Below are 49198 nucleotides of genomic sequence, written 5' to 3'. Positions count from 1 at the left end.
TTTGCCATTGCTGGTAGCTCTTGAATTATATAAAGAAAAAATAATTAGTAAAATAGTATCATAAAGAAACAGCACCACCCATATGAGCGATGCTGTTTCTTTACTGATATTCTTGATCTAACAGTTAACTTTAAGTTTTTAGATGCTTCTTTTGCCCAGAATTTCTTTTGCCCTTTTATTATCCGGTTCTAGGCAAATGATCCTTTTAGCAAATTCAATTAATTCATCTTCCAGAAATGGGGAATCAGGATGCTCATAAAAGATATTAATTATCCATGTTAAAATATTATAATTCATAGAATCTAATTTTAATCCGAGATCTAAATGCCAACGAATTACTGGATATATATCATAAAAGAAGGTTCCCTGAAACATTAAAAAATTGCATATTAAGAGATGATTTTTACATGTTTCTTGCCTGGATATCATATACAGCAAATAGCAATATAAATTCATATCATCTGTCTCAGAAAAATCTTTTACAAGTGCTTCAGATGAATATACATAATTTTCACTTGCTAAAACATCATAAACATTTTTGTACGAATGATTATCCAAAAGTTTAATTATATTTTTCATTTTTTCACCCATGCATCTCCAATCTTAAAAATACCATCAACTATCATACCTCTGACAATAATTGTTTCTCCTGCGTATTTATATGTGATTTGTTGAACTCCCCCTGTTAATGTTTCCCATGAGCCTTTTCTTATTGCCTGTTGTATTAGATTTTCAATACCCTTTGTTGTCACTTTTTTTAATACTTGCCCCCATAGGTGCTTTGAAACATTTATATGCGACATTTTTTGAGTAGTTATCTTACCTATGGATTTAAATGCTACTTTTGCCGATTGTATTCCTAACTTTGCACTTATTTGGCCTCCAAGCTTCGCAACATATGGCCCTAAGATCGCTCCTAACGCAGCGCCACCAACGGTAGCCGCTGAAATTAACGCCCATTTTTTCCAGCCAGTTAAGCCAAATTGTTTTGCAAGAAAATAGCCTAAAGTTGCGCCTGCAACTCCCCCAACAATACCTCCAATGATATTTGCAGCAATATGACCGTCGTCATCTGCCATATTGGCCGGATTATTCAGGCAGTAGGCAAAAAGATTATGCTCCGTCAGGTTTTCCTGATCTTCCAGAAGAATATCCGTATCATCCGCATTCAAAAACCTGCCGGTCTGCGCATCATAGTACCTGCTGTTCAGGTGGTAAAGTTCCGTCTCCGCATCAAAGTAATACCCGCGATACAGGAAGGGATTCAGCTTGCCGATAGTATCTGCCATGCTGCCAGTCGTAGTAAGAAGCTTGCCCCATGCGTCATAGCTGTATTCTACAACGGTGTTGGCGCTGCTGTCAACGATTCCGGTCACGTCATCCTGAGCGTTCTTTATGCGATAATGGACGATATCGTTATAGGTCCCCCTCACTTTTATCATAACGTGTTTGCCGGCAACCCGTTCACCGGTGAGGACTATATGAAAATACGGAAATTTCGAATGAGCCTTACTCCGGATTTTGAGAGTTACTATCTGGTATTCAATCTTTTAGATAAGCCTGAGGAATCTAGATAGATACCTCAGGCTTATTACGTATTAGGTATAATTGTTATGCTCTATCAATAGAGCGAATTGGGATTGGGTAAGCATAAATAATCAACGAACAAAACCAGCAGGAAGTCCGTATCGTCAGGTGATTCGCGGGAGAATATATTGGTTGTACCGAACATAGAAATTCAAATTGATACGTAGACCTCTTTTGAACCGATATATTCTTCCGCTGCTCTCCACCGAAATTTTGACGCACATATCGTAGTCCCTGTATAACTTTCCATATCGGCTTCTGATAAACCGCCGCAATCACACCAATAAATGCAATCTTCTTTCAAAATCATAGTTGCGTCAATAATTTCACAGGTATAATTTTCGTCATTAGGCGACATTTTTAAATATTTTAAACCTACAAATTCGAGTTCAATTGCCGACGGATTCTTAAATTGTCTTTGGATTATAATTTTCAAAACCCGCTGATCATTTATAGGATGCATCGATAAATTTTCATGTACATATGCACCGCTAATATATTTTAATTCTTTGATACAACTATCATGAAAAGCATACTGCATTTCCATAAAATGGTTTAAATCTTCGTCATTATTAATTTCGTTCCACATTTCTACTTTCCCCCTTTATCATCCAAAAATCATGATGAGTCCCTTCCCGACACCAGCGCCAAGCGGTTCAAAAAGAAAGTCATCTGCAACGCCTATTCCTGTTGCATCGTCAGCGGCTACAAATGCTATACTTACAGCGCAAACTACAACTAGCCCTACTCCCAGCACAGGCTCCCAACTAAAATCATAAAACGGGTCTGGTGGAAGATGTCCTGGTTGCCGCACACCATCCTTCCATACATGATCATGTGGAAAGGGCATATCGCCAGAATGATTATAGTCCCTATCCCTCACAGCGTTACCATCCGGACCATACCAACGTTTTTGTTTTGGTGTTCCATCAGGATTAGGTAAGGTTTTACTTGAATCAGGACTTCCTTTCTTTGGTAAACTATTTGAGTTTGAATTTATCTTTACTACTTTTGAAGTCGCATTCGTAATTGATGATACAACAGATTTAGCAGCATTCGCAACAACAGTGATAACTTTTTTTACGGTACTTACAATCACACTTGTAGCACTGTTAATCCATTTAGGCCAATGTCCAGATGGGTCGCTCATGTTGACGGGATCGTTCATGCAATAAGAGTACAGGTTATAACCGTGAATGTCACCACCAACACTAGCAATAAAACTATCAGCATTGATCCACCTACCTATCACTGGATCATAGCACCTGCTGTTCAGGTAGTACAACCCCGTCTCTGCATCGAAATAATACCCACGATACAGGAATGGATTCAGTTTGCCGATGGTATCTGCCATGCCGCCGGTTGTACTAAGCAGCTTGCCCCAAGCATCATAGCTGTATTCTACAACGGTGTTGGCGCTGCTGTCAACGATACCAGTCACATCGCCCTGGGCGTTTTTGGTGTAATAATAGGCGGTATCGTTGTAGGTAAAGCCCACTCTTGTTCCGTCGCTGTCGTAGAGGAACCACAGAATATCATTTCCGGTTTTCTGTGCCAGAACACTGCTGCCGTCCACAAGATATTCCGTCGTGACCCCATCTACCGTTTTGCCGGTACGAATGCCGTCGCTGTTGTAGGTGTAGCTGATCCCCTTACCATTGACAGCGGCGGTTCTCAGCTGGCGGCCTTCCCAGGTAAAGCTCATGCCGTCGCGGTAAGTCAGGGGATTGCCTATCTGGTCATAGGTGATGCTCTGGCCGTTGTAGCTGGTCAGCAGATCCTTCCAGTTGGCGCTGCCGTAGGAATAGGAGACTATGTCAATGATTTTGCTCCCTGCAATGCAAGTTGATCCGGCGTATTCAATCGAACATTTTCCCGGGTACCAACATAATTTACCAACCCCATTGCGGCGTCTTTTGTCATAACGTGCTTTCCATCGGCCTGCTCACCAGCGCGGGCGATATGAAAGTATCGGGTATTTAAAATAAGCCTTGCTCCTGCCATTGGCATCATCTCCTATAATTATTCTTAATAGTTACAAAAAAACAGCGCTATCAAAGACAGCGCTGTTTTCCACAGAAAGAAGACTTTACTCAAGTCCCTCATAAACGGTTATACACAGGGTATCATATTCTTCAAATACACTTACAATAATGTTTTTATCTGGATGATTATGCTGTAAGGTTAATGACCAATAAAACTGAATTGATTTTGCAAGGGCTTTAATTTGTTCATTATAAAATGGATCATTCGTATCAGAATTTATATGAAAAAAATCTTGTATTTCGTAAAGATTCATGATTTTTTCAATTTGAGTCTTATCTCCATTTAGCCTTTCTTTCCAATCATCATAATTCTTTTGATCAAAGTGATCTTTCAATAGAATGCAATTATCCTTTGTTATAATTTCTGGGCAGAAGAAATTGGCGAAAGCTAATGCCCCTTGGATATCCGATTTGATATTCACATAACTCCACCATGTAAAATTATCTTTATTTGCATCCTTCCACTCCACAAAATTTGAAACAATATTTGGATCAACTAAATTCATCCCATCTAAATCCTTTCGGCAGCTCCCATTGTTCAGGTCTTCTTACGTTATAACCATTTTTGAATTTTTCACCTGTAACGGGATTGGTGTTAATATTCGGTTCTTTGACATTGGGCCTCGGTATATCGCCATGAGGTTTTCCTTTTAATCTTACTTGCTTTTTCATTTCGCCATCTGCAGGGTATTAAAATGAGCCCTGTTTCAAGCATGTGCGATCAACTTTTTTATATTTGATTTTGTAATAGACAAGCCTCCCGCTATTCATTTTGACGCGGAAGGCTTGTCTATTGAAAGTTTCAAGTTTGGAAAGACACTGTCTGTTATTATCCAAACTTTTAAAAAATAAAGCCAAGTTACAATTAGCACAATTCTTTGTACTGATTATTTTTTTGATGAATAGATAGAATATTGTCTTAAATTGTAACCACAATATCGATCAATTAGTTTTTCTTCAAAATTCTTCCAAGAGACTGAAGGAATACTAAATTTACTATGTGTGATAAATTCATTTGTGGGCGGTAAAATAGGAAAGTTTTTAATAAAGATAAGTTTTGAAGGAATAACTTTTTTTGCTGTATTCAATAATCCAATTCTGAATTGGGGCAAGAAACCAAAATCATCAACTTTATATTTCATCTTGGACTTCTCAGCAATGTCCTCATCAGGTTGCTTTCCGTCAATAGGCAAAAAGCGATCCTCATACTTGGTAAAAAATATTTGCACATATTCCAAATTTTCAAAATCTTCTGCACAAGTGGGAAGTTGATCATCTTTTGTGATTTTCACATACACAATCGGAATAATATGCCCTGGATGCCATGTGTTTTCATCCACTTTTTGAACTAGTAAGTGGCAACCTAAAAGCCCTCTTTCTTTTGCTAAATCACTTTCAAGCTTATATGCAAATACATCACCGATTTTCCACTCACACTTGTAAAGACGGTATTGCGAAATCTTCTTTTCCGGTGGTTGTTGGGAATTTAGCTTTTGCCGCAATTCTTCTAACTCTTTTTTCCTGATAGGAGCTTGTTCTGGATTTTCCGTTTCCCATCTTTTCAAATCGCTGCCTTTGTCGAGCCACGTGATAGCTTGTTTTTTCACCTCCGGCAATAGTCTTCCCACATTCCATTGAGTGTCCGCCAGGGCAAGCCAAAAAATAGGGCTGTCATCCGGGTCATCGATTGCATCAGTATACTCGTCAATCAACTGTCTGGTGATTTCTTCAGCGCTCTTCCCTCTGTGAAGTAAGTCCTTAAATTGATCACGAACATCTTGTGCAACATCATCTTGATATAATTTTGCTCCCCATGCACCCATAACTATACCTCCTTAATTTCCTGTCCAGTAGAGAACTTCATTTGATATTTGATTATCTAAGTAGGCTAAAGCTCCTCTTCCGGCTTCCATATACATTCCCAGCTTAGGATTAAAAGGACTTATCCCATTTATTTGGTTATTCATACTATTACGCGTATTAATGGTATGGTGTGCCAACATTAGGATTTGTTCAACTCCACGAGCTTCAACTGCATTAAGTCCTGTAGCTAAAGTAACCATTTCCAAATTAGCTCTTGCTGGATTCATTTCATGTGCTTTTGCACGTTTCGCAGGGTTTGTTGTTCGTCCAACATATTCTATTCGCCCAGTGTTTGTGTTTTGAAGCCCATAAACTGTATGATTTTTAGACAAATTTTTATACGTTTTTTCAGCGGCCTTTGAGACCGCCGCAGCCCCTGTAGCGGCCAGAGCTACCTTTCCCGCCGAAGCAGCAACCCCTAAAGCTGCTGTTGTAGTTGCAGTAGCCACTAGCATTGTTCCTCCACCTGCTACTGCAACGGAGGCAAGTCCGGCTGTTGCTACACAAACTGCAACCACTGCTACCACTGCCGCAGCTACCGCTACCACAGTAAATATCGTGCTGAGCTTAGGCCAATTACCGCTGGGATCGTCATACATAACTGGATTGTTGAATGCATAGGCGAACATGTTATGTCCTTGTACATTCCCGGTTTGGCCAATGGCTGCATCCGCATTCAAAAATCTGCCAGTCTGCGCATCATAATATCTGCTATTCAGGTAGTACAGCTCAGTTTCCGCATCATAATAATATCCTCGGTACAGAAAGGGATTCAGCTTACCGATAGTATCTGCTTTGCTGCCGGTGGTAGTAAGCAGTTTACCCCAAGCATCATAGCTGTATTCTACAACGGTGTTGGCGCTGCTGTCAACGATACCAGTCACATCGCCCTGGGCGTTCTTTGTATAATAATAAGCGGTGTCGTTATAGGTAAAGCCCACTCTGGTTCCGTCGCTGTCGTAGAGGAACCACAGAACATCATTCCCGGTTTTCTGTGCCAGAACATTGCTGCCGTCCACAAGATATTCCGTCGTGACCCCATCTACCGTTTTGCCGGTACGAATGCCGTCGTTGTTGTAGGTGTAGCTGATCCCCTTACCATTGACAGCGGCGGTTCTCAGCTGGCGGCCTTCCCAGGTAAAGCTCATGCCGTCGCGGTAGATGAGAGGATTGCCAATCTGGTCATACGTAATGCTCTGGCCGTTGTAGCTGGTCAGCAGATCCTTCCAATTGGCATTGTCGTAGGCATAAGAAATGGTGTTTGTAGGGCTGCCCAGCTCACCGGTGGTGTAGGCATAGGTGCTAACAGCGGTAATATTTCCGCCCACGTCATACGAGTAGGCGATGCTCGTACCCGCTTTCTGGTCATCCGTGCGGACAAGCTGGTTCAGCTGATCGTAGGTATAGGTTGTGACATTGTTCTGCGCATCCGTAACCGTGCTGATGTTTCCGTTATCGTCATAGGTGTACTGAAACTGGGAAAGTACGCTGCTGTCTGTATCGCTTACCCAGCGGTTGTTGATGAACTTTTTGGTAAGAGTGGTCGTTCGGTAGTCGGACACAGGCACAAATTCTGTTTGTGTGCGAAGAGCAGGATTTCCTTGGCTGTGGACTAGCTTTGTCATGCTAATCCGGTTCAGGGTGTCATAAACAAAGTCCATTTTTCCGCCGGAGAGCAAGGTCGTCGTGTTGTTCCGACTGTCTACACTGTAAGTAAAGGAAGCGGTTTTGCTTTACCCGCCAAACACATAGTTGATTCCTTTGGAGCGATCCATGTTATGATCTCTTCTCAGCATTTCTTTGATTTTTTCTAGCAAACGCTGCCGTACGGATCTTTCCTATCCATATGCCCCCCTAATGTTGATTGGTTACATGAGGGGGGATTTGTCACTGTCCGTTTTTACAAAATTTATTCAAAGTAGTATGGCGGATGATACTGAGATTAACATTAGTTGCCTAAACGATTTTTACATTCAAGGTAATCTAACCTTTTTATAGTGCAATTTTGAAAATTCAAAATAAAGATCACTTTCACTAAATAACATTACTTCAAATGATAATCGTTTTGAATCAATAGGGAGGATTTCACTGTAGAGCCAATCGCAATTGCCTGAAAATTCACCGAATGATAAATCTGATCTCAAGTTTTTTATATCAGTAAAAACCAATATATGTTCAATATTATTATTTTGATAATCTATTAAACATAAAGTTAATTTATACTGACATCGTGATTTTAAACTCTCCTTACTAATATTAATGCTCTTTAAAATCGAGTCGTGCATATGATGCATTACAAACTCTTTCCAAAAAGACTTAGGCAATCGACCAGAAATTTTTTCCAGCTCATAAAAATATTTCTGGTATTGTTCGTTCCATTCGGCTTCGTAAGCTTCTCCATCAAGTGAACATACTTTGCCATATAGATTTCGGTTCAAAAATTTCATACAATATCCTTCCTACCAAGCGGGGGCAAATGGCATATAAGGAGATGGTACAGGTGCAGGAATATTTGGTGCATAAGGTGAAAAACCAAAATAATTAAAATACGATCCACTATTATATAGATGGCAGACACATTCACCTTCATCAGCTCCACATGGATAAACATGTAATAAGGATGCTTGTTGCTGATTATCCCAACTTTTAGCTTTTTTATCCCAATCCCAGTTTGCTTTCTCCTTTAGTTCTTTTCTCACTGATTTAGGAGGACTTCCGGAACTGCCATCATGTGGAGATCCATCTTTATTTTGAGCAAATTTCTCCTTTCTTCTTTCAACATGTATGTGTCTTTTTGTACCTGACTGAGCATTCTCTGGATCAATACGGGCCGTCCATCCTTGGGATAGCTCGATTTTTATACCTGCTGCAGCACCAGCGGTTGCTCCATATGACAGGCTTTTGTCATCATTATAATTAGTAAATATACCCTTAATCCATTTTTTTATAGTATCAAACCATCCATAACCTGAAGTATCAACCCTAATAACAGGATTATTGCCACAATATGCAAACATATTGTTTCCTAATATTCCCTGACCTGTACTAATAAAACCATCCGCATTGATAAATCTACCTGTTTGGGTATCATAGTATCTGCTGTTCAGGTGGTATAGCCCCGTCTCGGCATCATAGTAATACCCACGGTACAGGAAAGGATTAAGCTTGCCGATGGTATCAGCCATATTGCCTGTTGTAGTCAGCAGCTTGCCCCAAGCGTCATAGCTGTATTCTACAACGGTGTTGGCGCTGGTGTCAACGATACCAGTCACATCGCCCTGGGCGTTCTTTGTATAATAATAAGCGGTGTCGTTGTAGGTAAAGCCCACTCTGGTTCCGTCGCTGTCGTAGAGGAACCACAGAACATCATTCCTGGTTTTCTGTGCCAGAACATTGCTGCCGTCCACAAGATATTCCGTCGTGACCCCATCTACCGTTTTGCCGGTACGAATGCCGTCGTTGTTGTAGGTGTAGCTGATCCCCTTACCATTGACAGCGGCGGTTCTCAGCTGGCGGCCTTCCCAGGTAAAGCTCATGCCGTCGCGGTAGGCGAGGGGATTGCCGATCTGGTCATAGGTGATGCTCTGGCCGTTGTAGCTGGTCAGCAGATCCTTCCAATTGGCATTGTCGTAGGCATAAGAAATGGTGTTTGTAGGACTGCCCAGCTCGCCAGTGGTGTAGGCATAGGTGCTAACAGTTGTAATATTGCCGCCCGCATCGTAAGAGTAGGTAGTGCTTGTCCCTGCCTTCTGGTCATCCGCTCGGACAAGCTGATTCAGCCCATCGTAGGCGTAGGTAGTGACATTGTTTTGAGCATCCGCAACCGTGCTGATATTCCCATTATCGTCATAGGTGTACTGATATTGAGATAAAACGGTATTTGTGCTTCCCACCCGGCGGAAGTTACTGTAAGTACCGGTTAAGGTTGTCGTGCGGTTGCCAGATACATTCAGGAATTCTGCCTTTGTCCGCAACGTGGGATCACCGGGATTTGGATTCAGATCGGTTACCGTGTTACGGTTAAGCGTATCATAGCTGAAGGTCATCTTTCCACCGGAAAGCAAGGTGGTCAGGCTTTTTCGGCTGTCTGCGCCATAGGAAAAGGCAGTGGTCTTACTTTGCCCGCCAAATACATAGTTGATTCCTTTGGAGCGATCCATATTGTCGTAGCTATATTTGATTTCAGCATCGTTTCCGAAGGCTTTTCTCGTCAACCGGTCACCGATGTCGTAGAACAATTCGGTAGTATTAGTGGCTCCGCCGATAGCCTTGGTACTCCAGCGTGTTTTTGGCTTCCGGTATCTCGCAAAGTAGATCGGTAATGGTGTCTATCTGTTTTTTCGTGGCTGGTTTTTCTGCAACTCCTGGCTTTAAATGAAGCGGATCAAGATTCAGTGGTGGTGGATCTGCTCCGGGTAAGGCAAGTTGATTCGGTATATTTAACTGAACACTTTCCCGGGTGCCAACATAATTCACTAGACCCATTGCCGCATCTTTTGTCATAACATGTTTTCCGTCGGCCTGCTCACCTGCGTGGGCTATGTGAAAATAGCGTGAGTTTAAAATGAGCCTTGCTCCAGGCATTGGGGATACCTCCTATAATTATTTTTGATTTCAAATAAAACATCAGCTTTTTATTGTGATTTTATTGAATATCGATTTTATAATTATTTATAAAATACAAATCCGGGGTATCTACACACCCCGGATTTGTATTTAATATTCAAGTACTATCGACTATTTGTGGCAATCTACTCTGGACAGGAACTTATTTATAAAATCATCATCGTAACCGTGATCGGATAAGAGATCTTTTACACTAGAATAAGGTTTATAGTCGATTTCTTTTCTTGCACTAATACATTCATTTAGTCTATCATTTAAAGCTATATAACATTTACTCCCACTACCATAAATGTTTTTTTCAATCTCTTTGGTTAAATAGTACTCAAGCCTATCTATCATAATCACTAGGTGCTCTCTTGTAGACATAATATCGTCTCCTGTAATTAAATTAGTTGATACAAATAAACCCGTATATTATATAACTCCATAAATTTAGTTCATTGCTTATCCTCCACTTCATATAAATTATGGCACAGGTATCAAATTTCTTGCAGGGATTACCCGTGAGCCTTCAGAAATGACAATATAAATTATTAACGCAGTTCCTGTAAGCCCTGTTGCTGCAGCTATTTGTTCTGTAAAAGATGGTTCTTGTATAACTGGCTCTGATAAAGTTGGATCCCATGTGAACGTGTGTGTTCTAACTTTACCCCCTGGATATACATGATCATGACTGCCATCTCGATAATGCCTTCTCCAACCTTCGCCGCCATCCATGTCAACATCAGGGACCCAAACATTTCCCGATTTATCAAGCCATCCTGTTTCTCCTCTTCCACCGGGAGCAGGTACTCTTTTTTTACCTTTATCAGGATTTTTAGGCGGTTTATATCCTGTATTTGGTGGAGGTGGTGATTTAGTGTCAATACTTCCAGAAAGCGATTTCCCTTTTGCTCCTGCTCTTACTGCAGCTTCATATGCGAGGGGAGAAAGCCCTTGTTCTAAACGGTGAAAATCTGCTACTGTTCCACTGTAATTATATGCCACACCGTTATATATCCATGTTGTTCCGAGAGGGTCACATCTATTAATGGGGTCATTTCCACAGTAAGCAAATAGATTATATGACAGTAAGTCTTGATCTGCACCCGCTACACCATCAGCATTTAAGAATCTACTTGTGCTAGAATCATAATATCGATTATTTAAATAGAATAATTCTGTCTCCGCATCGAAGTAATACCCACGATACAGGAAAGGATTCAGCTTGCCGATGGTATCCGCTTTGCTGCCGGTTGTACTAAGCAGCTTGCCCCAAGCGTCATAGCTGTATTCTACAACGGTGTTGGCACTGCTGTCAACGATACCAGTCACATCGCCTTGGGCGTTTTTGGTGTAATAATAGGCGGTATCGTTGTAGGTAAGGCCCACTCTTGTTCCGTCGCTGTCGTAGAGGAACCATAGAATATCATTTCCGGTTTTCTGTGCCAGAACACTGCTGCCGTCCACAAAATATTCCGTCGTGACCCCATCTACCGTTTTGCCGGTACGAATGCCGTCGTTGTTGTAGGTGTAGCTGACCCCCTTACCATTGATAGCGGCGGTTCTCAGCTGGCGGCCTTCCCAGGTAAAGCTCATGCCGTCGCGGTAGGTGAGAGGATTGCCAATCTGGTCATACGTAATGCTCTGGCCGTTGTAGCTGGTCAGCAGATCCTTCCAATTGGCATTGTCGTAGGCATAAGAAATGGTGTTTGTAGGGCTGCCCAGCTCGCCAGTGGTGTAGGTATAGGTGCTAACAGTTGTAATATTGCCGCCCGCATCGTAAGAGTAGGTAGTGCTTGTCCCTGCCTTCTGGTCATCCGCTCGGACAAGCTGATTCAGCCCATCGTAGGCGTAGGTAGTGACATTGTTTTGAGCATCCGCAACCGTGCTGATATTCCCATTATCGTCATAGGTGTACTGATATTGAGATAAAACGGTATTTGTGCTTCCCACTCTGCGGAAGTTACTGTAAGTACCGGTTAAGGTTGTGGTGCGGTTGCCAGATACATTCAGGAATTCTGCCTTTGTCCGCAACGTGGGATCACCGGGATTTGGATTAAGATCGGTTACCGTGTTACGGTTAAGCGTATCATAGCTGAAGGTCATCTTTCCACCGGTAAGCAAGGTAGTCAGGCTTTTTCGGCTGTCTGCGCCATAGGAAAATGAAGTGGTTTTACTTTGCCCGCCAAATACATAGTCGATTCCTTTGGAGCGATCCATATTGTCGTAGCTATATTTGATTTCAGCATCGTTTCCGAAGGTTTTTCTCGTCAACCGGTCACCGATGTCGTAGAACAGCTCGGTAATACTGGCGGCTCCACCGGTAACGTCGGTGATTCTGGCCAAATTTCCACGCGCGTCGTAATCGTACTGATAGGCGGCCGTGCCGTTTTTCTGTACGGAGGTAACGCGGTCATAGCTATCGTATCCATAGCCAAGCTGGAAGCCGTTGCCGTAAGTGGAATTCGACAGGTTCCCGTTATTCCCCGCGTAGGTGTTAGTAATCAGGCTCTGCGAACCAACTTTGATATTCGTTGTGTTTCCAAAGCCGTCATAAGAAAACCCATAGTCGAAACCATTGTGGGTGATGCGGTTCAGGCGGTCAGAAGAATCATACCCATAAGTATTCTGCACCGTTCCGGCGCTGATTTGCGCGCTGACGCCCGTCAGAGAATAGTTACCTGCATCATAGGTATAGTTGGTTGCATTCCCTTTCGGATCGGTGACGGAATTGGTCAGGCCGGTTGTTCCATCAATGTCATAGGTGGTGGTTTTACCGCGCTGGTCGGAGGTGGAGGTCACATAGTTCCCGTTCGCACTGTAACCCTGAGTGGTTTGCAGGTAGGGGTTTTCTGGAACAGTGGTATCAATTGCTCCAGATCCACTAATGGTTCCCATTTTGGAATCAACTACATTGCCCTTGCCGTCGTAGGTATAATACATCCCGATTTTTGTCTGGGCAGAACGCGCGGACTTTAACTGATGCGCGGCGATTCCAGAGGTACCCACATAGTAATATTCATATGCTTCGTTATTGCGACTTTTCGCGCTTTCCAGCTCCTTAGAGCTGCTGTTGTAGTTATACGTTTCGTTGTTTTGAGCGTTCTGTTTCGAGGTAATCAGTTTACCAGAGGAATTGTAGGTATAGGCAGACCCGGTTTCATCCATATTGAGCTGAATATCTTTAAAAGACACGTCGTTCGCATTTTTATAATAGATAATATGGAATGCAACGCGAGCAATCGTCTTGCCCTGATTGCCTTCGGAAGCTGCAACCGCGTTGCTGGTGTATTGCTCCCCGGTGGAATCAGGGTTAAAAGAAACGATATTCCACTGTGTCGTTCCATCGGTGAAATATAGGCCAAGGTCAAGCGCGAAGTGCCGGTCCAAAGCGGCATTCAGCGGTATCGAATTTCCCTTTGCTTTTCCGGACAGTATAAATGCGATACTGCCGGCGGATTTGTTAATTGGGACATTCTGATAAAGACTTTTGTTTTTGGACGGATTTCCCTTCATTTTCAGCCAGGTGGCAGACATTCCATCATTCGGCTCAAAATTTACAGAAGTCCATGCATCCGGCTGAGAATTTGTTGCATAAGAGAAATCGGGGTTTTCCAGCAGGTTATAGGAATTTACCACATTTCCGCGTTCCAGCTGGAGGCCGTCAAACCACGCGGTGCCATTGGAATAACAAAGACCCGCATAAACGACCAGCTTATTTGTACCTTGTGGAAGGGTAAAGGTGCAGGAAATTCTCTGCCAGTCGTTGGTTCCGCTGATTCCTTTTCCGGTGAAAGTACCCAGCTCTGTGCCGCCGTTGTAAGCGACTGCGTAAACGGCCGCACCTCTGCCGCCGGTGGCCTGATTCGTTTTCGCGTAAGCGGAAAGGGTATAAGTACCGGAGGAAACGCTCGTCAGGGTCTGCATGGCACCGGCACGGGTGGGGCTTGCCTGATTCTGCGTGACTTTGAGAGAATTTGTTCCAAGATAGGCTGTAGTGCTGTCCACGGTCAGCTGCCCACCGGGAGAAGACCAGTTAGATTGGGCCCATGTCCCGTTTTTCAGCTCCGCGCTGTGGTCGCGCAGCAGGTTTGTAACCGGAGCGCTGGTCATGGCCTGTTGCGTGATTTTATTTGCGGTGCCGTCTTTTGCGTCCTTGCTTGTAATCGTATAAGCGGCCGCGGATTTGTCGGAATTCAGAATGCTGAAGGTTCTGCCATAGCTGTCAAAGCTGTAGGTTTCCGCTGCAGAAGAACCGGACTGCTTGGTATAGGTAAAGGTGCTGGTATTGTCGGGATTATATGAGATACCGATAGAATTTCCGGCAGCCCCGTCAGAGGATTTTTCCTGCACCAGTGTGACACGATTCTTTACCATTGGGCTGCTGCCTGTACTCTGGTAGCTATACAGGATTTTACTTCCATCCAGATCGATGGCTTCCTGCAGGCGGTTGTCCGAATCGTAAGTGTACCGCGTAATTTTGCCATCGTAGTGGGTGATGGATGTCAAAAGAGTCTCTGAGGTTTCGGTAGTTTTATAATAGAACTTTGTCTGCTTGCCGTCTGGTGTGGTGATGGAATTAAGGTTTGCAAAGCGGGTATAGTCCAGTGTAGTAACCCGGCCCGCACCGTCGGTAATGGAAGCAATTTTCCCTCCGTTATATGTCAGATTCAAAAAGTTTCCGTTTTTGTCATAGATCTTTTTCAGGTATCCCGACAGTGAGAAAGTCTTTTTGGAACCATCTGGATAAGAGAGGGTATAATACTCATCGGTAGGCCCACTGGTAGACAGGGATAAGTCAAATCCGTCCTCATCCTTGTACTTGGACGAATTGGATGGATCAGTCACAAAATAATGCTCGGTTCCATCTTCATCCAAATATAGAAATTTGTAGCCTGCCAGCGCAAGCTGTGCAAATTTTTTCTTCTCCGCCTCATTTGTTCCATTGGATTCCACGATCCCGTCAATCCGCTGGCTCAAACTGCTTTGGATTCCCCAGCCATAGATACCACCGCGCTGACCATCTTTAAACGGTGTGCCGGAGTGGTCACCACTGTAAACGAGGGAAAAGTCCAAAGGAGTCAGTTCACCTGTCGTTCCCGCAACGGGAATCTGAAACACCAGGTTGCCTGTATAGTCGTTGACGGAACCTGTCCCGGCTCGACCCGCCGACTGGCTGTGGTAGCTCCAGTAATCCTCCAGACCGGTGTTATTCACGAAACGGATGAACAGTTCAGGATTTACTCCCTCTGCATCCGGATATTCCGAAGTAGCGTATTGATTCCTGATGACAGCAGCTTCATCACTGGCTGTCAAGAGGATTCCGTATTTGGTTTTCGTGCCGTCATACCAGCTTTTGGCCAGCTTGGTAATGTCCCAGGTGTTGCTATTTCCTCCCATGCTTTGAGAAGTATTGAAATAATCAAGAATAGGGCCGTTCTTCGAGGTGTTTACAGCGGAGTTGATGCTGTTCCAGGTAACCGCCTTTTCGTCCCAGGAGGAAGTCATTTCATACGCGTTGATCTGCATGGTGCCTGTGGAAGGATTCAGTCCGGAAGGAAACTGTACCATGTTCAGTTCGGTGCGTACCACCATATCGCCCTTGGAAAGCTGCGGCAGGTCAAAGTCCACCAGAACCCGGCTTGTTTTATAAGTCGATGTTTCGTTGCCGATATATACACTGCCCATAGAGCCAAAATTGTTATTTGGTGCGCCGGAGCTGATGAAAGTATCACGCGTTTTCCCCTTGACTGTTCCGACGTACGGATCAATCGTAACGGGATAAACTCTGGCTTCATCATTCAGCCAGGTTTCATCGGTATGGATTGCGATCTGAAGTGTGGCCGATTCCTGCTTCAGGATTTCCAAGGTGATCGCATCGCTGATCTGGCCCTTAGCATCCGACATGACCGGAGCTTTGATCGTGAAAACCGGATTCTTCTGTTCGGTATCCGCTTTTTCATACAGCTCGATGGTCTGCCTGTCCGTTTGTTTCGGAACCAGTGCACCGATCTGATAAGTAGAGGTAAACTGCTTCTGTGCCTCTTTTGATTTCAGGATGATATTTTCCTTGACCTTGGAAGAAGAGAGCAGATACTGAACATCTACATTCGGGTATGCATCTGAATAAAGAAGTTCGTTATTCAGCTTTTTCAGCGTCAGAAACTGATCATTTTTACTCTCAGCTGCCAATGTCGTCTTTTGCGGTACGATCTTTGATTTGGCCGCCGCGGCTCCATCTAGTCCCCAGCTGATGGTGTTGGCCCCAGCTTTTACAAACACCGCTTTTTTCGCAGACATGATTTTTGATAGGCTGACCTTCATGCTGCCTGCTTTTGTTTCCAGCTGCTGTGCACTTTCCGCAACCTTGGAATTGACAACCTGTAAAGTGTTGTCGATGTCTTGCCAGCTGCCGGAAGCATCCTGATAATGGATCGGTTCTCTATATGAAGCGGTTAGAAAGGTACCGTCGCTCATGAAAAATGTTTTAGAAGTTTCTGTTCGTTTTTTCGGGTATTCTGTAATGATCTGTGCATTTTCAAAGGTGGTATCCGAATTTTCCGGAATGCCCGCCTCCTGCGCCTGATCACTGATGGAAATTGCGCCGTTCTGCTCCGGAGGTGCTTCTGCCGCAAGCGCCACAGAGGTGAAAGATTGCATCAAAATTACTGCGGATAAAAATGCCGCAGTGTGCTTTAATAACCTATTCATGTTCTACTCCCTTATGCTTGTTCGGCGCCGTCAAGTTTAAAGCATAAGGGAAAGATAGAACGCCGTCAATATAAATAACCTATCTTTAAATATGGTAATGTATGACATGTAAATAACCGGAAAATGAAATAGCGATGACTTCCATTATTTTAAAAATTCTCAACTCTTTTACGAGAAAGAATCTTTATTTGATTTGATGATATTTTAACTTTTATATACTTTACATCCACCCAATAACATCCAATAAAAACGTTAAATATCGACTACCATATAATTGATAATCGGTTTTGAGAAAGGATAGCCCGCATCAAAGCAAGTGTTCTGATAGCATCTGGAAGATGCTATCAGAACACTTGCTTTTTCCAGTAGAAAATAGCTCCCCGGTCCGATTTTGCTGGCGAGAAAAAAACGTACCGCACCATCAACCCTTGGTTGGACCCCTTCACATGCTTGTATTTTCCAACATAGTATATTTCAAATATCAACACCTGTGAAAAGGGGGCCATCCGTTGGTAACTTTAAGCTATCTCCACATCTTATATATCACGCTGATCTTTGTCATGCTCGGCCTGATGGTCTTTCGCAAAAGCATCGTGCTGCCTTGTGTGGCAGGCATCCTCATCATCGGCTGGGTGACTACCCAAAGCGCGATCGGCGGCATACAGGCGCTTTTCAACGCACTGGTCTGGTCTGGGGGAGAATTCTGGAGCGTTATCGCCGTGATATCACTCGTCGTGGCGATGTCCAAGGCACTCTCTGCCCTAGGCGCGGACGCACTGATGATCCGCCCGTTTAGCCGCTACATGAAAAATAGAAGCGCCACCTTCCTTCTGCTCGGTTTCGTCATGTTTGCCGTTTCCATGTGCATATGGCCTTCCCCGGCAGTCGCTCTCGTAGGCGCCGTTATCCTGCCCCTTGCGCTTGAGACGGGCATACCCGTTGTGTGGGCTGCCGTAGCAATGAACCTGTTCGGTCACGGCATGGCGCTCTCGGGGGACTTCTTCATACAGGGCGCGCCCACCATCACCGCAAAAGCCGCAGATACAACGGTTGGCGCGCTGATGCGCGAGGGCTTTGTGCTCTGGGCCGTGATGGCCGTTGTTACCGCAACGGTGGCGTTCATCATGTTCCGGCGCGACGTGAGAAATCTGCCGCCGATCAAGATTGAACGGCCTGCAATTTCCACGGAAAAGGCTAAGCCCGCCGCGGTGGCAATCGCGATTGCCACGCCCGTCGCATTCGCACTGGACATCGTGTTCATGCTGCTCTTCAAATTGCAGGGCGGAGATGCCACGGCGCTTGTGGGCGGCACGGCACTGATGATCCTCGTCGCCGCGACCTGTGTCAACGGCGGCATCATGAAGGCATTTGATAAAGTCATCGAGCATCTAAAGGCGGGCTTCGGCTTCGGCATCGATATCTTCACGCCGGTCATCTTCATCGCGGGCTTCTTCTTCCTCGGCGGCGCGGACGGTGCGAAGGCCGTTCTTGGCAGCGATACGGGCATTATGAACGATATCGGCCTCTACCTCGCGCAGAACGTGCCTATTTCGCGCGTACCCGTGGTGATCGCGGAGGCGCTCGCTGGCTTTGTCACCGGGCTTGACGGTTCCGGATTCTCCGGGCTGCCCATCGTTGGCGCGACAGCAGCCACCTTTGCGCAGGCGCTGCCCATCAACAAGGAAATGCTCGCCTCCCTCGGCCAGATCGTTACCATCTGGGTAGACGGCGGTACGCTCATTCCATGGGCGGTCATCCCTGTCGCTGCGATCTGCGGTGTGAAACCGGAGGAACTGGTGCGCAAAAACGTCATACCCGTGTTCTCCGGCCTCGCTGCGACCATCATCGTCGCATGCTTTCTTGTGTAAACGAAGTAGAATTGTCAATGGAATATTTTTAGAGTAATGAAGAATTTGTATGAGTTTTCATGCAGTTTCGATTAGAATGAATAGGTAGGTTCCCATCATTTTATATAGCAGAAAGATCCGACGCCGTATATCAAAACCGCGTCGGATCTTTCTGCTGTTAAATCAGCTTCTAATCATATTGCGCCCAAACAAAAGATTCAGCAGCCATTTTGTATCCATTCTATAAAAGCGAAAAAGAAGCCTGAAGACATCTGTCTTCAGGTTTCTTCCCCTGGTGGAGATAAGCGGGATCAAACCGCTGACTTCTTGAATGCACCCCGAAGGTGTACTTTCATAGGCAGGGAGAAGCTTCCGCTTTAGGCATCCCCATCGATGATTGTGATTTTGCAAAATCTTTTCCAGATGAGCCTGAAGGCTGCGTTTCTTCCTAAATCACATACCGACTGTGATCCCATGCCCAGTTGAAGAAGACAAGATTTTCTATCTGAAAATGACTGAATTGCTACTACCTGAAAATTGAACTAGGGATAATTACTGAACCGAGGGCAATCGTACGAAAAGGCAATCAGCAACCTTGCTTTCAAGGCAAGCATACGCATCGATTTTACCGCAATGAAAGAATATCCGTATCAGAAAGCCGGTGTTTTTCTGAAAATGAAAGATAGAGAAGCCTGCCGCTTTCGATCAAAGACGGCAAGCTTCTCCATATAGATTATAAGCGGTCAAAACGTTTCTTCCATGATGGCATTCACCCACAGATTGGCCAGATGCACGGCGCCGTGAAAGCCCACAAAAGGAGGCTCATAGGGATTCAGGCGCCACTTCACGTCCGGATTGGCGATTTGCAGCTCTGTGCTGCGCCCGGCCCATTCCAGCGCCTCTCCGCTGGCCATAAGCAGTGATTTTCCTTCCTTTTGTACTGTCTCAGTCCACTGTTCCTCCGCATAGTAAGGAAGATCCCCGTCCGCCATGTCGGGGCTGTCGCACCAGCACGCGCCTTTGGAAAGGGACAGCTCGCTGCCGGCAAAGGAAACAATCCCTTGAACGACGTCGGCATGTCCGCCTGCGGCTACGCGCACGTTCTCCGGATGCTCCCACGCCGCGTGCCGGAACATCGGCAGCGCGGGAGAGATCAGGCGCAGGGCTTCCTCCCGCTCGCCCTCGACGAAGCTGCGGTCAGGGGAGATTCCCATGATCCGCGATACCCGTCCGATCCATTCGCAGGTGCCCTGTATGCCGTAGGGCCGCGCGAGCAGGTACGGCGTACCGAATCGCTTTTGCAGGTGCTCAGCAGCCGGCAGGCCTTCGCGCCGGATCACCAGATTGACATTTGCCCCGCCCATCCGCTCGATTTGCGCCACAGACGTATCCGAGGTCATAACGCACAGCGGCTTCATCCCGAAGGCGCCTTCCATGATGCGGACGATCTCGGCCGCATCCGCCTGAAAACGGAACAGATCCGCGCACGAGCCTATAATATTAAAGCTCGGCTGCGCCGTTCTCTCCACGTCCACCGGCAGCGTTCTGGAAAGCAGAGTAAGCGCCTCCCGTATTCCCTGATGCTGGTTCACGTCAAAGCCGCCGCAGCCGAAAGGCAGCAGACGCATGTCCGGAAAATCCGGCTGCAGCTCCCGGCAAAGGGCGGGAAGATCTGTCCCGATGATCTCCGGCACGGCTGAGGGCAGCAGGAAAAGGATCCCGGGTTTGTCCCGCTGCGCGATATCCGCTACCGCACGGCTGAAACGACGCGTGCCGCCAAGGGCAATATCGGTCTCGTCGATGTGGGCGGAATAGAGCTTACAGGCATTTGAAACCCCCACCCGTTCCAGGAATACACGGCTGTAATTCATATGGCCCATACAGCCGAACTCCAGCAAAGCGGAGTCCCGGATGGAGGCAAGCGTCCACAGTGTTCCCATGCGGCCGGAGGGAATCGGTTTAAATTGATACAGTCCCATTGTCATTCCTCTCTCCCGATTCCTCCAGGGCGTGCAGAAGCTTCTTCAAAAGGCCGGCCGTCCTCTCATGCCCGCATAGGCCGTACAGGTCGGACAGATGCGGCACGCAGGGAAACCCGAGCCTTGCGCCGGACAGCTCCCCCAGGCATAAATCGGGAGCAAGGCTTTCCAAAAGCGGAGCGTCCGAATCCCTGTTGACCATATGGCAGACATACGGGTCATATCCGTACGCATGCAAGGCCTTCGCACACTCTTTATCGTCCGGCCAGAATTCTTCCAGATGCAGCATCAGCGGCTCCATACCCAGGGATGCCAGATAGGCTGCAAGAGGCAGCGCACTGAGCGGGCCAATATGCGCGCCGACATAACGAAGGCCGTGCAGGCGGTCGCCAGCCTGCTCCTGAAGAGACAGCGCCTCGCTCCGTTCACGGTCGAATTCATTTTCCCATTGAATCCCCAGCTTTTCAGCAAGAGCGGCATAGAGCGAATCGATCTGTGCCGGGGCATAGGCGCTGTGCAGGCGGAACGCGGGCGTGCCGAAGGCCTGCTCCATGTCCGCTGCCAGGGGATCGATAAACGGCGAAAGCACCAGATTCGCCGCTGCGTCGGGCGCCTCCAGAAAATCTTCCAGTGCAGCCCCCGGTGCGAGACAGCGCAGGGTAAAGCCCCGTTTCTCCAGCGCGCTCAGCAAGGGCGGCATGGGGATATGTTCTTCGTCCGGGCTGCGCCCCATCACATTGACCACCTGGGGACAGATCGTTCTCGGTTCCATCAGCGAACCGATCGCCTTTAACATGTTCCAGGAGCCGGAGGGAAAACTGTTGCACTTGAAATGCCCGAGTGTAATAAACACAAAGCGCGCGGACAGCTCCTGCTGCGCCTCCCGGACGATCCCCTCGATATCCTCGCCGATTAGATCCGGCACGCAGGTACCGATCAGCAGGATGGCTTTTGCGCCCGCCCGGTCCATCTCCCGGATCGCATCCAGCAGACCTTTGCGGCAGCCGAACACCACTTCATGAGCGTCCAGCACATACATCCAGTGCAGCTCCCCGTGTCTGCGCCCCGGCTTTTGCAAAACGACCCGGCTGTAGGTAACGCATTCCGGCGTACCGATCACCAGTGAGGATACGCCCCGGATATTTCCCGCGAGGGCCAGCGCCGAATGCAGGGGACAGTGGCTGCCCGGAAAGGCGCAGGGCGTTAGGAATTTTACGCCCGCGTTGGATCGAACGGCGGATAAGCGCTTCAAATGACTTACATTGGACATGAACATCCACCTCCGGCTGTCTCCTGAATCAAAAGCTGCGCCAGTTCACGGTAATGGGCGGCCATATCAGAATCGGGGAATGCCTCCACTACGGTTTTTCCCTGTGCCTCGGCCTGCTGTACCAGAGGGTGACGGGGCAGGCGGTACAGAACCGGCGCTTCGATCTCCTCTGCCGCCTTGTCCACCAGCTCGTTTTCCCCCTCGACGTTCTTGGCGTTGAGGATCAGCCCCCGCAGCGTCGCGTACCCGCGCTTTCCGAAGCTCTTGACCGCATGGGCAATGTTGGAGGCCGCGTAAAGCGACATCATTTCGCCGGAGGTTACAATGCACACCTCGTCGGCGTAGCCGCCCCGGATGGGCATGGAAAAGCCGCCGCACACCACATCTCCCAGTACGTCGTAAAGCACGACGTCCGGCCTGTAGATTTCATAGGCATCCAGTTCCTCCAGCTTTTCAAAAGCGGTGATGATGCCCCGCCCGGCGCAGCCTACGCCGGGAACCGGGCCGCCGGATTCCACGCACAGCACGCCGGAGGGACTTTTGACCACAATATCCTCCAGAACCGCGTCGCCCTTTTCCCGCAGGGTATTCAGCACTGTGGGGATATTTTTTCCGCCTGTCAGATTACAGGTGGAATCGGCCTTGGGGTCGCAGCCGATCTGCATGACGGTAAGCCCCATGGCCGCGATCGCTGCCGATACGTTGGATACGGTGGTGGACTTGCCGATGCCGCCTTTCCCGTAAATCGCTATTTTTTTCATTGATTCACCTTCTTATATATGCCGGTAGTATCCTGAGCCTGACGGATCAGATCATAGGAAATGCAGGTGGGACGGCCGGTGCGGGGTTCTTTGACGATTTCCGCGTCAATATGAAAGGTTTCTTTGAGCACCTCAGCGGTCATCACTTCCTCCGGCGTACCGTGCTGAATGATGTCCCCTCCGCGGATGGCGATCATATAATCGGCAAAGCGGGCGGCAAGATTCAGGTCATGGAGCACCATCACAATGGTACAGCCCTGCTCCCGGTTCAGGCGGTAAAGCAGCTCGAGCACCTCAAGCTGATAGGCAAGGTCAAGATACGTCGTCGGTTCGTCCAGCAGAATCAGGTCGGTCTGCTGGGCAAGCGCCATCGCGATCCACACCCGCTGCCGCTGCCCGCCGGAAAGGTTATCCACCGCCGTGGTTTCAAACTCCGTCAGGCGCGTCACCTCCAGCGCCCACTGAATGATCTTTTTGTCCTCAGGTATTAATTTGCCAAAGCCTCTTTGGTGGGGAAAGCGCCCGTAGGCCACAAGCTCCCCCACCGTCAGCCCAGCCGGAGCCTGGGGGGATTGGGGCAGGATCGCCATCTTCTGCGCCACTTCCTTCGTGGTCAGGCGGCGGATATCGTCCCCGTTCAGGTACACCACGCCGCCCTTTGGTTTCAGAATACGGCCCACGGCCTTAAGCACCGTGGACTTTCCGCAGCCGTTCGGCCCGATGATCGTGGTGATCCTGCCCTGCGGGATCTGCATATCCAGATCGTCCACCACAAGGTTATCCTCATAGGCGACGGCCAGATTCTGTGTTGTAATGCTGTTCATAATCTCATCCTTTGCTCACTGCTTGTTTTTTACGAGCAGGTATAAAAAGTACGGTGCGCCGATAATGGCAACCATAATGCCGGTAGGGATTTCGAAGGGCTGGGCGATCACACGCGCAACGGTATCCGAAACGGATACCAGTACCGCCCCCGCCAAAGCGCAGACGGGAAGCAAAATCCGGTGGCGCGGCCCCACCAGCCGCCGGGCAAGATGCGGCGCGATCAGCCCCACGAAGCTGATGCTTCCGCTGACTGCCACACAGGATGCCGCCAGCGCCACCGCGGAAACAAGCAGACGGCGGCGCTCTTTTTCCACAGAAGCGCCCAGGCCATAGGCAATATCGTCGCCCAGGCTCAGCACGTCCAGCGCGCGGGATTTGGACAGCACATAGGGAATCAGCAGCAGCAGCCAGGGCAGCAGGGCCAGCACGAACTTCCAGTTGGAGCCCCAAATGCTTCCTGCCTGCCATGTCGCCACAAAGTCAAACTGAGTTTCGTCCAGCTTGACCACCAGCACGGTAGTCAGCGCAGAAAGGCCTGCCTGCATCGCCACACCGGTCAAGATCAGCCGGATCGGAGCAAGGCCGCCCTCGCGCTTGTAAGCCAGGGCATAGATCAAAATTGCTGCAAGCCCGCCGCCAAGGAGCGCCAGAAACGGCAGGGTGAAAACCGACAGGTAGGACTGCGAACCAAAAAACAGCACGAATAAAATAACGGTCAGCCCTGCCCCGGCGTTGATGCCCAGAAGCCCCGGGTCCGCCAGGGCATTGCGGGACACCCCCTGAATGATGCAGCCGGAAAGCGCCAACCCCGCGCCCACCAGCATGGAAATCACGATACGGGGCAGCCGGAAGCCGAACAGAATCAGATTTTCCTTGTTGCTGCCGCCGCCGAACAGCGTGCGCAGCGTATCCAGCGGCGAGAGCTTTGAATAGCCGGTATTCATGCTGACGACGAATGACAAGATCAAAAGAACCGAAAAAATGAGCACGACAGCGACATTCCGGAGCGCCGTTTTTCGTTTATATTCTTCGTTCTTACTCTGCTGTGCGTTCATTACAATGCCCTCCTTTCCCTTCGGGCCAGATACAGGAAGAAGGGCACGCCGACCAGCGCGACGACCGCGCCGATAGGCGTTTCAAAGGGCGGGTTGAGCATTCTTGCGCCCAAATCCGCCAATACCACCAAAAGACTTCCCAGCACCGCGGAGGCAGGAATAATCCACCGGTAATCCCTGCCTACGAGAAACCGCGCGACATGCGGCACAACTAAGCCCACGAAACCTACCGAACCGACCACCGCCACGGAAGCGCCGGCCAGCATCAGAACAACGGCTGTGCAAAGAGCCCTGACAAGCAAAGTGTTTAGCCCCAAGCCCCTTGCAACATCCTCGCCCAGGCTCATGATGGAAATGGAACGCGAAAGAACGATTGCGCCCAGGAGCGCGCCCGCGATCCACGGGGCCATAATCCGGATCTGCGGCCAGGTGGAACCGGCAACGCCGCCTGCCGTCCAGAACATGATGTTCTGCGCCACGTTAAAATACAGGGCAATGCCCTGACTGAGCGCGGACAACAGCGCGCTCACCGCGGCTCCCGCCAGCACCAGGCGCATCGGAGATGCTCCGCCGCGCCGCAAAGACGCGATGCCGCTGACCAAACCTGCGCCCAATGCCGCACCCGCAAAGGAAAACAGAACGAGCTGCAGGTAGGAAAGCCCGGGAAAAAAAGCAAAGCAGAGAGAAAGGACAAAGCCCGCGCCGGCGTTTAAGCCCATCAGTCCGGAATCCGCCATGGGGTTGCGGGTCACGCCCTGCATGACCGCCCCCGCCACGGCAAAAGCAGCGCCGACCAGGGCGCTGGCCAGTACGCGGGGCAGGCGCAGATCGACAACGATCAGGTGATGGGTATCCTGCCGGTTGAAGTGCAGCAAGGCGTCCCACACCGTTGACAGCGGAATCTCCGCCGCCCCTTTTGTAATCGAAAACGCCATCAGCAGGATCAGCGCGCCGCTGCCGAATAAGATAATCAGCCATGCCGCCCACGCACGGCCTTTCATTTTGATCGTTTGTATGTCCTGAACCGGTTGTGCCGGTTCGTTTGTTTGTCTTATCAATGACTGCCTCCTCGACACCGTGCGGATGCTTGTTGAAAAGAAAAACCGGGCGCAGGCTATCAGAGAAAGCTGCGCCCGGTTTTCATACATGCTCGCTCACGTTTGCCCGGAATAAATCTCTGCCAGTTTTTCGGCGGTAAGGCGCAGGGCGAGCGGCCCGAAGGTGTTCATATTCTCATCAAAATAGTAGATGCGCCCGTTCTTCACCGCATCGATAGACTGCCAGACCGAGGAAGCTCCCATGCTCTTCACAAAGGCCGCGGCGGCCTCGTGGTTATGCTGGAACACGATGTAATACGGATTCATCTCGGCCACGGCTTCCAGAGATACGGTCTCATAAATATCCGGGTAGCCTTTGGGTTTTGTAATGCCGAAGGTTTCGTAGTACGCTGCGTTGCCGCGGGTAATAAAATTCTTTCCGTCCGTGCGGAAAAGGGCGAACGTCCTGTCGGCGTACGGAGACATCGCTTCTTTTGTGTCGGCGATGGTTTTTTCTATCTCCGTAATCATACTCTGCGCCTCGTCCTCTTTGCCTACGATCTCGGCGCAATCGCGAAGCTGATCCTGCCACGACGAGGTATAATCCAGCAGCACCACCGGCGCGATCTGCACGAGCTGGTCGTATGTCTTATCGAGCCCCCCCCTGCGTGGAGAAGGTCACGATGACGTCGGGGTCGGATTCCAGAATCGTCTCAAGATTGATCTCACTGGCGCTGCCCAGATTCATGATTTCCACGTCTTTGAGAAAAGGCCCGAACATTTCGGATTGCTGGAGCGCTTCCGTCTGCCCCAGGGCATTGCCGATCGAGGACGCCGTGGGCGGTGTGCCGAGCAGAAGGAAGTGTTCCATATAGAAGGTATGGAGAAGGGTAATTCGCTCCGGCTGCTTTTCCAGAACGACCTCATGCCCGGCCGCGTCCGTGATCGTTCTCGGCCATCCGGCCTCTTCCGGCGCGGAGGACGTGCTTTCCGGCGTGCTTATATTTTCCGGCGGCGTTTGGGCGCAGCCCGCCGCGATGCCTGTCAAAAGCGCAAGTAAGACGATCAGTCCCATCAGTCGTTTCATCGGTGATTCCTCCAATTAAAATAGTTTGTCTTGTCTAACTGACATACATCAGTATAACAAAACATTCATTCTATTGGAATGGAGGCATCCTGAAATCCACATGGATTATTCCTGAATTTTTCCCGCAGTGTGCTGGGCGGAACGCCGAACCGATCCCTGAACATCCGGCTGAAATACAGCGCGTCCGAGTACCCCACGGACTTGGCCACCTCGCCGACCGGCCCGTCGCCGGTAATCAGCAGCTCTTTGGCACGATTGAGGCGACAAGCAATCAGGTAATCGCCGGGACCCATACCCGCGAACTTACTGAATACATAGAACAGCCGGTTTTCATTGACACCGCTTTGCGCTGCCAGTCCGCGCACAGTCAGCGCGTCCATATAGTGCTCATGGATATAGGAGGATACCTGCTCAAACAGCGCCTGCGCACTGCCACTTATTTGGCTGCGGGCACGGACGAAAACCTCCTCCAGGGCACGGTGAAACAGCGTCTGCGTCCGGAACGCAGGAAGCGCCCCCGGTTGATTGAATGCCTCCCACAAACGCCACAGGATTTCTGTCAGATGCGGGCTGTGCCCGACGGCCAACGCAAAATGCGCCTCCGGCAGACAAATACCCTCCGGCTCAGTACCGACTATGTCATACAGCAGGGAGATATATTCCCATTTCGTATTGCCCACTACGCGCTTGTCCAGGCTCATATCCGCGCCGCCGTGGATCACGTTCCCGGCGCTCGCCAGATACGGCGTGCCATTAAACTGGAGCTCCGCCTGCCCGGAGAGCGGAAAGATAAAGCCGGGAAACGGCGCCGTTTGCTGCCATCCGGCCGTGCCCGGCTCGATCGTATAGTGGTAAACGCCCTGTACCCGGAAGGAGGCGCGGGCAAAATGCGCCACCAGCGTATTGAGCTCGATTTTCACTTTACGCGCCCCCTTTCCCGTTTGATTCTTTACTCAGTCATGCTTTCCACAATGGATTCCACCCCAAGCTTGATGCTCAGGGGGCCGGCTGCCCGCACAGCCGCGTCCAGGTAGTAGACGTGCCCGTCTTTTACGGCGTTCAGCGACTGCCATACGGAGGAAGCCTTCGTTTCTTCGGACAGGTAGATTTGCTTGTAGCCGTTCGCTTCCGTTCCCAGCGACCCCAACAGGAAAATGTAATCCGGATTGAGCGCCGATATGCCCTCCAGGGAGATCATCTCCTGCCCGGTCTTGATGTAGCCATCCGGAGTCGTTAATCCAAGGCCGTTCTCTTTATCAAACCATACAGGATAGTCATCAGAGGCGAGAACAAGGAAATTACCTACGTCGCTGCTGCGCTCAAACAGTATCGCCACCGTTTTGTCGCTGTATCCGGCCAGCTTTTTCCTGGATTCGGCAATCAGCGCTTCCGTTTCGGAAATATAGGCTTCCGCCTTTTCCTCTTCGCCAAGGCATTCGGCAAACGCCCTCAGCTGTTCCTTCCAATCGGGAATGTTGAATGTTACCACGGGAGCAATTCGGGAAGCCGCCTCGTAAAGCGTCATATCCAGATTTCTCTCCTCAGCAGTATAGAGGATCAGGTCGGGCTCCAGCTCCACAAGCTTTTCAAGATTCGGCGCCTTGTTTTCCCCCAATTCCTCAATCTGCGCCTTCGCGGCATAAGGCTGCAGCGTACCGAAGCCGTTGATCGACCGCTCGGCAAGGGTAGACGCGATGGGCGTGATATCCAATGCAAACAGGGTTTCAATATAACCAAAATCCAGGAGTGCGACCCGTTCGGGCTTTTTCTCCAGGGTGATCTGTTTTCCTAAGGCGTCCGTGATTGTTCTCGGCCAAGCTTCTTCAGCATCCGATGTTCCCGTCTGCGAGGCCGCAGAAGAGTCATCCGAAGGTGTGCCGCTGCCCCCGGCTGTTGTATTGGCGCATCCGGCCAATATGCCCGTCAGCAGGGCAAGAGAGAGCATAAGACCTATTAATCTTTTCATTTGTCCTTTCCTCCATTATGTTTGATGCAACTAACTCGATATTGAAATCGGGTTTCAATGCTAAAGAGTAGTATACCAAAGCACAACGCGTATTGGAATGGACATAGTTACAATCCGCATGGACTTTTGCCGAAACGCCTTTCGGGCGAAAGGCAAAGCCTGCTTGTTGTCCGGCCGGCTCACCGGCTTTTTCTGTATTAATGCTGCTGCCGGATTCAAATGTTCCAGGATTCTTCGTGAATCCCTTTACGGAACTCTGTGGGAGACAAACCGGTTTGCCGTTTAAAAAGCCTGCTGAAATAGAAGGTGTCCGTGTACCCCACGCACTCGGCCACCTGCGATATGGGGCACCCGCAAGTTTGGAGCAGCTCTTTCGACCGGCGTATGCGGCACTCGGTCAGATAGCTGATGGGACTTAATCCAGTGTGCCGTTCAAACAAATAGGCGAATCGTCGCCTTTCCAGCCCAAACTGTGCAGATATTTTTGCTACGGAAATCGGATCGGCATAATTCCGATGGATATATTCCACAGCCTGTGTCATCAGGTCGGCATTATCATCGCGGATCTGTCTTTTGGCGGAAACGATCATTTCTTCCACCACGTTCATGAACAAAACTTTTGACTTCAACGCCGCCATCGCGTCCAGTGCGGCATAGCTTTGGCGAAGCTGGCCGATCAAATCCGTGAGCCTGGGATTGTCCCCTGTTTTTATCAGAAAATGCTCGTTGAAAAGCGGAAACCTCGGCACCTCTTCTTTTGGTATCTGATAATGGACAAGGGCATACTGCCAATAAACATCCCCGATCACCTCCTTGGATACCGGCGTATCCGGTCCCGCGTGAAGAACGACACCCGGCTCCAGGACATAGGGTGTGCCGTTTAGGGTATATCGGGAGCTGCCGGCCAAAGGAAACACAAAGCCCGCGCCATTCCGATTGGTTTTCCAGTTGATCTGCCTGCCTCCCGGCGGGACGGCCGGAGCGAAAATATCAAAAAACGCTACGGATGCCTGTGCAAAATAATCCGCGAGCTGATGAATATTAATTTCCAATGTGACACCCCTTACATTTGTTTGCTTCCGTGTTTTCCGGTTTTGCAGCTGTTACAGCAGCCAAAAAACTGCACCCGTGATCCGCCACTGTAAAACCGTACTTTTCCTCGATCTGCCGCTCCATTTCATCCAGCATATCCTCCCGCACATCCTGCACAGAACCGCACTCAGAGCAGATGAGATGATGCTGCGTATGAACACTGTTTTGGCTGTGGATCTCGTACCAAAACAGGCCGTCGCCCACTTCCAAACGTTGGGCAAAGCCCAATTCCATCAGAAGATGGTACATCCGGTATATCGTCGCCTTGCCAATGCCCGGCTGGGATTTCTGTAAAAGCGCGTAGGCTCCATTGATTGTGATGCGCTTGTCTCTGTGCTGCCAGAGAAAGTTCGCCACCTTCTGACGCCGCTTTGTATACCGATCCCCATGCTCATGGAATATCTTCTTTCAATCCTTTATTCCTAACGTGATTTCCATTCCGATTCTTCCATTTTGCACAGGACTATCTGTTTTTGAAAGAACTGATTGAAATACAATTTCAGTATAACCGCGCTTGTCGTTTTTTGCAATGCGCTCTTACAACAGCACGATCTGACTTGCGCAAAAATCCATATAAATTGTAAATGTATTCATTCCATAATGCCGCGTGATTTGCTATAGTAAACAGGCGAGGAAATGCTTGTTGAATTTCAACTGAAGCACAGGATATATCAAAAAAGAAGGAGGCTTCTGTTTGAGTATTTCAATCCAAAGAAACCGATATGAAGGCAGAGACTATTATGTCTGTCTCCCCACATCTTACGCGCAGGGGGATACACGTTACCCTGTCGTATATGTGCAGGACGGCGACCGGCTTCTCCCTGTCCTGGAAAATTTGCTTGGCGACGGGCATGGCAATGATTCCGGAAGACTTTATGAACATATCATTGTGGGCGTGATCCCCCAAAACCGCCACGATGAATATACACCGTGGCCCGCGCAGGCAGTCATGAATGGCGCGCCGGCGTTTGGCGGGGTCGGGGATCAATACCTTCAGTTTCTGGCAACGGGCCTGAAGCCTCATATCGATGCCAATTACCGCACGCTGCCCGGATCTGCGGACACCTCGATCATCGGCGTATCTCTCGGGGGGCTGATCTCGCTGTATGCGATATACAAGCAGGATTGTTTCGGGTGCGCGGCCAGCATATCCGGGTCTTTCTGGTACCCGGGTTTTGTTTCTTTCATGCAGGCCCATACTCCGCTCAGTTCCACTGTCCGTGTACTGCTGCTCTCAGGACGCATGGAAGGCGTCGGCGATCCTCCGCCTTTGCGCTGTTCGGTGAACTGCCTGAATCGGGCGCACCTCATATTAAAAAAACAGTTACCACATCAGGACATACCGCTGATCTGGGATGACGGCGGTCATATAGACAACCTCGATTTAAGGTTTGAAAGGGCACTGCAATTGGTATTGCGCAGATAGAATAGGATATCAGAAAAAGCAATTCCCTTACTTGACCACTTTTGTGTATGTAAGAATAACCGCAAGGCTGTGTATGTAAGAATAACCGCAAGGCTTTCAGCCTTGCGGTTATTCTGTTTCTTGGTAGAAATAAGCGGTCTCCCAGCTGAGCTGCCTCCATTCTATCGGCCCGCATACGTCAGTGCCGAACAAATCGTATTTAGCACGAACAGAGACGATTGCTAACAAAAATTCACAGAGGTTTTTTCAGGAAGAAGGTAAAGGACCCGGCTGCTACCTCCCGCCCGTTGTCGTCGGTCAGAGAAACCTCGTACAGGCAGAGGGTACGTCCTATTTTCTGAGGAATGGCCCGACAATAAATCTTGTGTCCATCCCCCGAGGCGGGGTTTAAAAAGTGGAAGGAATAATTCACGGTGATGCACATGTGCCCGGTGGCGCAGGCAACGCCGTTACCGGCTACCGTGTCGGCCAACGTGGCAAGGCAGCCGCCATGAACAATCCCCGCAGAGTTCAGAGATTGGGGTGTAATGACCAGCTCTCCCTCAGCCACATCCTTTTCCAGCTTTGTAACGGTGATCCCATTGTAGGAGGAGAAACTCTGCACGGAATTTTCTCTCTCCCGCCATGCGTTCCGTGTGTTCATCTTGCTGTCAATTGGATTCATCTAAACTCTCTCTCATTTCTCTCAACACGGTGATATAAAAGAGATCGTTGAAATCTTCCGGATTTCAACGATCTCTTTCACGATATGGTGGAGATAAGCGGGATCGAACCGCTGACCTCTTGAATGCCATTCAAGCGCTCTCCCAGCTGAGCTATACCCCCATAGGGCAATTCTGCGGAAAATTCGTCGTTTTTCGCTGAACTGCCTGACTATAATATCATGATACATCCAAAAAAGCAAGACTTTTTTCAAAAAAAATAGCCTTTTATGGATTTGCGTAACTTTACCGTTTTATCCTATAAAACGATTATAAAAACAATTCGGGCTCGGCACGGCGGGTCAAGCCTTCTTCCAACTCGTGCTGATGATACAGATACCCTTCATCCGTATAATACTTGGCGCCCTGCGGACACTTTTTGATACAGGCCCCACACTTTATACAGATGCCAATATATTCGCTCACATCCTCATAAGAAATGGAACCCATGGGACAGATTTCGGCACACAGCTTGCAGTTGTTGCACGCCGAACTGGTCTGCGGCTTTACCTTTCGGATGTCTACCGGGTTCCCTTTCCTGTCGCGCGGCTGATAATACCCGCGGTACGGATGCGGGACACCTTCCACCTCGATCAGCGAAAGCTCCTGCCCAGAGAGGAGCTTCTCTGCAACCTGCTGCCCAAAGTGCCCGGCCTTCGAAAAGTCCTCCGCATCCGGTCTTCCTGCGGCCAGAACCCGGGAAAACGAGTGCTCACCGACAAAAGCCGCCGCGGCCATCGGGCGAAATCCCGTTTTATGTAACAGATCGCGAAGCTCGATCAGAGCGTCATCGTAATTGCGGTTGCCAAAGAGCACTACCGGCACGGCCAGCGCATGATTGCCCTGTAAGGTGTCCAAAAATTTCAGCAGCACATTCGGCACCCGGCCCGCATATACCGGAGTTCCGAAAATCACCAGATCATCCTCTTCGAACACCAGCGGACACTCCCGGCCTTTGGGCAGGGTAAAATCCACAATACTGACGGGCAGCCCCAGCTTCTCCGCTGCAGCCCCGGCAATTTTCATCACTGTTTTTTCAGTCGTTCTTGTAGCGCTGAAAAAAACAGCCTTTACCTGATTGATTCCAGACATTTCACCGCTCCTTTTTCATATTGTTCTTTATGATATCATCCGTTTTCTCACTTTGACGCAAATAACAGTGCGGCGTGAGGTTTTGCAAGGTCATTATATCATGAGCTTTTCCATTATAAGTTCTTATATCGACTTACGAGAAACAGCCGGGATACCAGTATGATGAAAAGAAAGCTTTCCCCTACCTTACACGTGAGGTCATTCTATCATAAGTTTGAGACTGTCTCTCAAAAGGGATCCTAAGTATCATAGACCACCAAACGGATGATTCTATGCTCTCTCCGCCCCAAAAGCTCCGCTTTTGCTCGCGGCGTGAGGTCATTATAACATAACACATCGAGAAGTCAACAAGATCAAAACCAGCGTTTTTCAAGCGTTATGGAAAGACCAGGAGCCGCCCTCAGTGTATTTTAATGAATAAACGACTGATTTTTTGGGCAAAACTTCATATTAAATAAGTGGAAAGAGAAGGAGGTTTATCCATGGGTATACTCGCTTGGGTCATTATTGGCGCATTGGCTGGATGGATTGCAAGTAAATTTATGAATACTGACGCCTCTATGGGCGCGTTTGCAAACATCGTAGTTGGTATTGTCGGCGCATTGATCGGCGGTTTTCTGATGAACATGCTCGGTGGTGTGGGAATCACCGGATTTAACCTGTGGAGTCTGTTAGTTGCTGTGATTGGCTCTGTCATTCTCCTGTGGATCTTAAGGCTGTTTAAAAATCATTGAGAAAAGCGGAGCTTTCCCCTCTTTTCTGCAAACAGGAGCGTCGGGCCAATGGCCCGACGCTCCTGTTTGTTATGCAAAACTGTATGGCGTATAAGCTTGGAAAATGGTTTTTGCAGCGGGCATCATCACCGCTCCGCGCGGCGGTCAGCCCTTTACCGCACCGCTGGTCATGCCGGAAATGATCTGCTTCTGGAAGAGCGCATACCCCAGAACACTGGGAACAATTGCAATAATAATCGCCGCGTACATCGATACATAATCCGTTGTAAACTGGTTGGTAAAATAACGGATCCCGATCTGGATCGTTTTATTCTGCGGGGATGAGGTCAGCAGATTGGCGTAAACGAATTCATTCCAGCAAGTGATGAACTGAAACGTGGCCGCTGTAATCAGCCCCGTCTTGGAAAGCGGCAGGATGATCTGAAAAAAGCGCCCGAAAAATCCGCAGCCGTCGATATACGCCGCCTCTTCGATTTCGCGCGGCAGTGAATCCATAAATCCGCGGATGATGATGACTGCAATCGGCAGGCCGATCGCCGTGTACAGAATCCGCAGCGCGTTCATGGAATCGAGCAGGCCGATTCTGCTGAAAATCGTGAAATACGGAACCATCAGGGCGTTGAGCGGAACCATCACGCCGGCGGAAAAAATGGTGAAGAAGATTTCTTTTCCTTTAAAGTCAAAGCGGGAGATCGCATATGAGGCCATAGCGGCCACAAATACGGTCGCCGCGGTGGCGGTCACCGCAACCGTCACGGAATTCCAGATCATCTGCCCCAGATTGGCCTGAGAAAACGCGTTGATGTAATTCTGAAACTGCGGAACGGCCGGAAAAGAAAACGGATCATTGAAATACTCGGCGTTGGTTTTTAACGATGTAATCAACAGCCACAGCAGCGGGAACAGCGTGTACACCGCAAACAGAAGGATGATAACCCATTTGAGAATCAGACACAAAACTCCCTTGGTGCTGTAACTGGCTTTTCCTTTTACAATCCCTTCCATGACGCTCCCCCTATCTTTTCTTTTCCGCAAACAACCTGCGCACCACAATGATCACCAGCGTGCCGGTCAGAATCAGCATCATGCTCGAAGCATTGGCGCCGCCGTAATTGTTATTGCGCATCTGATTGTACAGGTACAGCACCAAGACCGAGGTACGGTTGGCCGGGCCGCCGTTTGTGAGCAGATACAACTGCTCGAAGGTACGCAGCGCGTACACGGCCGCCAGCGTTACGCAGGTCATGATGGAGTATCGGATGAGGGGAATCGTTATATGCCATTCCATCTGCAGGCGGCTCGCGCCGTCGATGGTGGCTGCTTCGTAATAGCTTTCGTCAATATCGCTGATCCCGGCCATCAGGATGACCATAAAGTACCCGATGTAAAATAAGCCGTACACCAGCACACAGGTAAATGCCGTTTTGGGGTCCCCCAGCCAATTGCGGGTCGAATCCCCCTGACCCACCAGCTTAAGCAGGCCGTTCAAAAGACCGAATTCACTGTTGTATACCGCCGACCACAGCATGGCAATGGCGATGCCGGAGATCACCTGCGGCAAAAAATAAACGGTCCGAAAGATTTTCCATCCGCGTGGCTTTGTGGAAAGCACCATCGCCATGATCAGCGCCAGGGGAACCTGCACCAGACAGGCTCCGGCTACCCAGATCAGATTATTCCTGGCACTGCGCCAAAATACCTTATCCGAAAAAATTTTGGCATAGTTTTGCCACCCGCTGAATTCCGGCGCAGTGATCCCATTCCATTTAAAAAAGCTGGTAACGCCAACGGAAAGGATCGGGACGATAAAAAACACCAGAATCAACAAAAGCGCCGGTGCAAGGAAAAGAACGATGCCGATCCTGTCCTGCTTTGTGATCTTCATAGTAAACTCCCCTGTTTCCTTTTCAAAGAAAGGCCGCGGGCGGCCCAAGGAACACGATCCCACCCGCGGCATAACCGATGTTGCTCGAAAACCAAATTTGTCAGCTGTTGCTGTCCTTTACTTCCTTCAGGTGCTGCACAAATTCAGCAGGGGTAATGTCGCCGATCACAAGGGATTCCAGTGCCGCGGGGAACTCATTTGCCACGGCCGTGGGAACGGAGCCCTGGAAATGACCGATCATGAAAGACGCCGCGGCGCTCTGCTTTACGATCTCGGCTTGCAGCGGGTCTGTGATTTTAGAGGCATCCATTTTAATGGCGAACAGAGCACCGGAGGAGTTTGCAAGTTCTACCACGCGTTCGGGATCGCTGACATAGCGCAGGAACGCTTTGGCCGCCTCGGCCTTCTGAGGATCATCCTGCTTGCCTGCCACCAGATACGCCTGAATGGTGCTGATATACGCGCCGCCGTTTTTGCCGTCGTAGCTCAGGCCGGGTGCAAGCACCAGATTGTCGTACAGGCCCTGCACGCCCTCTTTCTTGATGCGGCCCAAAATCCAGGAGCCGTTGGTGTAAATGGCAGCGCGTTCATTGAAGAAGTGGCCGTTTACCACAGTGGCGTCCGCACCGACTGCGTCGGACGAGGTGTTCTGGAACATTTTCACCATGATCTCCGCCGCTTTTTCAAACGCGGGGTCATCAAAGCCGTTCTTATAGACATCTGCACCGCCGCAGGCCGCCAGAGCATAGGAGTACCAGAGCATGGAGGTCCACGCGTTGGCGCTTGTCATCTGCGTTGCCGGGAAAATGTTCTTCGCCTTGAGCTTGGCGCAGGCATCCCAGAATTCATCATATGTAGTGGGAATGGACGTTACGCCGGCTTCTTCCAGCAGCTTTTGATTGTACATGATCGGAACAACCGCGCTCTCATAAGGCATCGCGTAGTTGGCGCTGTCGATCTGCGCTCTCTCGATGATCCCGTCCTCAAAACGGGAGGCCATGTCGGATTCCGCCAGAAAATCGGTCAGGTTCATCAGCTTGCCGGACGATGCATACAGCTCCAGATCCGGGAAATCCTGCACGGTAAACAGATCTGGCGCGGCTCCGGTGGAAATCAGAGTACGGATCTTATCGCGGTAGGCGTCGTAATCCGTCTGCTCCTCCAGTTTAATCTGATACTTCCCGGCATATTCGGTGTTAAAGCCCGCGACCATTTCGCCGAACACCTTTGCCTTGCTGTCGGAGCCGACCCAAATACAGGGGAACGTCAGAGTGACCTCCTGCCCTGCCTGGCTGCTGCCAGCGCCGGACGCCGTTCCCGTCTGGCCGCTGCAGCCCGTAAAGGAAAGCACTCCAATCGCTGCCGCCAAACTGAAAGCGATCAACTTTTTCATTACACAACCTCCTAATACATTAAAATACTCTCAGATTCCTCGACTGAAACAAATCTGGCCCCCGTTGTGGCAGCAAGTTATTTAAGTGCCTAAACTTAATCCTGTTTTTCCTATTCTATTCTGCTTTCACGGGTGCCTCCCCGATTCAAATTATATCTTAGGATTTGTGTAATGTAAACAATTTTTATTGAAATGCTCTAAATTTGTTTACTCTACTATTTTTAAATATCACAATTTGTGCTATATTATTAAATCTTTTAATTAATTTAAATTCGGATTGCTTTTTGCTTTAAAATTATGCTAAGATCAAACCAAAAGAATGATCTGCCCTGTTCCAAATCACGCATCCATATTTTCGGCGGACATTTTCGCAATTCATTTAACGGTTTCAATATTTAAAATGCAATTTGGGAGGTTGGAACGTGTATACTGATTTGGTAAAGAAAAATCCGGCGCTGTCTCTGCTCCCCGTCACCGACGAATCCTTCCGGCAATATGGCCGGATCGTAGAGGAATACGATTTTACCCCGTGGCTCAAAACAATGGAGCAAATCGCGGTTCCCGAATCGGGGAACGTTTATGTAGCCGACGATCCCAGACTCTGCGCCACAGAGCTGGCCGCCGCCGTAAAAGAGAAACTGAACGGCTCCATGCCGATCGAGGTCGGCTACTGCATCGGCAACGGCAGCCACCTGAACGCGCTGGAATACCACAAGATGCCGGAGCTGGACCTGGCCGTGACCGATCTGGTGCTCTTGCTTGCCGACGCCCGCGATATCCGCGGCAACACGCTCGATACCTCTTTGGTAAAGGGCTATTATGTTCCCGCCGGAACCGCGTGCGAGCTTTACGGAACCACACTTCATTTTGCCCCCTGCAGGGTAAGCGATGAAGGCTTCAAATGCGTTGTCGTTCTGCCGCAGAGCACAAATCTGCCTTTAGAGCGCCTGCCTGAAAACGCCCGCGGGGAGGAACGCCTGCTCTGGATGCAGGGAAAATGGCTGATTGCACACCCGGAAAGCGCTCCCGCCAAAAACGGCGCTTATGCCGGACTGACAGGAAAGAATATTCAGGTTTTCTATTAATTTAAAACACAGGAAGGAGGGCGTACCGATGCCCAATGTGCGCGAAAACGGAGTCAATATGCTGGCCGTGAAAAAACAGAACCGCAGCTCCATTCTACAGCTGATCCACCTGAGCGGCAGTATCTCCAGAAAAGAAATCGCCTTGCGGCTTGGCCTGACGCCCGCCGCCATCACGATGATCACCGGCGAGATGCTCGACGAGGGCCTGCTCTGCCAGGTGGAAGCAGAACGGGAAAAAAGCACCAACCGAAAAGGGCGGCGCGAGGTGCTACTCCAGATCAACGGCGCCCATTACGCCGCGCTGGGGGTATATATTACCCGGCACAAATTCCGGGTACTGTGCACCGACCTGAACAACACCATCCTGTTTGAGGATTTGATCTACACCGGCGACTGCCGCCGCAAGGCCCCAGCCATTCTGGAAAAGCTGACACACACGATTCAGGCAAAGCTTGCGGAATACAATGTGCTTTCCACCAGAACGATGGTGGGGCTCGGCGTGAGTATCAACGGCATTGTAGACAGCATCAACGGGATCAGCGTCAATCCGTTTCAGGTATGGGAGGAACGCAACATTCCTGTCGCTTCCATTTTATCGGAAAAGCTCCGAATGCCGGTGCTGCTGACCAATAACATCTGCGCACTGGCGCACGGGGAAAGCGTGCTTTCGAGCCACCGCCAGATTCACCCGATGCTGTTCATCAAATACGGCCCGGGTCTCGGCGCGGCCTACACGCTGGGGGACGGACAATCCAGCGTATTCAACTACCGGGCGATTCAGCTCGGCCACATGATCGCTGACCCGAACGGCGCGCCCTGCGTGTGCGGCAATCAGGGCTGCCTTGAGACAATCATCCATTACGATTCCATCGAAAACACGATGAAAAGCATGCTCGGTGAGCAGCGCACGCCGGTGCTGTGGGATCTGACCGGTGGCGACGCTTCGAAAGTGACGATTCAGGAGGTCATCCGCGCCTACAATGCCGAGGATCACGTTGTGGAGCAAACGCTCGACCGTGTGATTTTCTATCTTTGCCTTGTGATCAAAAACATGCTTACGCTGTTCGACCCCGAAAGCGTAGTGCTGTACGGGGAGCTGTTTGAAAATGAGCGCTTCCGGCAGTCTTTGCAGCAGCAATTGACCCGCTATGCCAATACCGAACGGGTCAGCTTTAGCCATTACAACATGGGGCTGGAAACACTCGGCCCCGCCGCAACAGTGGAAAGCCTGTTTTTTGAAAACGGCGGCCTGCTGAACAGTGAAGAAAAAGAGCTCTGATTCTGTTTCACCGTCAAAAATCCCGCGAACCGAACTTCGGCTCGCGGGATTTTTGAATTGGGAAATAAGTAGAACGCATGATAACGGGCATTGCCAAAAGTGATCCTGCTTTCATGGAATATTACCCCTTGCGGTAAATGGATTCTTCGATTGCGCCGACCTTTTGTTTTGCGCCTTTCAAAAACTCCTGCCGCCATTCCTCCAGATTCTCGGTAAACCCGGTGGTGAGGAAGGTTTCGGCCATTTCACAGCCCAGAATACCGGCGATGATCCAGCCACCCATGGTGAGAATATTCGCGTCGTTGATGGCGCGGCATTTTTCGGCCGCATAGGTGCTTTCGCAGCAAGCCGCATAAATGCCCTCGAACTTATTGGCGACGATCGCCATACCCATGCCGGTGCCGCAGATCAAAATGGCGCGCTCGAACTCGCCGCTCTGAATTTTCTGCGCTGCGATCGGCGCCACCTCGAAAAAGGGCTTCGGCTGCTCCGGATCAAGCGTGCTGCAGTCGGTCATTTCGTAGCCTTTGCCGGCAAGATATGCTTTGACCTCTTCCTTGAGGCCAAACCCAGATTTATCCGATCCAATCAATACCTTCATCTGAAATTCTTCCTTTCTGTCACTTCATGCGCTGCACGGACGATCTCCTTTGCCGTGAGGCCGAATTTTTCTTTCAGGTAGTCGGTCAAGCCCACCTCGCCAAAGCAGTCGCGCACCCCGACCCGTCGCAGGGGCACCGGGCAGTTCTCCCCAAGGCATTCCGCGGCGGCGCTGCCGAGCCCACCGATGACGGAGGCGTTTTCCGCCGTAACCACCGCTCCTGTTTTCATTGCGCTGCGAAGAACTGCTTCTTCGTCAAACGGTTTGACGGTATGTACATTCAGCACCTCGGCGCTGATCCCCTGCCCGGCCAGCTCTTCAGCCGCCAGAAGCGCCTCAGCCACCATGATTCCGGTCGCAAGGATCGTGACATCCCCACCCTCGCGCAGAAGGGACGCCTTGCCGAGCGTGAACTCGTCGTTCTCTGAATCAATCCGCACCGCGGGCCGGCGCAGCAGGCGAATATAAACGGGGCCGTCGTGCGCCAGAATCTGCGGGAACGCCGCGCGCAGCTGGGCACTGTCCACCGGCTCGTAAACCGTCATTCCGGGGATGTTCCGCATGATCGACACATCCTCCATGCTCATGTGGGTGCCGCCGTTCAGCTCCGCTGTGATTCCCGGGTCGCTACCAACCATCTTGACGTTCAGGCCCGCGTAGGCGACCGAAAGCGTCACCTGGTCGCACACGCGGCGGCTTGCGAAGGCGGTAAAGGAATGCGTGAACGGTATTTTCCTCATGGCGGCGAGTCCCGCCGCAACGCCGATCATATTCGCCTCGGCTACGCCAACATCGATGGCCCGGCCCGGCATCTGCTGAGAGAAGCGTTTGACACTCGATGCCGCCATCAAATCCGCGTCCAGCGCGACGATCCTGTCATCCTTTTGGGCGTATTCCAGCAGCAGGTCTACGTAGGTATCCCGCAGCCAATGCTCCTCCAACTTCACCTCAAACGGCTGATTCATTTACGCTCCCTCCTTTTCCAGCTCGGCGACCGCTGCTTTCCACATTTCTTCGGTCAGCTTCATGTTGTGGGAGGCGAGTTTTCCCTCTGAAAAAGAAGCCCCCTTGCCCTTGATCGTGTTCAGCAGGATCATGGAGGGCTTCCCCTGCGCGCGCTTGGCCTGCTCCACCGCGCTCACAATCTCATCGGTGTTGTGGCCGTCGATCGACTGCACATGCCAGCCGAAGGCACGCCATTTGTCCTCCAGCGGCTCGAGCGGATTGATCTCTTGCGTATAGCCGTCGATCTGCATTTTGTTGTAATCGGTAAAGGCGATGAGATGATCCAGCCGCCTGCCACCCGCAAACATGGCGGCCTCCCAAATCTGGCCCTCGTCGCTTTCGCCGTCGCCGATAATAGTATAAATCGTGTTCGGCAGATGGTCCATCTGAACCGCGAGCGCCATTCCGACCGCGGCGGAAAAGCCCTGCCCCAGAGAGCCGGTGGTCATATCGATGCCGACGGTGCGCCGCATATCGCAGTGGCTGGGGAGCATGGTGCCGGGACGGTTCAGGGTATCGAGCAGCTCTATCGGGAAATAGCCTTTCAGTGCCAGCGCGGCATACAAGGCCGGGCCGCCGTGCCCTTTCGAGAGCACCAGCCGGTCGCGCTCCGGCCACCCGGGATTTTGGGGATCGATCTTCATCAGCCGAAAATACAGCGCCGAGAGAACCTCGCAAATAGAAAGGCTGCCGCCGACATGCCCGACGCCGAGCTTCCCGATTTCCTCCAGCGTCAGCTTGCGGATGACATTGGCCTGATGCTGCAAATCGATTTGTTGTTCGCTCATCTTTGTCCTCCTGTCTGAATTACAGTATGGAACGAAGCAGGGCCGTCACCGTCTGCCTGTTCATCTCCGCCGGGGTCAGCTGGATGATCGCCGCCTCCAGCCCAACCTGCGCGATCTGTTCAATATCTTCCTCCCGCACCCCGGCTTCGTGCAGCCGTGTGCGCATGTTCATGCTGCGCATCAGATCCTCGACCGCCTGCGCCAGCGCCGGAACATCAGCAAACCCGAGCCAGCCGCACAGCTCACGCATTTTCTTCTGCTTCTTTTCTTCGCTGATGCGGATAAAAGCAGGCAGCGTAATGGAGCAGGCTTCGCCGTGGCTCAGCCCGAATTCCACCGTCAGCGGGAAGCTGACCGCGTGAATCCCGGTGGTGCGGGTCTGGCTGAACGCGACACCCGCGAGCGTACTGGCCAAGCTCATGTTTCGCCGCGCCTGTGCGTCCTGCGGGGAATCGTACGCCGTTTTGATATTTTCCAGAATCAGCTTCATTGCGCGCATGGCAAGCATGTCACACATCGGCTGCGATTCCCGGTTCCAATATGCTTCGATCGCGTGGCAGAACGCGTCCATCCCAGTGGAGGCCGTGACCGCCGCGGGCAGCGTGTGGGTCAGGGTGCTGTCGACCAGGGCGATGTCCGGCCAGAAAAGCGGGCTGAGCATGGGAACCTTCTTCCCGGTTTTACGATTCGTGAACACACCGACATTCGTTACCTCGCTGCCGGTGCCCGCCGTGGTGGGAATGCAGATGAGCTGCGCCTCGCGGCGTTCCAGCTGTTTGGTTCCGCCGCCGTAATAGTCGTAGATGCTGCCCGGATTGCTCACAAGACAGGCAACCACCTTTGCTACATCCAGCGAGCTGCCGCCGCCGAGACCGATCACGCACCGAGCGCCCGCGTCGCGCGCAGCCTGCGCCGCCGTGTCCACACTCTCGCAGGAAGGGTTCGGCTCAATTTCACTAAAATAGGCCACTCGCCTGCCGCCAAGACCTTCGCCGATTTTTCGGGCGACTCCGCTCTGATATAAAAATGGGTCTGAAATCACCAGTACGCTTTCCCCCTTAACCTGATCCCCCGCATGAAAAGCTGCGCCGTCCTCAAAAACGATTTTGGTCGGCATCGTAAACTGAAAAACCGTATCCATGCTTTCTCCCCTCACATTCAGATAAACCTTTTAACTGAATCGCGCATTTTGCTGCAATCCGGTCGTTCTACTTTTGATTTTAGGTGCCGCCAAAAGAAAAGTCAATTATTTTTTAAATGTTTTAATTAAATAATTCCGACTGCTTTTTGTGCTTTTTGACCGCTTTCTTTTTTCTCACGGCGGTTTTACTTAGCCCTGATGCAGCTTATTGATTGAAACAGTTCATGAGTACTTCCCTCTTCTGATTTTCCGAATCTATGTCTGATCATCACTAAAAATCGGCGGAACAGCTGCGTTTTCCCTGGAGATATGCGCTTTTCTGCTCACCTGCATTTAACACTGTTCCTACAGGGTTGCCAGAAGAAACTTCGTGCTGTTTGAAAAGAGACTTCTACCCCTCCAAAAATGTTAGCTTTGATTTAGTCGTTTTATTGATTGACATTGATTCTCACCTATATTACTATTTAATTAAACCTGTTAAAAATAATTTCAATCAGCCCGATTGGGTAAAGCGCCCCGCGTTTTGCAGTTCGGCGATTCAGGATTGGGGAGGCCGTTTATGAGCATGGAAGAGCTGCTGTTCGGGCTGCTTTCTTTTGTCACGCATGTCATCGAATCGATTACGGGTTTTGGCTCCACCGTACTGGCCCTCCCGTTTGGAATCGCCATTGCAGGTGTGTCGGTCGCAGTGCCGGTGCTCTGCCTGCACGCATGGCTGCTTTCCGCCTATGTCATCGCGACGGATTTTCGAAAAATCCAGTGGAAGCAGTACGGCATTGTGATGCTGTTTGTGCTCCTCGGCCTGCCGATCGGCATGTGGGCGTTTTCCGCGCTGCCCGAAATGGTGCTGAAATTCTTGCTGGCAGTTTTCATGATCCTCGTCGCCGCAAACGGAATCCGTCAGGGGCTGAGCAGAATAAAATCCACCGACACCATGCCGCAGGGCTTTCGCAAATACATACTCTACTTTCTGCTGTTCCTTGGGGGCATCGTTCATGGTGCTTTCAGCTCGGGCGGCCCGCTGCTGATCATCTATATCACGCGTACCATTCGTGAAAAAAGCCAGTTCCGCGCTACCATGTGCTCGTTTTGGTTCAGTCTGAATTTGATTTTACTGATCCGCTACATTGCAACCGGTGTTTTTACCGGCACAGTGTTACGCATGAGCCTGATCACTCTGCCGTTTTTGGCGGCCGGTATTCTGCTCGGCACCTGGATTCATCAAAAAATTCCGAACCGGCACTTTCTGTTTATGGTATATATCATACTGTTTTTGTCGGGCTGCTTTATGGCCTACTCCTCCCTGCCGGCACTGATGGCCGGGTAAACAAAGAAAGCGAGGTGCGAATCATGCAAGCCTGTTGGAATCATACCGCCTGGATTCTGCGTCATAACGATACCATTCTGCTCGAGGCCTCGCCGCAGCGGCCGATGATCTATGTGGGAGTCGGACAGGAAAGCGTCGAGATGTACCGCGGCAATTTCAAAATAGAGGATTATCTGTCGGAACGCGTGCCGCTTCGCGTCACCGGGGCCGAAGAAACGGATTCCGGATGGACGCTGGATTTGGAAGAGCGGCTTCGCATACAGGTGATGCTTCAGGGCGAGCTCGCGGAGCTGTCTTTTGAACAGCTCGATCCGTCCATCAACCGTTTTTGGCTGCGCGTGTGCGCCGACGCAGACGAATCCTGCTACGGCTGCGGCGAGCAGATGTCTTATCTGAACCTGCGCGGCCGGCATTTCCCCCTGTGGACATCTGAGCCCGGTGTGGGACGCGACAAAACGACCTATATCACCTGGCGCTCCGATGTGGAGAACAAGGCCGGAGGCGACTATTACAATACCAACTACCCGCAGCCTACCTACGTTTCGTCCCGAAAATACTATCTGCATGCGGACTGCACCGCCTACGCGGATTTCGACTTTCGAAATGAAGCATTCCACGAGCTGCAGTTTTGGGCGGTGCCGAACCGCATTCGCATCGAAGCCGCCGACAACTGGGAGAACCTGCTGTACCGGCTCAGCGAATTCCTTGGCCGCCAGCCGCTGCTGCCGGACTGGATTTACAACGGCGTGATCCTCGGCGTGCAGGGCGGCGCCGAGCGTGCCTTTTCCCTTGCGGAGCGCACTTTGCAAAGCGGCGTTCCCCTGGCCGGAATCTGGTGCCAGGACTGGGCTGGGAAGCGCGAAACCTCATTTGGCAGACGGCTGCAGTGGGATTGGAAGCTCAATGAGAAGATGTACCCCGGCCTGCCGGAAAAAATCCGCGAATACAAGGAGCACGGCATCCGCTTTTTGGCGTACAACAACGGATATCTGGTGAACGACGGCGAATTGTATCGAGAAGCAAAAGAAAAAGGCTATTTCGCTCTTGCCGCGGACGGCGGCGACTATCTGGTGGATTTTGGCGAGTTTTACTGCGGCGTAGTCGACCTGACAAATCCCGAAGCCTTTGAGTGGTACAAAGACTGCATTAAAAAACAGATTCTGGCTCTGGGAATTGACGGCTGGATGGCCGATTTCGGTGAATATCTACCCACCGACGTCAAACTGTTCAACGGCGTTTCCCCCATGCTGGAGCATAATCACTGGCCCGCTCTTTGGGCGCGCTGCAATTATGAGGCGGTCGCGGAAAGCGGAAAACTTGGCGAAGCCGTATTCTTTATGCGTGCCGGGGCCACGGGCTCGCAAAAATACTGCCCTCTGCTCTGGGCCGGGGATCAATCCGTGGATTTCAGCAGACACGACGGCCTTGGAACCACGATCACGGCTGCCCTCAGCGCCGGAATGTGCGGCTGCGGGCTCAGCCACAGCGACATCGGCGGATACACGTCGCTGTTCGGCAATCGGCGCACCAAAGAGCTGTTCCTTCGCTGGGCGGAGATGGCGGTGTTCACCCCTGTGATGCGAACGCACGAGGGCAACCGCCCCGATGAAAATTTTCAGGTATATGACGACGAGGACGCGCTGAAACAGTTCGCCCGGCTTGCCAAAATCCATGTGGCGCTGAAGCCTTACCTCAAACAGCTTGTGGAGGAAAACGCGACGCGCGGCCTGCCCGTGCAGCGCCCGCTGTTCGTGCATTATCCAGAAGATCGCGCGGCCTATCACATCCAGACGGAGTATCTGTTCGGCCGCGAGCTTCTCGTTGCCCCGGTTCTGGAAAAAGAGGTCTGCAAATGGCGGGTATACCTGCCGCAGGACAGCTGGGTGCATCTGTGGAGCGGTGCGGAATTCGATGGCGGAGAGCATCTTGTTGATGCACCGATAGGCTACCCGCCCGTGTTTTACCGAAAAGAAAGTGAGTACAAGCGCTTGTTCCGCGGGCTTGCGGAGCTGTAACGCAGTATTATAAGCCGGTACGAAGTATTTTTTCCTGGAAAAGAGTCTGCGGGTGAACAGTACCAATCCGCGGGCACGAAGCATATGTCGCGCTCAATCGCAAGGACTAACGAAAGGCGGAATTGTTATGGCGGAATATCAGGTGGCCTATTTGCCCATTGGGGTGCCCACGTTTCATCTGGAAAGTGCGCAGGCGGAATTTGAAAAATCAGTCGGATTGCTCACCTCTTTATCGACTCAGGTGGTGTGTCCGCAGAACATGCTGCTGACGATCGAGGAGCTGAATGCGTTTTTGGATACGATTTCCCCTCAACTTTTGATCATCCAGAATATCACCTTTGCCAACGCGGCCTACGTAAGCCAGATTCGCCACCGCTTCTCTGGCCCCACCCTGTTGTGGACACTGCGGGAACCGGTGATCGACGGCGGGCGGCTGCGTCTGAATTCTTTGACGGGGGCTTATTCCGCCGCCAACGCTATGCACGCGCTGGGCGACAACCGGTTTGCGTATGTATTCGGCGCGCCCGAGGAGGAAGCGGTGATTCACAAAATCCACGCGTTCCTGCGCGCCGGTGAGGTCTATCACAAGCTCCACTCGCTGAAAATGGCGGCGGTGGGCCATACGCCTCAGGGCTTTGGCTTTGGCCGTGCGCTCGATTCGGAGCTGCTGCACACCTTTGGCGTTACGCTCGAATCCATTGAAACGCGTGAGCTGATGGAAAAAGCCGTGAGCTACACGGAGGAAGAATGTGCTGACTGCCGCAAAGCCGCCGAGCAGGCCATGACGGGGCTGGAAAACACGCCCGCCAAAAACCGTGACGCGTTTGTGCGGCTGTACAAAGCCTATGACGACTATGTAAAAGCAAACGGGATCGGTGCGCTTTCTTCGCGCTGCTGGCCGGATTTCTTTACCGCCTACGGCACGCCGGTATGCTCCGTTCTGGCGATGCTAAATGACAATCTGGTTGCCTCCGCCTGTGAATCGGATGTTTACGGCGCGCTGTCGATGTACATCGGCACCCAGCTGACCAGTCTGCCGACCTTTTTCGGCGACCCCGTTTCTCTGGATGAAGTGGAAAACACCATTACATACTGGCACTGCGGTACTGCCGCCTGCTCTTTGGCCCGCGTGGACACCGGCGCGCAGGTGGGGGTTCACCCGAACCGGAAGATCGGCCCCACGATGGAATTCGGGTGCAAACCGGCAGAGCAGGCAACGGTTTTTCGCATGGGCCGAAAGGTGGATGGAACCTTCCGGCTGTTTATTCTGCCGGGCCGCGCGCTTGATAAGCCAAAGCAATTCTGCGGAACCTCTGTGGTGGTACAGCCGAAGGCCGACGCTCTGCGTGTGGTGGAAAGCAGTGTAAAAGCCGGTTGGGAGCCGCACTTTACCGTGATTTACGGAGATGTAAAAGACGAGCTGCTGGCTCTGGCCGATATGCTCCGGCTTGAAGCAGAAGTGTACGAATAAAGCGTCTTTCGGTTTAAAAAAGAGCAGCAGAAAGCGGTCAGGGCGAATGCCTTGACCGCTTTCTGCTGTGATAGAGTCTGAATTCAACAGAGTACTTCTGGACTATGTTGCGGAGAGCGTTTTGAAGTATCAGCGATTTCTCCCATGCTGAAACAAATCGTCCATTCCGACAAAGACCTCCGCCGTCATCGTAACCCCCAGCTTATAGCCGTAAATCAGGTTTCCGACCGCAGTGAGCCTGTTCAGCTCGTCCTGTGCATCGATGTACTTTTCAAACAGTATTTTTTCTTCCTCATTCAGTCTTTCCAGAAGATATTCCTCATTCCGGGTCAACATTCGCATGGCCTCACCATATTCGGAATTTCGATGAAAAGGCTGCGCCTCCGGCGATAGATTGCCATAAGCAAATTCTTCGAGAATGCTCGTCATAAAAAATCATCCTTTCCTTGTTTCCCCAACAACGGCTTGAAAGGAATGGCCGCGCATGCTATAATATTTACGCAGCATTTGCTTTCGGGCATTTGTTGGTTGGGGGAAGTGGCGCCTTGCTTTGTGGGTTGGACGCCGCTTCCTTTTATTTTTCTTTGAAGTTACACAAGTTGGAATAGATCAGCTCAATACCAGCCCGTATCACCTCTGACCTCGACATCTTTGTCATTTTACAGCAGTAGTCAAGTGTTTCCAGTTCTTTGTTCGTCATCCTCGTTTCCACTTTTTGCTGCCGCGCGTTACCAGATGGGGGCCGACCTGTGCGTGGACTCAAATCATCACCTCGCTTATCGTCCTGACAACAATATAATATTATTGCCAGGACGATAAGTCAATCTAATTTTATAAAACTGTCTGCTGACACAAAGCCCCCTGCATTCTTACAAAAAGAATGCAGGGGGCTTGACATTCGTAAAAACAAAGCGCCGCCCCGGCGCAAATGGCGCGGGGGCGGCAAAAATGAGTGAGAAATACGGATTAGAACAAGCCGGAAATGCGGCCGTTTTCATCCACATCGATGTTCTCGGACGAGGGCTTCTTCGGCAGGCCGGGCATCGTCATCACGTCGCCGGTGAGAGCAACGATGAATCCGGCACCCGCGGATACCTTCAGGTTTTTGACCGCGATCTCGAAGCCTTCGGGAGCGCCCAGGGACTTCGCGTCATCGGTAAAGCTGTACTGTGTTTTCGCCATGCAGATCGGCAGGTTGCCAAAGCCAAGCTGCTCGAGCTGCTGCGCCTGCTTCACGGCCGGGCCGGTCAGAACAGCGCGGCTGCCGTGGTACACTCTCTGTACGATCGCGTTGAGCTTCTCTTTGATCGACAGCTCGGCATCGTACACATAGCTGAAGTTATTCGGGGCCTCGCACAGACGAACGACCTCTTCCGCCAGCTCTACTGCGCCGGCGCCGCCCTTTGCCCATACCTCGCTGAGAGCAACCTCAACGCCCAGCTCTTTGCACTTGCTGCGGATCAGAGTCAGCTCGGCTTCGGTATCGGTGGGGAAACGGTTGATGGCGACTACGCAGGGCAGG

Annotated in this window: 44 protein-coding genes, 1 tRNA gene and 1 pseudogene; 8 read left to right on the top strand and 38 right to left on the bottom strand. The window is 50.6% G+C overall.

All coding sequences use genetic code 11. The features are described from left to right. Window positions 1–138: 138 nt before the first annotated feature. The 14 genes and pseudogenes from TY09_RS11510 to TY09_RS11450 form a co-directional block, all read right to left on the bottom strand. Window positions 139–591 (bottom strand): hypothetical protein, encoded by a 453-nt coding sequence (locus TY09_RS11510; protein ID WP_042434482.1) that lies wholly within the window; start codon window positions 589–591, stop codon window positions 139–141. Continuing rightward, the gene (locus tag TY09_RS17665) at window positions 576–1442 is read right to left on the bottom strand and encodes an RHS repeat-associated core domain-containing protein (protein ID WP_052335631.1); all 867 of its coding nucleotides are present in this window, start codon (window positions 1440–1442) and stop codon (window positions 576–578) included. Before TY09_RS17665 ends, TY09_RS11510 begins: the two co-directional genes overlap by 16 nt. Window positions 1443–1738: 296 nt before the next feature. After that, a complete protein-coding gene (locus TY09_RS11500; RefSeq protein WP_052335629.1) occupies window positions 1739–2176 on the bottom strand; it encodes a hypothetical protein in 438 nt (145 codons plus the stop codon). 18 nt (window positions 2177–2194) lie between these two features. Then, complete coding sequence (locus TY09_RS17660) at window positions 2195–3292, bottom strand: RHS repeat-associated core domain-containing protein (RefSeq protein WP_052335627.1); 1098 nt, start codon at window positions 3290–3292, stop codon at window positions 2195–2197. A gap of 107 nt (window positions 3293–3399) precedes the next feature. Further along, window positions 3400–3591, bottom strand: coding sequence for a hypothetical protein (locus TY09_RS11490; protein WP_042434479.1), 192 nt, complete (start codon window positions 3589–3591; stop codon window positions 3400–3402). 85 nt (window positions 3592–3676) lie between these two features. Beyond that, entirely contained in the window at window positions 3677–4138 is a 462-nt protein-coding gene (locus TY09_RS11485) for a hypothetical protein (protein ID WP_042434476.1), read from the bottom strand. Further along, a pseudogene (locus TY09_RS17965) lies at window positions 4125–4310 on the bottom strand (hypothetical protein); the annotation flags it as partial. The gene TY09_RS11485 and the pseudogene TY09_RS17965, both read right to left, overlap by 14 nt. 209 nt (window positions 4311–4519) lie before the next feature. Next, complete coding sequence (locus tag TY09_RS17655) at window positions 4520–5455, bottom strand: cytochrome c-type biogenesis protein (protein ID WP_052335625.1); 936 nt, start codon at window positions 5453–5455, stop codon at window positions 4520–4522. A 12-nt stretch (window positions 5456–5467) separates the two neighbouring features. Further along, window positions 5468–7156 carry an RHS repeat-associated core domain-containing protein gene (locus TY09_RS17650; RefSeq protein WP_052335624.1) on the bottom strand — a complete coding sequence of 563 codons (1689 nt, stop codon included), beginning with the start codon at window positions 7154–7156 and terminating at the stop codon, window positions 5468–5470. 312 nt (window positions 7157–7468) lie between these two features. Further along, window positions 7469–7942: a hypothetical protein gene (locus TY09_RS11470; protein WP_042434473.1), complete on the bottom strand. Its 474-nt coding sequence runs from the start codon at window positions 7940–7942 to the stop codon at window positions 7469–7471. A gap of 12 nt (window positions 7943–7954) precedes the next feature. Next, window positions 7955–9709, bottom strand: a complete 1755-nt coding sequence (locus TY09_RS17645; RefSeq protein WP_147584666.1) for an RHS repeat-associated core domain-containing protein — start codon at window positions 9707–9709, stop codon at window positions 7955–7957. A 34-nt stretch (window positions 9710–9743) separates the two neighbouring features. After that, complete coding sequence (locus tag TY09_RS11460) at window positions 9744–10079, bottom strand: hypothetical protein (protein ID WP_042434470.1); 336 nt, start codon at window positions 10077–10079, stop codon at window positions 9744–9746. Between the two features lie 153 nt (window positions 10080–10232). Continuing rightward, window positions 10233–10487, bottom strand: a complete 255-nt coding sequence (locus tag TY09_RS11455; RefSeq protein WP_042434467.1) for a hypothetical protein — start codon at window positions 10485–10487, stop codon at window positions 10233–10235. A 99-nt stretch (window positions 10488–10586) separates the two neighbouring features. Further along, a complete protein-coding gene (locus tag TY09_RS11450) occupies window positions 10587–16814 on the bottom strand; it encodes a DNRLRE domain-containing protein (protein ID WP_081759658.1) in 6228 nt (2075 codons plus the stop codon). Window positions 16815–17593: 779 nt separating this feature from the next. Between TY09_RS11450 and TY09_RS11445 the strand changes: the two genes are divergently transcribed. Continuing rightward, window positions 17594–18682, top strand: a complete 1089-nt coding sequence (locus tag TY09_RS11445) for a hypothetical protein (RefSeq protein WP_242841487.1) — start codon at window positions 17594–17596, stop codon at window positions 18680–18682. A gap of 722 nt (window positions 18683–19404) precedes the next feature. Here the strand turns inward: TY09_RS11445 and TY09_RS11440 are convergent. From TY09_RS11440 to TY09_RS11390, 12 genes are all read right to left on the bottom strand, one after another. Beyond that, the gene (locus TY09_RS11440; protein ID WP_042434462.1) at window positions 19405–20640 is read right to left on the bottom strand and encodes a nitrogenase component 1; all 1236 of its coding nucleotides are present in this window, start codon (window positions 20638–20640) and stop codon (window positions 19405–19407) included. Further along, on the bottom strand, window positions 20621–21910 hold the full coding sequence (locus TY09_RS11435) for a nitrogenase component 1 (protein ID WP_042434460.1): 1290 nt from the start codon (window positions 21908–21910) through the stop codon (window positions 20621–20623). Before TY09_RS11435 ends, TY09_RS11440 begins: the two co-directional genes overlap by 20 nt. Next, complete coding sequence (locus TY09_RS11430; RefSeq protein WP_042434457.1) at window positions 21898–22671, bottom strand: nucleotide-binding protein; 774 nt, start codon at window positions 22669–22671, stop codon at window positions 21898–21900. Before TY09_RS11430 ends, TY09_RS11435 begins: the two co-directional genes overlap by 13 nt. Beyond that, entirely contained in the window at window positions 22668–23495 is an 828-nt protein-coding gene (locus TY09_RS11425) for an ABC transporter ATP-binding protein (RefSeq protein WP_042434454.1), read from the bottom strand. Before TY09_RS11425 ends, TY09_RS11430 begins: the two co-directional genes overlap by 4 nt. A gap of 15 nt (window positions 23496–23510) precedes the next feature. Continuing rightward, window positions 23511–24551, bottom strand: a complete 1041-nt coding sequence (locus TY09_RS11420) for a FecCD family ABC transporter permease (RefSeq protein ID WP_042434451.1) — start codon at window positions 24549–24551, stop codon at window positions 23511–23513. Next, a complete protein-coding gene (locus TY09_RS11415; protein WP_147584668.1) occupies window positions 24551–25552 on the bottom strand; it encodes a FecCD family ABC transporter permease in 1002 nt (333 codons plus the stop codon). Before TY09_RS11415 ends, TY09_RS11420 begins: the two co-directional genes overlap by 1 nt. 153 nt (window positions 25553–25705) lie before the next feature. Then, window positions 25706–26221, bottom strand: coding sequence for an ABC transporter substrate-binding protein (locus TY09_RS18850; protein ID WP_242841486.1), 516 nt, complete (start codon window positions 26219–26221; stop codon window positions 25706–25708). 16 nt (window positions 26222–26237) lie between these two features. Next, window positions 26238–26675, bottom strand: coding sequence for an ABC transporter substrate-binding protein (locus TY09_RS18845; RefSeq protein WP_242841485.1), 438 nt, complete (start codon window positions 26673–26675; stop codon window positions 26238–26240). A gap of 65 nt (window positions 26676–26740) precedes the next feature. Next, a complete protein-coding gene (locus TY09_RS11405) occupies window positions 26741–27595 on the bottom strand; it encodes a helix-turn-helix transcriptional regulator (protein ID WP_042434449.1) in 855 nt (284 codons plus the stop codon). Window positions 27596–27624: 29 nt separating this feature from the next. Then, a complete protein-coding gene (locus tag TY09_RS11400) occupies window positions 27625–28641 on the bottom strand; it encodes an ABC transporter substrate-binding protein (RefSeq protein WP_042434447.1) in 1017 nt (338 codons plus the stop codon). A gap of 215 nt (window positions 28642–28856) precedes the next feature. Continuing rightward, window positions 28857–29693 carry an AraC family transcriptional regulator gene (locus TY09_RS11395; protein ID WP_198133656.1) on the bottom strand — a complete coding sequence of 279 codons (837 nt, stop codon included), beginning with the start codon at window positions 29691–29693 and terminating at the stop codon, window positions 28857–28859. Beyond that, entirely contained in the window at window positions 29683–30135 is a 453-nt protein-coding gene (locus tag TY09_RS11390) for a Fur family transcriptional regulator (RefSeq protein WP_081759657.1), read from the bottom strand. The genes TY09_RS11395 and TY09_RS11390 overlap by 11 nt, the downstream gene beginning before the upstream one ends. A 292-nt stretch (window positions 30136–30427) precedes the next feature. Between TY09_RS11390 and TY09_RS11385 the strand changes: the two genes are divergently transcribed. Next, the gene (locus TY09_RS11385) at window positions 30428–31159 is read left to right on the top strand and encodes an alpha/beta hydrolase (protein ID WP_042434445.1); all 732 of its coding nucleotides are present in this window, start codon (window positions 30428–30430) and stop codon (window positions 31157–31159) included. 232 nt (window positions 31160–31391) lie between these two features. Here TY09_RS11385 and TY09_RS11380 read toward each other — a convergent pair whose 3' ends face one another. From TY09_RS11380 to TY09_RS11370, 3 genes are all read right to left on the bottom strand, one after another. Further along, window positions 31392–31823 (bottom strand): PaaI family thioesterase, encoded by a 432-nt coding sequence (locus TY09_RS11380; RefSeq protein ID WP_052335618.1) that lies wholly within the window; start codon window positions 31821–31823, stop codon window positions 31392–31394. Between the two features lie 85 nt (window positions 31824–31908). After that, window positions 31909–31984: transfer RNA gene (locus TY09_RS11375), tRNA-Ala, on the bottom strand. A 146-nt stretch (window positions 31985–32130) separates the two neighbouring features. After that, complete coding sequence (locus TY09_RS11370; RefSeq protein WP_042434442.1) at window positions 32131–32952, bottom strand: EFR1 family ferrodoxin; 822 nt, start codon at window positions 32950–32952, stop codon at window positions 32131–32133. Window positions 32953–33434: 482 nt separating this feature from the next. On the opposite strand from TY09_RS11370, the gene TY09_RS11365 reads away from it, so the two are divergent. After that, entirely contained in the window at window positions 33435–33686 is a 252-nt protein-coding gene (locus TY09_RS11365) for a GlsB/YeaQ/YmgE family stress response membrane protein (protein WP_009065214.1), read from the top strand. A 144-nt stretch (window positions 33687–33830) separates the two neighbouring features. Here the strand turns inward: TY09_RS11365 and TY09_RS11360 are convergent, their stop codons facing one another. The 3 genes from TY09_RS11360 to TY09_RS11350 all read right to left on the bottom strand — a co-directional run bounded on the left by TY09_RS11360 (window position 33831) and on the right by TY09_RS11350 (window position 36964). Further along, window positions 33831–34691 (bottom strand): carbohydrate ABC transporter permease, encoded by an 861-nt coding sequence (locus tag TY09_RS11360; protein ID WP_042434439.1) that lies wholly within the window; start codon window positions 34689–34691, stop codon window positions 33831–33833. Window positions 34692–34701: 10 nt separating this feature from the next. After that, on the bottom strand, window positions 34702–35571 hold the full coding sequence (locus TY09_RS11355; RefSeq protein ID WP_042434436.1) for a carbohydrate ABC transporter permease: 870 nt from the start codon (window positions 35569–35571) through the stop codon (window positions 34702–34704). 100 nt (window positions 35572–35671) lie between these two features. Beyond that, a complete protein-coding gene (locus TY09_RS11350; RefSeq protein ID WP_042434433.1) occupies window positions 35672–36964 on the bottom strand; it encodes an ABC transporter substrate-binding protein in 1293 nt (430 codons plus the stop codon). 422 nt (window positions 36965–37386) lie between these two features. On the opposite strand from TY09_RS11350, the gene TY09_RS11345 reads away from it, so the two are divergent. Further along, window positions 37387–38049 carry a DUF4867 family protein gene (locus tag TY09_RS11345; RefSeq protein ID WP_052335616.1) on the top strand — a complete coding sequence of 221 codons (663 nt, stop codon included), beginning with the start codon at window positions 37387–37389 and terminating at the stop codon, window positions 38047–38049. A gap of 28 nt (window positions 38050–38077) precedes the next feature. Then, the gene (locus tag TY09_RS11340) at window positions 38078–39328 is read left to right on the top strand and encodes an ROK family transcriptional regulator (protein WP_042434431.1); all 1251 of its coding nucleotides are present in this window, start codon (window positions 38078–38080) and stop codon (window positions 39326–39328) included. A 121-nt stretch (window positions 39329–39449) separates the two neighbouring features. Here TY09_RS11340 and TY09_RS11335 read toward each other — a convergent pair whose 3' ends face one another. Genes TY09_RS11335 through TY09_RS11320 form a run of 4 tightly spaced genes read right to left on the bottom strand, consistent with a single transcriptional unit; the run spans window position 39450 to window position 42863 of the window. Continuing rightward, window positions 39450–39929 carry an RpiB/LacA/LacB family sugar-phosphate isomerase gene (locus TY09_RS11335; RefSeq protein ID WP_042434428.1) on the bottom strand — a complete coding sequence of 160 codons (480 nt, stop codon included), beginning with the start codon at window positions 39927–39929 and terminating at the stop codon, window positions 39450–39452. Then, window positions 39926–40894 carry a transketolase family protein gene (locus TY09_RS11330; protein ID WP_042434425.1) on the bottom strand — a complete coding sequence of 323 codons (969 nt, stop codon included), beginning with the start codon at window positions 40892–40894 and terminating at the stop codon, window positions 39926–39928. The genes TY09_RS11335 and TY09_RS11330 overlap by 4 nt, the downstream gene beginning before the upstream one ends. After that, window positions 40895–41722, bottom strand: coding sequence for a transketolase (locus TY09_RS11325; RefSeq protein WP_042434422.1), 828 nt, complete (start codon window positions 41720–41722; stop codon window positions 40895–40897). Between the two features lie 19 nt (window positions 41723–41741). Beyond that, window positions 41742–42863: an iron-containing alcohol dehydrogenase family protein gene (locus TY09_RS11320; RefSeq protein ID WP_042434420.1), complete on the bottom strand. Its 1122-nt coding sequence runs from the start codon at window positions 42861–42863 to the stop codon at window positions 41742–41744. Window positions 42864–43422: 559 nt separating this feature from the next. On the opposite strand from TY09_RS11320, the gene TY09_RS11315 reads away from it, so the two are divergent. The 3 genes from TY09_RS11315 (at window position 43423) to TY09_RS11305 (ending at window position 47676) form a co-directional block, all read left to right on the top strand. Next, window positions 43423–44190: a sulfite exporter TauE/SafE family protein gene (locus TY09_RS11315; RefSeq protein WP_042434417.1), complete on the top strand. Its 768-nt coding sequence runs from the start codon at window positions 43423–43425 to the stop codon at window positions 44188–44190. 23 nt (window positions 44191–44213) lie between these two features. Then, window positions 44214–46205 (top strand): alpha-glucosidase, encoded by a 1992-nt coding sequence (locus tag TY09_RS11310; RefSeq protein ID WP_042434414.1) that lies wholly within the window; start codon window positions 44214–44216, stop codon window positions 46203–46205. 127 nt (window positions 46206–46332) lie between these two features. Then, entirely contained in the window at window positions 46333–47676 is a 1344-nt protein-coding gene (locus TY09_RS11305) for a fucose isomerase (RefSeq protein ID WP_042434411.1), read from the top strand. A 129-nt stretch (window positions 47677–47805) separates the two neighbouring features. On the opposite strand, the gene TY09_RS11300 is transcribed toward TY09_RS11305, so the two are convergent. Beyond that, window positions 47806–48105: a DUF6809 family protein gene (locus TY09_RS11300; RefSeq protein ID WP_042434408.1), complete on the bottom strand. Its 300-nt coding sequence runs from the start codon at window positions 48103–48105 to the stop codon at window positions 47806–47808. A gap of 537 nt (window positions 48106–48642) precedes the next feature. Then, window positions 48643–49198, bottom strand: a 556-nt coding sequence (locus TY09_RS11295) for a formate--tetrahydrofolate ligase (protein WP_042432117.1), incomplete at its 5' end; no start/stop codon positions are given.

It is taken from the genome of Faecalispora jeddahensis, assembly GCF_000577335.1.
GTDB lineage: Bacteria > Bacillota > Clostridia > Oscillospirales > Acutalibacteraceae > Faecalispora > Faecalispora jeddahensis.
This window is presented reverse-complemented; position numbering and strand designations above follow the sequence as displayed.

Bases quoted from the DNA above. Each gene is read 5' to 3' on its own strand.
- TY09_RS11510 (WP_042434482.1), bottom strand. From the start codon at position 591: ATGGGTGAAAAAATGAAAAATATAATTAAACTTTTGGATAATCATTCG.
- TY09_RS17665 (WP_052335631.1), bottom strand. From the start codon at position 1,442: ATGATAAAAGTGAGGGGGACCTATAACGATATCGTCCATTATCGCATA.
- TY09_RS11500 (WP_052335629.1), bottom strand. From the start codon at position 2,176: ATGTGGAACGAAATTAATAATGACGAAGATTTAAACCATTTTATGGAA.
- TY09_RS17660 (WP_052335627.1), bottom strand. From the start codon at position 3,292: ATGAGCTTTACCTGGGAAGGCCGCCAGCTGAGAACCGCCGCTGTCAAT.
- TY09_RS11490 (WP_042434479.1), bottom strand. From the start codon at position 3,591: ATGGCAGGAGCAAGGCTTATTTTAAATACCCGATACTTTCATATCGCC.
- TY09_RS11485 (WP_042434476.1), bottom strand. From the start codon at position 4,138: ATGAATTTAGTTGATCCAAATATTGTTTCAAATTTTGTGGAGTGGAAG.
- TY09_RS17655 (WP_052335625.1), bottom strand. From the start codon at position 5,455: ATGGGTGCATGGGGAGCAAAATTATATCAAGATGATGTTGCACAAGAT.
- TY09_RS17650 (WP_052335624.1), bottom strand. From the start codon at position 7,156: ATGGACTTTGTTTATGACACCCTGAACCGGATTAGCATGACAAAGCTA.
- TY09_RS11470 (WP_042434473.1), bottom strand. From the start codon at position 7,942: ATGAAATTTTTGAACCGAAATCTATATGGCAAAGTATGTTCACTTGAT.
- TY09_RS11460 (WP_042434470.1), bottom strand. From the start codon at position 10,079: ATGCCTGGAGCAAGGCTCATTTTAAACTCACGCTATTTTCACATAGCC.
- TY09_RS11455 (WP_042434467.1), bottom strand. From the start codon at position 10,487: ATGTCTACAAGAGAGCACCTAGTGATTATGATAGATAGGCTTGAGTAC.
- TY09_RS11450 (WP_081759658.1), bottom strand. From the start codon at position 16,814: ATGAATAGGTTATTAAAGCACACTGCGGCATTTTTATCCGCAGTAATT.
- TY09_RS11445 (WP_242841487.1), top strand. From the start codon at position 17,594: ATGATCCGCCCGTTTAGCCGCTACATGAAAAATAGAAGCGCCACCTTC.
- TY09_RS11440 (WP_042434462.1), bottom strand. From the start codon at position 20,640: ATGGGACTGTATCAATTTAAACCGATTCCCTCCGGCCGCATGGGAACA.
- TY09_RS11435 (WP_042434460.1), bottom strand. From the start codon at position 21,910: ATGTCCAATGTAAGTCATTTGAAGCGCTTATCCGCCGTTCGATCCAAC.
- TY09_RS11430 (WP_042434457.1), bottom strand. From the start codon at position 22,671: ATGAAAAAAATAGCGATTTACGGGAAAGGCGGCATCGGCAAGTCCACC.
- TY09_RS11425 (WP_042434454.1), bottom strand. From the start codon at position 23,495: ATGAACAGCATTACAACACAGAATCTGGCCGTCGCCTATGAGGATAAC.
- TY09_RS11420 (WP_042434451.1), bottom strand. From the start codon at position 24,551: ATGAACGCACAGCAGAGTAAGAACGAAGAATATAAACGAAAAACGGCG.
- TY09_RS11415 (WP_147584668.1), bottom strand. From the start codon at position 25,552: ATGAAAGGCCGTGCGTGGGCGGCATGGCTGATTATCTTATTCGGCAGC.
- TY09_RS18845 (WP_242841485.1), bottom strand. From the start codon at position 26,675: ATGAAACGACTGATGGGACTGATCGTCTTACTTGCGCTTTTGACAGGC.
- TY09_RS11400 (WP_042434447.1), bottom strand. From the start codon at position 28,641: ATGAAAAGATTAATAGGTCTTATGCTCTCTCTTGCCCTGCTGACGGGC.
- TY09_RS11380 (WP_052335618.1), bottom strand. From the start codon at position 31,823: ATGAATCCAATTGACAGCAAGATGAACACACGGAACGCATGGCGGGAG.
- TY09_RS11370 (WP_042434442.1), bottom strand. From the start codon at position 32,952: ATGTCTGGAATCAATCAGGTAAAGGCTGTTTTTTTCAGCGCTACAAGA.
- TY09_RS11365 (WP_009065214.1), top strand. From the start codon at position 33,435: ATGGGTATACTCGCTTGGGTCATTATTGGCGCATTGGCTGGATGGATT.
- TY09_RS11360 (WP_042434439.1), bottom strand. From the start codon at position 34,691: ATGGAAGGGATTGTAAAAGGAAAAGCCAGTTACAGCACCAAGGGAGTT.
- TY09_RS11355 (WP_042434436.1), bottom strand. From the start codon at position 35,571: ATGAAGATCACAAAGCAGGACAGGATCGGCATCGTTCTTTTCCTTGCA.
- TY09_RS11350 (WP_042434433.1), bottom strand. From the start codon at position 36,964: ATGAAAAAGTTGATCGCTTTCAGTTTGGCGGCAGCGATTGGAGTGCTT.
- TY09_RS11340 (WP_042434431.1), top strand. From the start codon at position 38,078: ATGCCCAATGTGCGCGAAAACGGAGTCAATATGCTGGCCGTGAAAAAA.
- TY09_RS11335 (WP_042434428.1), bottom strand. From the start codon at position 39,929: ATGAAGGTATTGATTGGATCGGATAAATCTGGGTTTGGCCTCAAGGAA.
- TY09_RS11330 (WP_042434425.1), bottom strand. From the start codon at position 40,894: ATGAATCAGCCGTTTGAGGTGAAGTTGGAGGAGCATTGGCTGCGGGAT.
- TY09_RS11325 (WP_042434422.1), bottom strand. From the start codon at position 41,722: ATGAGCGAACAACAAATCGATTTGCAGCATCAGGCCAATGTCATCCGC.
- TY09_RS11320 (WP_042434420.1), bottom strand. From the start codon at position 42,863: ATGGATACGGTTTTTCAGTTTACGATGCCGACCAAAATCGTTTTTGAG.
- TY09_RS11315 (WP_042434417.1), top strand. From the start codon at position 43,423: ATGAGCATGGAAGAGCTGCTGTTCGGGCTGCTTTCTTTTGTCACGCAT.
- TY09_RS11310 (WP_042434414.1), top strand. From the start codon at position 44,214: ATGCAAGCCTGTTGGAATCATACCGCCTGGATTCTGCGTCATAACGAT.
- TY09_RS11305 (WP_042434411.1), top strand. From the start codon at position 46,333: ATGGCGGAATATCAGGTGGCCTATTTGCCCATTGGGGTGCCCACGTTT.
- TY09_RS11300 (WP_042434408.1), bottom strand. From the start codon at position 48,105: ATGACGAGCATTCTCGAAGAATTTGCTTATGGCAATCTATCGCCGGAG.